This window comes from Nonomuraea harbinensis (assembly GCF_019396385.1).
Lineage (GTDB): Bacteria > Actinomycetota > Actinomycetes > Streptosporangiales > Streptosporangiaceae > Nonomuraea > Nonomuraea ferruginea.
The window spans coordinates 56204-111333 of record NZ_JAHKRN010000010.1 but is presented as its reverse complement, the minus strand read 5'-3'; the positions used below and the strand labels follow the sequence as shown (position 1 = coordinate 111333).

Sequence of the window (55130 nt, the reverse complement as noted above, 5' to 3'; positions counted from 1 at the left end):
CGACGGCGCGCTCAGGGAACGGGTGCTCGCCGTGCTCGGCGTCAGCGCCGCTCTGGGAGAGCACCTGGTACGCCACCCCGCCCAGCTCGACACGCTGGCCCTGCCCGGACTCGGAGAGGCGAGGGCGGAGCTGCTGCGCGCCGTCGGCGCCGATCCTGGCGACCCCGAGCCGCGCGCCACCGGCTCCGGCGCCCTCGCCGGCCTCCGGATCGCCTATCGTGGCCGGCTCGCCCACCTGGCCGCCCGCGACCTCACCGGCCAGGCCGGTTTCCAGGAGGTCACCGCCGAGCTCTCGGACCTCGCGGGCGCCGCCCTGGAAGCCGCGCTGGCGATCGCCCGTACCGAGGTCGACACCGACGACGCGCGGCTCGCCGTGATCGGCATGGGCAAGTGCGGCGCCAGAGAGCTCAACTACATCAGCGACGTGGACGTCGTCTTCGTCGCCGAGCCGCGTGAGGGCGCCGACGAGACCAAGGCGCTGCGCACCGCCACCCGGCTCGCCCAGGCCATGATGCGCGCCTGCTCGGCCGCCACCGCCGAGGGGTCGCTGTGGGAGGTGGACGCCGGGCTGCGCCCCGAGGGCCGGTCGGGCCCGCTGGTGCGCACCCTCGCCAGCCACCTCGCCTACTACCGGCGCTGGGCCAAGACGTGGGAGTTCCAGGCGCTGCTCAAGGCCCGGCCCGTGGCCGGCGACCTGGAGCTGGGGCAGGAGTACGTCGGCGCGGTCAACGAGCTCGTCTGGTCGGCCGCCACCCGCGACAACTTCGTCGAGGACGTCCAGGCCATGCGCCGCCGCGTGGAGGCGCACGTGCTGGCCGAGGGGGAGCGGCAGATCAAGCTGGGCCCCGGCGGGCTGCGCGACATCGAGTTCGCGGTGCAGCTGCTGCAGCTCGTGCACGGCCGGCTCGACCCGCTGCTGCGCCGCCGCGCCACGCTGCCCGCGCTGGCCGCCCTGTCGCGGGGCGGGTACGTCGGGCGCGACGACTCGCGCGGCCTGGCCGAGGCGTACACGTTCCTGCGCCAGGTGGAGCACCTGCTCCAGCTCCACCGGCTGCGCCGCACCCACGTGCTGCCCGGGGACCCCGCCGACCTGCGCAGGCTCGGCCGGGCGCTGGGCATGCAGGCCGACCCGGTCGGCGAGTTCACCACCCGGTGGAGGCGGCACGCCAGCCAGGCCCGCCGCCTGCACGAGAAGCTGTTCTACCGGCCGCTGCTGCATGCCGTGGCCCGCCTGCCGGAGACCGAGGCGCGGCTGTCGACCTCCGCCGCCGAGGCCCGCCTCGGCGCGCTCGGCTACGTCGACCCGGAGGGCGCGCTGCGCCACATCGCCGCCCTGGCCGGCGGCGTGTCCCGGCGGGCGGCGATCCAGCGGACGCTGCTGCCGGTCATGCTCGGCTGGTTCGCCGACACGCCCGACCCCGACGCCGCGCTGCTCGGCTTCCGCCAGGTGAGCGACAAGCTGGGCGCCACGCCGTGGTACCTGCGGCTGCTGCGCGACGAGACCGCCGTCGCCCAGCGCCTGGCGCGCGTCCTCGGCACCAGCCGGTACGCCACCCAGCTGCTCACGCACGCCCCCGAGGCGGTCGCGCTGCTCGGCCGCGACGAGGACCTGGCCGTCCGCCCGCCCGAGGCGCTGCTCGGCGAGGCGTCCGCCGCCGTGTCCCGCTACACCGACGAGGCGGAGACCGCGGTGGCCGCCGTCCGGGCGCTGCGCCGCCGCGAGCTGTTCCGCACCGCCGTGGCCGACGTCGCCGGGCTGATCGACATCGAGCGGGTCGGCGTGGCGCTTTCCGCGCTGAACGACGTCACCCTCCAGTCCGCGCTCGACGCGGCCATCGGCAAGGTGTCGGCCGAGCGGCGCGGCGAGCTGCCCACCCAGTTCGCGATCATCGCCATGGGCCGGCTCGGCGGCATGGAGTCCTCCTACGCCAGCGACGCCGACGTGATGTTCGTCCACCGGCCGCTGGAGGGCGCCGCCGAGCGCGACGCCACCGACGCCGCCTTCGCCGTGGCCAACGAGGTGCGCCGGCTGCTCGCCCTGCCCGCGCCCGACCCGCCGCTGCTCATCGACCCCGACCTGCGCCCCGAGGGCAGGCAGGGGCCGCTGGTCCGCACCCTCGCCTCCTACCGCGCCTACTACGCCCGCTGGTCGTCGCCGTGGGAGTCGCAGGCGCTGCTGCGCGCCAGGTTCTCCGCCGGTGACGCCGGGCTCGGCGCCGCGTTCATCGCCATGGTCGACGAGCTGCGCTACCCGGCCGGCGGCATCACCGACGACGCCGTACGGCAGATCAGAAGGCTCAAGGCGCGGATGGAGGCGGAGCGGCTGCCGCGCGGCGCCGACCCCGCCCTGCACACCAAGCTGGGCCCCGGCGGCCTGTCCGACGTGGAGTGGGTGGCCCAGCTCCAGCAGCTCCGCCACGCCGGCGCGCTGCCCTCCCTGCGCACCACCCGCACGCTTGAGGCGCTGCGCGCCGCCGTGGCCGAAGGGCTGCTCGACGCGGCCGACGAGACGGTCCTGGCCGAGGCGTGGCGGTGCGCATCCGGCGTCAGGGACGCGATCATGCTGGTGAAGGGGCGGCCCGGCGACAGCGTCCCGGCGAGCGCCCGCGAGCGCCGCCACCTCGCCCGCGCCCTCGGCTACCCGGCCGACGGGTCGGAGGACTTCCTCGACGACTACCGCCGCGTCACCCGCCGCGCCCGCCAGGTCGTCGAGCGCGTCTTCTACGGAGACTGAGTCTTTCCGTTGCGGCCGCGCGGCGCAGGGTGTATCAAGGCGCGGGGTGATCGGCTTGTTATCCGCTTACATCGATCTGGCGCTCGGCCTCGTGCTGGCCTTCCTCCTGCTGTCGCTGCTCGTCAGCGGGCTGAACGAGGCCATCGTGCGGCTGCTGGCGATCCGCAGCAAGTTCCTCTGGGCCTACCTGCGCGACACGCTCGACGACGACGCGCCGAAGGGCCGCTCGTGGCTGCCGTCGGGCCTGCGCGAGGTGTTCGCGGCGCTGCCGTTCGCCCGCGACCCGCGGCCCGAGCACGAAAGCCGGCCCGCCCCGGCGGTGCCCGCCGCCGTGCCGGCCGGCGCGCCCGCCGGCGCGGACGGGTTCACTGGTCTGCTGTACGAGCGCGTACGGGAGATCGACCACCCCACCCGGGGCCGCACCAGCATCGCCGACCTGCCGCCGGGGCGGTTCTCGATGGCCATGATGGAGCTGGCCGCGAGCGAGCCGGGCGGCGTCGAAGGGCTCCTGGAGAAGCTCAGGGCCACGGGCAGCCCGCTCTACGGTCATCTCCAGGGTGTGTGGGAGTCCGCCCAGCGCGACCTCGACCGGTTCCGCCAGGGCGTCGAACGCTGGTTCGACAGCGAGATGCAGCGGCTGTCGATGCTCTACAAGCGGTACGTCAAGTGGGTGCTCGCCCTGCTCGCGCTGGTGGTGACGCTGCTGTTCACGGTCGACGGGCTGGAGTACGGCAAGACGCTGCTGCGCGACAACGCCTATCGCGCCACCGTCACGGCCGTCACCGAAGCGGGTCCTGACGCGTACAGCGAGTTGAAGGCGCAGTGCGAGCAGTCGGACCCGGTGCCGTGCGTCACCGAGACGCTCAGCCAGCCCGCGCTGGTCAAGGTCCTCGACAACGCGATCGTCAGCATGGCGGTCCCCGCCGAGGGCGAGCCGTCCTTCCACTGGAACGGCGGCGCCTGGTGGGACCGCCTCACCACCCCCAGCCACTGGCCCGGCTTCCTGCTGACGTACGTGGCGCTGCTGTTCGGCGCCCCCTTCTGGTGGGACGTCCTGCGCCGCATCACCGGCATCCGCTCCCGTCGCTAGGGTGTCGGGGATGGAGACCGAGCGGCTGATCATGCGCAGGTGGCGGGAGAGCGACCGGGAGCCGTTCGCGGCGCTCAACGCCGACCCGCGGGTGATGGAACACTTCCCCGCCCCGATGACCCGGGCCGAGAGCGACGCCCTCGTGGACCGGATCGAGCAGCGGTTCGACGAGCACGGGTACGGGTTGTGGGCGCTGGAGGTGCGGGAGACGGGGGAGTTCATCGGGTTCGCCGGGCTGGCCCTGCAGACGTTCGAGGCGCCGTTCACGCCCGCCGTCGAGGTGGGCTGGCGGCTGGCCCGCTCGGCGTGGGGACACGGCTACGCCACCGAGGCCGGCCGGCGGGCGCTCGCTCACGGGTTCGGCGAGGCCGGGCTGGAGGAGATCGTGTCGATCACGGCCGTCCTGAACGTGCGCTCCCAGGCGGTGATGCGGCGGCTCGGCATGACCCGCGACCCGGCCGACGACTTCGACCACATCATGATCCCGGAAGGCCACCCGCTCCGCCCGCACGTCCTCTACCGGATCAGCGCTGCTGGGGTCGTTCGTCCCACCCCTTGACCATAAGCATGATTCTGTGTCAGAAGTGGCACGACGGGCATGTGGGAGCTTTCCACCACTGTCCGGCAGTCGATTGCGGGCACCCGGCCGACCCACTTCCATAGGGCCATGACCGTGACCCGCAGGGAGATCGTCGCCGTGCTGACGCGCTATCTCGGCGCTCACCCCGGCCGCGCCGCCGACGCCGTCATGCTGGCGCAGGCGCTCGACCGCGAGCAGGACCTCGCCTCGCGCGAGACCCTGCCCCTGCACGTGATCACCAGCGCCGTCGCGATCGACGGCTCCGGCCGGGTGCTGATGATCCGCCACAGCGCGCAGGACCGCTGGCTCCTGCCCGGCGGCCACGTGGAGCCCTCGGACGACAGCCTGTGCGACGCCGCCCTGCGCGAGCTGGAAGCGGGGACGGGTGTTCCCCGGGCGGAGGTCGTCGTCCCGGCCGAGGCCGTCCCGGTGGACATCGAGGTCCACGAGATCCCCGCCGACCCCGCCAGGGGTGTGCCCTCGCACCAGCACGCCGACTTCCGCTTCGCCTTCCGGACGCTGCATGCCCGGATCACGCCGCAGGCCGGGTCCCTCGCCTGGCGCGATCCCGCCGGACTCCTCACCGACCGCCTCGTACGCGGCATCGCGGCGATCCTTTCTTCGACACCTCCGCGAGTCGCACAGGGCGAAAGCACGAATGAGTCATGAGCCGAGACGCGACAAGGCGTCGATCGCGCGCCGTGGCCGTCCAGCGCTATCGTCTCCGGCGTGACGGACGGGACGCTCACGTACAGGGATCAGATCGTCATCAACTTCAGCGCGTTCGACTTCGAGGACCACGCGTTCCGCTGGATCGACGTCAAGCGGTTCGGCCTGTCCCGCCGGGACGTCGCCGGCGGCCGTCTCCTGGCCGACCTGGTCGGGCATGAGCAGTACCGGGACGACTACGCCGGGGGAGGAGTCGAGGCCGCGGGGCTCCGGCACGGCCCCTACTGGCTGCGTAACCTGAGCGTGGCCGCGTACGAGCAGGTCGACGGGGCGGTCGCGCACGCCGTTCTGCGCGGCTGGGCGGACCAGTTCGGGCCGCTTCCGGCGGCTCTGTCCGCCCGGCTGGAGGACGAGGTCCACCCGCTGCTCGCGGACGCCACCGAGCGGTACCGGCTGAAGGACCTCGGCCGTGGGGCGTTCCACGACTGGGGCGGGGTCCAGATCGACTTCCACGAGCTGGTCCTCGTCGATCGGACCGCCGGGACCTTGTCACTCCTGGTCGCCGCCGACGACTGACATCCGGGCCATGCCGTCGGCGAGTTCCAGACGGGCACCCGTGAACCCGGCCCGCAGGCGCCGATCGTGCGTCACGACCACCAGCGCGCCGGGGAACGAGGCCAGCGCCTCCTCCATCTGCTCCACGAGCATCGGCGACAGATGGTTGGTCGGCTCGTCGAGCAGCAGCAGGTCCACGGGCTCGCTCACCAGGCGCGCCAGCTCGACCCGGCGCCGCTGCCCATAGGACAGCTCTCCCAGACGCAGCCCCAGGTCGGATGGCCCGAACAGCCCCAGAGCGAGCAGCGCGTCCGCGTGCTCGTCCAGACTCCCGGCCCGCCCGTACGCATAGGCCCGCAACACGGTCCACTCCGCCCTCACCGGCACATCCCGCCTGGCCCGCCGCGCGTCACCGTCGTCCGGAACGTCCCCGGGGAAGAACCCGGACCGTCCGCTCCGCCGTACGTCATCGTCGTCGGGAACGTCCTCGCGGAAGGACCCGGACCGTCCGCTCCGCCGCGCGTTGCCGTCGTGCGGAAAGTCCTCGGAGAAGGACCTGAACCGTTCGGTCCGCCGTACGTCGTCTGTGTCCGGGTCGTCCTGGCGGAAGAGTCCGGCGCGGCCGCTCCGCCGTACGTCGCCCGCGTCGGGCAGCAGTTCGCCGGCGAGCACCCGCATCAGGGTGGTCTTGCCCGCTCCGTTCGGGCCGGTGACGAGCAGCCGTTCACCGGCCCTGATGGTCAGGGAGTCGAGGCGGAGCCGTCCCGCCACCACCACGCCGTCGAGCGCGGCCACCTCCGCACCCTCGCGGGCACCCGCGGCGGCGAGGGTGGGGGTGAAGCGCAGCGGTTCGGGCGGCGGCGGCGCCGGGTGGTCGGTGAGCCGGCGCAGCCGCTGCTGGGACTGGCGGATGCGCCGGGAGGCCCCGTGGGTACGCGAGCGCGCACGCCACGTCCCGGTGCCCATGCCCGCCTTGGGCGTCTTGCGCGGGATCACGGCCAACCGGCCCGCGTTGGCCGCCACCAGACCGGCATGCCGGTCCAGCTCCGTCTTCCACTCCTCGTGGGCCCGCGCCTGCGCGGCGCGTTCGGCGGCCTTGGCCGCGAGGTATCCGGCGTACCCGTCGCCGTAGCGGCGCACCTGCCCGCCGGAGACCTCCAGGATGGCGGTGGTCACCCGCTCCAGGAACACCCGGTCGTGCGTGATCGCCACGACCGTGCCCCGGTGGGCGCGCAGGCGCTGTTCGAGCCAGGACACGGCCCGGTCGTCCAGGTCGTTGGTCGGCTCGTCGAGCAGCAGCAGCTCGGGGTCGGACGCCAGCGTGGCGGCCAGGGCCAGCCTGGCGCGTTCGCCGCCGGACAGCGTGCCCAGCGGGCGGCTCCGGTCCAGCCCGGGCAGCCCGAGTTCGTGCAGGGCGACATCCACCCGGACGTCGGCTTCGTAGCCGCCCCGGGTCTCGAACTCCGCCACCAGCTCCGCGTACACGTCCAGATCCGGAGAGGACTCCTCCCCGAGTGACCGCTCGGCCGCCCGCATGCGGGCTTCGAGCTCCCGAAGGTCGGCCAGCGCCAGGTCGACGGCTTCCGCGACGGTCACGTGCGGCGGCAGCGCGAGCGTCTGCGGCAGGTATCCGACGCCGCCGGGCGCGACGACCACCAGCTCACCGTTGGTCGGCTGTTCCTCCTCCGCCATGAGCCTGAGCAGCGTGGACTTGCCCGACCCGTTGTCGCCGATCACCCCGATCCGCTCGCCGGGCTTGACGGCGAACGACACGCGGTCCAGGACGACGCGGGTGTCGTATCGCTTCGTGATCTCGGCCAGTGACAGTTGGGCAGCGGTACGTATGAGGCCCACCTCCTCGCTTCCAGTGAGACGAGACGATCCGTCTCATGAGAGAGTAGCGTCACGTCCTCCAAGACGCAACGTCTCGTCTCAGGTCTATCCGAGGAGAAGGCGGCGGCGTAAGATCAACGCCGATTCCCGACCCTCCAGGGAGCGGCCATGCGGAAGGCAGTCGTCACCGGCAGCACCAAAGGGCTCGGGTTCGCTCTCGCCCGCGAACTGCTCCGGCGCGGGCACTCCGTGGTCGTGTCGGGCCGTACCAGGGCGGCGGTGGACGAGGCCGTGGCGCGACTGCGCCCGGAGGCGGCGGAAAGCGCGGCCGTGCACGGGTGCGCCGTCGACATGACCGACCCCGAGCAGGTCGAGAAGCTGTGGGCCACCGCGGTGGACGCCCTCGGCGGCGTGGATCTGTGGATCAACAACGCCGGCGTCGCCCACACCACCCGCCCCATCGTCGAGACCGCGCCCGGCGACGTCCGCGCGATGGTCACCACGAACATGCTCGGCACCGTCTACGGCTCCCAGGTCGCGGTACGCGGCATGCTCGCCCAGGGCGGCGGCCAGGTGTTCAACATCCTCGGCGGCGGCAGCGACGGCCGGATCCGTCCCGGCATGGGCGTCTACTCGGCCACCAAGCGCGGCCTCGACTCCTTCACCCGGGCGCTGGCCAAGGAGGTCGCGGGCACCGGCGTACGGGTCGGGCAGGTCAGCCCCGGCATGCTCATCACCGAGGGCTGGCTGCGCGAGGCCGCCGCCGCCCCCGAGCAGGTCGCCGAGCAGCGCAAGCTCCTCAACATCCTCTGCGACCACGTCGACGAGGTCGCGCCGTACCTGGTCGGCAGGATGCTGGCCGGCACGGGGAACGGCGACGTCATCGCCTGGCTCACCACCGGCCGGATGGCCCGCAAGTTCCTCACCGGCCGCAAGCGGGACGTGCTCGGCCGTTACGGCCTCTGAGCGGGGGATGCGGGTCCGAAGCCCGCCGGAAACACCGGTCCGAACGTCGCCAGCCCGCGTCGGGGGCCCGCGCCTAGCGTGTTCCGCGATGGAAACCCTCCGCTCGTCCGGAGGGCCCCTACGGCGAAGGAGCACCTATGGATCTGCACTTTTCCGGCCGCGTCGCGATCGTCACCGGCGCGTCCAAGGGCATCGGCCTGGCCGTGACCCGCACCCTGCTCGGCGAGGGGGCCAGTGTCGTGGCAGTCTCCCGCAAGACCAGCCCCGAGCTGGCGGAACTGGGCGGCGACCTGCTCCACGTGCCGGTGGACCTGATGGACCCCGAAGCGCCCGGCCAGGCCGTGGCGCGGGCCGTGGAGGAGTTCGGCGGGCTCGACATCCTGGTGAACAACGCCGGTGGCCCGCCGCCCGGGGTTGCCCTGCCGCGCTTCTCCTTCATGGCCCCCGCCGACGAGGACTGGCGGGTCATGTTCGAGTTCAACCTGTTCGCGGTGGTGCGCTTCGTCCGGGCCGCCATCCCGCCGATGCTGGCGCGCGGCGGCGGCTCGATCGTCAACGTCTCGTCGGGCTCCGCACGGCTCCCCGCCCCGATGAACGTCGACTACAGCGCGGCCAAGGCGGCACTGAACAACGTGACGAAGGCGCTGTCGGAGGAGTACGCCCCGCAGGGCATCCGCGTCAACACGGTCTCTCCTGGACCGGTGCGCACGGCGTGGTGGACCGAGGAGGGCGGCGCGGCCGACATCATCGCCGGACAGGCGGGCGCCGACCGTGACTCCGTGCTGGACCGGCTGGCGCCGGAGATGATGAACCTGTCGATCCCGAGGCTGGTCGACCCCCAGGAGGTCGCCGACGCGATCGCCCTGCTGGCCTCACCGCGCTCGGCCGCCACGACCGGCGCGGACCTCGCCGTGGACGCGGGCTTCCTCAAGCAGGTCTGACCTCGTACGGCCACCGGGACCGAACCGCTGCCGCCCTCGCCAGAAGGTTCACCGCCCGGGGCGGCACCCGTCGAAGATGATCCGCAAGGTGCGGTCCCGGAGGTCGGGTGTCCAACCGGTCAGCAGGGCCGCCTGCGTCGTGCCCGCCAGCAACGCCATCACCTCGTCGAGCCGCACGTCCTCGCGCACCGTCCCCGCTTGCTGAGCCCTTGTCAGCAGCGTCGCCAGCGGCTCCTCCAGGCGCCGGAGCGGCTTGCCGACCCGTACGTCCACCCCGCCGCCTGCCAGCAGCTCCGCCACCGTCCTGCGGGCCGCGGCCTCCTCCACCACCTGGGCGAAGAAGGTGAACAGCGCCGTCGCCGGATCTCCCTCGTCGGAGAGAACGGCGGCTTCCTCCGCGAGCCGGTCGAGCAGGCGCTTGAGGGTGGCGCCGAGCAGGTCGTTCTTCGTCGGGAAGTGGCGGAACACCGTCCCGATCGCCACCTCCGCCCGCGCGGCGACCTCCTCCGTGGACGCGGACGCCCCGTGTTCGGCGAAGACGGCCTCGGCGGCGGCGAGGATGCGTTCCCGATTGCGTCGCGCGTCCGCGCGCAGCTTGCCGGTCATCGAGCTCCCGTTGACAACATGAGTGGCGACTCATTATTTTTCCAATGTGAGTAGTCGCTCATATTAGTCCACGGAAGGGAGCGCGCCATGGGCGCACGTGAGGTGTTCGACGGGCTGCGGCGGCACATGACCGGCGAGGAGGTGGCAGATCTGTGGGCCGAGGACGTCGTCGTCGAGACCCCGTTCGCGCCGCCAGACCAGCCACGCCGGATCGAGGGCCGCGAGCGCTTCCTCGCCCACGCGCGGGCCGGCCGCGCCGCCCTGCCCGTCGCGCTGGAGATGGGCGAGGTCACCGTCCACGACACCGCCGACCCCGACATGATCGTGGTCGAGTACGAGCTGGGCTCTTTCCTGCCCGGCACCGGCGAACGGCTGTCGGTCCCGTTCATCGGCGTGCTCAAGGCCCGCGACGGGCGGATCGCACACTGGCGCGAGTATCAGGACGTGCCGGCGATGACCGCCGCCCTCGGCCGCGTCTCCGCCACCTGCTGAGAGACCGCCGGAGCACCGCGCGCCTCGCCCTCGCCCCTGCGGCGGAGGCCCAGGAGGGGCACCGCCGGGGCCCCGGCGGCGCTCGGACTCACCCGTGCGGGTCAGCGCCTCCCCGCCACCACAAGCACGCACCCAGCCGGGCGGAGCGCGCGGGAAAGCCGAAGCCGAGAACCGTCTCACCCACCACGGCGGCCAAGCGGCCCGCCGGCGTCTACGACGGCACCCGCACCACCCTCTACGAGGGCAGCACCACCATCGGCAAGCTGTACAAGCTGAATCCGCGCCCTATGGGTGAGCGACTTCGACGCGTCGACACGAGCCGCTCTCGATGCGGTGCTCGCCGCTCGGCCGGAACCGAGGCGGAACCAGACGGAAACCGCGCGGTGAGCATGCAGCTCACCGCGCGGTAACCGGTCACACGTCGTAGTAGAGCTCGAACTCGTGCGGGTGCGGGCGCAGCCGGATCGGGTCGACCTCGTTCTCGCGCTTGTAGGAGATCCACGTCTCGATCAGGTCGGGCGTGAAGACGCCGCCTTCGAGCAGGTAGTCGTGGTCCTCCTCCAGGGCGTTGAGCACGTCGGTGAGGGAGCCGGGCACCTGCGGGACCGAGCGGGCCTCCTCCGGCGGGAGCTCGTACAGGTCCTTGTCGACGGGCTCCGGCGGCTCGATCTTGTTGCGGATGCCGTCGAGCCCCGCCATCAGCATGGCGGCGAAGGCGAAGTACGGGTTGCAGGACGGGTCGGGCACGCGGAACTCGATGCGCTTGGCCTTCGGGTTGGAGCCCGTGATCGGGATCCGGACGCAGGCCGAGCGGTTGCGCTGCGAGTAGACCAGGTTGACCGGCGCCTCGTAGCCCGGCACCAGCCGGTGGTAGGAGTTGACCGTCGGGTTGGTGAAGGCCAGCAGCGACGGGGCGTGCTTGAGCAGGCCGCCGATGTAGTAGCGGGCGGTGTCGGACAGGCCCGCGTAGCCGACCTCGTCGTAGAAGAGCGGCGAGCCGTCCTTCCACAGCGACTGGTGGCAGTGCATGCCCGAGCCGTTGTCACCGAAGATCGGCTTGGGCATGAACGTGACGGTGTGGCCGTACTCCATGGCCGTGCTCTTGATGATGTACTTGTAGAGCATCAGGTTGTCGGCCGTCTTGAGCAGCGTGCCGAACTTGAAGTCGATCTCCGCCTGACCGGCCGTGCCCACCTCGTGGTGCTGCATCTCGACCTCGATGCCGCACTCGATGAGGTTGCGGACCATCTCCGAGCGCAGGTCGGTGAAGTGGTCCATCGGCGGCACCGGGAAGTAGCCGCCCTTGTAGCGCGGCTTGTAGCCCAGGTTGCCGCCCTCGGTGGCCTTGCCGGTGTTCCAGGCGCCCTCGATGGAGTCGATGTAGTAGTAGCCCGCGTTGGACTTCGTCTCGAAGCGGACGTCGTCGAAGATGTAGAACTCGGCCTCGGGCCCGAAGAAGACGGTGTCGGCGATGCCGGTGCCCTTGAGGTACTCCTCGGCCTTGCGGGCGACGTTGCGCGGGTCGCGGCTGTAGGCCTCGCCGGTCAGCGGGTCGTGCACGAAGAAGTTGATGTTGAGCGTCTTGTGCTGGCGGAACGGGTCGACCACGGCGGACGACGGGTCCGGCAGGAGCAGCATGTCGGACTCGTGGATCGCCTGGAAACCGCGGATCGACGAGCCGTCGAACATGAGGCCGTCAGAGAAGACGTTCGCGCCGAAGTTCTCGACCGGGAAGGTGAAGTGGTGAGTCGTCCCCGGCAGGTCGGTGAACCTGACATCGACGAACTGCACCCCTTCGTCCCTGATGAACTTCAGGACGTCGTCGGCGGAGTTGAACACTCTCGAACCTCCCTGGGGACGGGCTATCACCCGTGAAGGTACGGCGCGGCCGTTTCCGCATGGTGTCTCGATTGTTTCGCATGTGTTACGCGGCGTTCACGTCCCCAGAAGGGCCCGGAACGTGGGCGCGCAGGACCGGTGACGGCGACTCCGCGGCCGGCTCGGGGGCGGGGGAGAGCAGGTCGGGGCGGACGGCGACGATCAGCAGGGCCGCCACGACCACCGCCAGCACGGCCGCGAACGCGTACCAGACCCGTCCCACGCGCCGACGCCGGCGCGGGCGGGCGCCCTTGCTCGCCGCGGCGCTCAGCCTGCGCCGCTCCTCCTCGCTGAACTGCGCGACCAGTTCGTGGAAGCGCGCGTCCAAGTCGTCCCCGTACGGCATGGCCTCCATCATGCGCCGGACCACCCGCGTCACGGAAGCGCGGACGGGTCACGATCCCGACCGCCCCCACCGGCGGATACCTTTGACACATGAGCAGCAACGAGCCGCGGTGGACGCAGACCTGGCTGGGCGGGCTCCGGTCCGCCGGGGTCGATCTCGGTTATCCGGGGCAGCGCCTCGGGCTGCCGGAGGAGGGCAGCGGGTCCGTCTCCGGCTGGGGGCGCAGGATCGCCGCCCTGGTCATCGACTGGATGATCTGCACGTGGGCGATCACGCAGCTGCTGCTCGGGATCAGCACGGCCGAACAGCCGTGGGTGCCCGCGATCGTGTTCGCCGTGCAGTACGTGGTGCTGGTCGGGTTCCTCGGGCAGACGTTCGGCCACCGGCTGGCCGGCATCCGGGTGGCGGCGATGGACGGCGGCGACCCCCGCCTGTTCCCGGTGCTGGTGCGCACGGTGCTGCTCGTGCTGGCCCTGCCGGCGCTGATCTTCGACCGCGACCACCGCGGCCTGCACGACCGCGTGTCGAACACCGTGGTCGTCCGCATGTGAAAACCGTACCGGGTTTACTTTTGTACTGAGTACGTTTTACGCTGCCGTCATGATGATGGCGGGCTTGCGCGAGCGCAAGAAGGAAGAGACCCGGCGGCGCATCGCGGGCGTCGCGCTGGAGCTGTTCGCGGAGCGCGGGTACGACGCGGTGACGGTCAGCGAGATCGCCGACGCGGCCGGGGTCGCCAAGGTCACCCTGTTCAACTACTTCCCCAGCAAGGACTGCCTGGCTCTCGACGGCATCCACGACGACCTCGCCTCGATCGTGGCCCGGCGGCCGCCCGGCCAGACGCCCCTGGACGCGCTGCGCGCCCACTACGCCGCGCTGGCCGCCGACGGTCCCCGCGACGTCGCCCGGATGCTCGCCCAGGTCAGGGTCATCGCGTCCACGCCGGTGCTCATGGCGGGCGTCTATCAGGCGCACATGGGGCAGCGTCACGAGCTGGCCGCCGCGCTACGGGACACGGCCGGCTCCGAGACGGCCGCGCAGCTCATGGCCGCCCAGATCACCGCCGTCATCACCACGGTCGAGGAGGCGTTCTTCCAGCGGCTGGCGTCCGGGACGCCGCTGGAGGAGGCGGGCCGGATGCTCGCCTCCGACGTGGAGCTCGCCTTCGACCAACTCCAAGACGGTATCGGTAAGGACAAATCATGAAAAAGGGCATCAACTATGACACCGGCTTCCTGCCCGAGCCCGACCGCAGCCGCAAGGCCTTCGACCGGGACACCGTCCGGCGCGACCTCCAGGCGATCGCCCGCGAGCTGAGCTGCCGGGCCGTCCGCGTCTCCGGCGGCGACCCCGCCCGCCTCGCCGTCGCCGCCGAGGAGGCCGCCGCGGCCGGCTTGGAGGTCTGGTACGCGCCGTTCCCGGTGGACCTCACCCCCGAGGAGACCCTGCCGATGCTGGCGGAGTGCGCCACGAAGGCGGAGGAGCTGCGCGCGGGCGGCGCCGAGGTGGTGCTGGTGGCGGGCTGCGAGGCCAGCGCCTTCCTGTCCGGGTTCATGCCGGGGAAGACGTACGGCGAGCGCCTGGGGTCACTCACCGAGGCGTCCCCCGAATGGTGGAGCAGGGAGATCCCGGCGATCACCGAACGCCTGGACTCCTACCTGGCCGAGGTCGCCGCCACGGTCCGGCCGCTGTTCGGCGGCAGGATCACCTACGCCTCCGCGCCGTGGGAGTTCGTCGACTGGACCCCGTTCGACGTCGTCGGCCTCGACGCCTACCGCGCCGCCTACAACGCCGAGACCTTCCGCGACGAGCTGCGCGCCCGCTCCGGGCAGGGCAAGCCGGTGGCCGTGACCGAGTTCGGCACCTGCGCCTACCGCGGCGCCGGCGAGCGGGGCGGCTCGGCCTACCTGGTGCCCGAAGGCGCGGTGCCCGACGAGGACGAGCAGGTCCGCTACCTCGACGAGCTGCTCGACGTCTTCGAGCAGGAGGGCGTCGAGACCGCCCTGTGGTTCACCTTCGCCGGTTTCACCAGGATCGGCCGGGACAATCAGGCCGACCTCGGCTCGTACGGCGTCGTCAGGATGCTCGACGAGACGCGCTGGGAGCCGAAGGCGGCCTTCCACGCCATGGCCGCTAGATACGCGCGCAGCTGAAGATGGCGGTGCCGGGCAGGTGGCGGCCGCGCAACGGGCTCCAGCCGCCCCACACCCGGTCGTGCCCCTCGGGCCACTCGGGCTCCAGCAGCCCGGTGATGGCGAGCCCGGAGGCGGCCAGCAGGCCCACCCAGTCGCCCATGGTGCGGTGGTGCTCGGCGTACGTGAGGGCGCCGTGCTCGTCGCGTTCCTCGTACGGGCTGCGGTCGAAGTAGGAGCGGTCGGAGGTCAGCCCGCGCGGGCCCGGGTCGTCGGGGAACGCCCACCGGATCGGGTGGCTGACCGAGAACACGAACCGGCCGCCCGGCCGCAGCACCCGGCGCACCTCGCGCAGGACCGCCGCCGGGTCGGCCACGAACGGCAGCGCGCCGTACGCCGAGCAGGCCACGTCGAAGCTCTCCGCGGCGAACGGCAGCGACTCGGCGTCGGCCTGGACCGCCGGCACCCGCACACCGGTCTCCTCGTCGATGCGGCGCGAGTGGAGCAACTGGCCGCGCGACAGGTCGAAGGCGGCCACCCGCGCACCCCGCGTCACCAGCCAGCGGGCGCACTGCGCGGCACCGCAGCCGATCTCCAGCACGTCGCGCCCGGACACCTCGCCGAGCAGCCGGGCGTCGGCCTCGTCGACGCCCTCAGGGCACCACACGAAGCCGGCGTCGCGCAGGAACGCGCCGTGCTCCGCCTGGTAGTCGTCGGCGTTGCCGTCCCACCAGCCGCGGTTGGCCCGCGACGACAGGGACGGCACTAGCGCATCTTGGGGCCGCGCGGCATGCGGGCGCCCTTGGGCATCGGACCCTTGGGCATCGGCATGTTCTTCGGCAGGGACCGCAGGCGGTCCTTCACCTCGTTGACCGAGGGCTTCTTCAGGTTGCGCGGCAGCTTCATGATGTGGCGCTGCAGCTTGGCCAGCGGGACCTGGCCCTCGCCGTCACCGCACTGGACGTCGTAGATCTCCACGCCCAGCACCGCGCGGGCGATGCGCTTCTTCTCCGCCGCGAGCATGCGGGCCGTGCGGTTGCCCGGCCCCTCGGACACCAGGATGACGCCCGGATAGCCCACCACCATGTGGACCAGGTCCTGGTCGCGGTTGACCGCGATGGCCGGGGTGACCTGCCAGTTGCCGCGCATGCCCTGCAGCACGGCGGCGGCGGCGCCGGTCTGGCCGTGCAGCAGCGAATACTGCGCCCGCTGCGCGAGCTGCCCGAACACCACCAGGCCGACGGTGAACGCCAGCAGGATGCCCAAAAAGATCGAATACCACAGATAGTCCGTGACCAGACCGATCACGACCACCACAGCCAGCGTGCCGACCGCCGAGAGGAAGACGATCGGCATCCCCTTGGGATTGGACTGCTTGATGATCTGCGCGATCATGCGGAGCTGCTTGATGCGCCCCGGCTTCTCTGGGTCCTTGGACTTCGCCATGGAAGGAAGGATACAAACGAACCGGACAGGTCGGAGAACGCGGCCGCCAGGGAACCTCGCCGGGGCCGCGATCTTTTTGCCGAATCCTGGCCCTCAGACCTTGACCGTCGCCGACAGCCTCCGGTCGGCGTAGTGGCGGGCGGCCTCCAGCAGGTACTCCCCGGACGCGACCCGCCACCCCCGCCCGTCCCAGACCTCGAACGTACGGTCGGGCACGTCCACGACGGCGGTCACGCTCTGCCCCGGATCGGCCTCCACCACCGCGAACCCGGCCAGCCACCGGGCCGGGCGCTCCGGATCGGGTGTGACCAGCGCGGCGTAGACCTGCACGACCTCCCGGCCGCGCCGCCCTCCGGTGTTGGTCACGCGCACGGTCACCGACCCGCTCCCGCCGGAGATCGAGTCGTACGACCAGGTCGTGTAGCCGAGCCCGTGCCCGAACCAGAACGCCGGCGCGCGCCCGCTCCGCTCCCACGCCCGATACCCGATGAACAGCCCCTCCTCGTAGACCAGGACACCGCGGTCCGGAGTCACGTTCACCACCGGCGCGTCGGCCAGCCGGGCGGGCCAGGTCGTCGGCAGCCGCCCGCCCGGCTCGGCGTCGCCGAACAGCACGTCCGCCAGCGCCGCCCCCGCCTCCTGCCCCGGGAACCAGGTGAGCAGCACCGCCGCCACCGAGTCCAGCCACGGCATCTCCACCGGCGAGCCCGCGTTCACCACCACGACGGTGCGCGGGTTGGCGGCGGCGACCGCGGCGATCAGCTCGTCCTGCCGGCCCGGCAGCACCAGGTCCCCGCGGTCGAAGCCCTCGCTCTCCACCTCCGGCGTGGTGGCGGTCACCACCACGGCCACGTCGCTGCCGGCCGCCACCCGCACCGCCTCGGCGAACAGCTCGTCCTCGCCGGGCGACGGCTCGGCGTGGCCGAGCACGCACACGATGAACACCATCCCCCGGAACCCGGCCGTCCGGTGCAGGACCTCCAGCTCGTACGTGACGCCCGCGTCCAGATCGGCGGTCACCCGCCGCTCCGGCGGCGACAGCAGCGCGGCCGGGTCGTCACCGCCGGGGGTCAGCGTCTCGTCGAGCAGCACCCGGCCGTCCACCGACAGCGTGTACGCGCCCGCGCCGGCCACCGACAGCTCGTGCCGCCCTCCGGTCTCCGGCGTGTACGAGGCGCGCAGCCGGACCGCCGCGAGCCGGTCGGCGTCCACTCCGGGCGGGGTCTCGCCGATCCAGCGCCCCTCGGCCGCCGGCAGCGGATGCTCGGCCAGGACCCGGCCGTCGGCGTCCAGGAAGGCCGCGGTGGCCGGGACCGCCAGCGGGGACAGGCGGACACGCGGATCGGTGCCCCGCGCGTACCGGACCTCGACGCCGTCACGCCCGCGCAGGCCGTCCAGCGGGGAGACGACGCGGGCGGGGAACACCTGGGCGCTGCCGCCGCCCATCACCCTGGCCTCCCTGGCCGCCGACCCGATCAGCGCCACGGACCGCACGCCGGACAGCGGAAGCAGCGGCCCGTCGTTCTTCAGGAGGGTGAAGCTCCGCGCGGCCACCTCACGCGCCAGCGCCACCCCGTCGATGACCTCGCCGGCCGCGGCGGGCGGCGGCCCGCCCAGCGCGCCCGTGCGCTCGGCCAGGCGGAGCACGCGGCGCACCCGGTCGTCGATCAGCGACTCCGGCACCCGCCCCGCGCGCACCGCCTCCTCCAGCTTGTCGCCCCACGGCCCGTGCGGGCCCGGCATGGCCACGTCGGTGCCGCCCAGCGCGGCGGCCTCGGTGGTGCGCACCGCCGTCCAGTCGGACACCACGAGACCGTCGAAGCCCCACTCGTCCTTCAGCACCCCGTGCACCAGATCGGCGTGCTCGCTCATCGTGACGCCGCCGACCGCGTTGTAGGCCGTCATGACACCCCACGCGCCGGCCTGGACGACCCGCTCGAACGGCCGCAGGTACAGCTCGCGCAGCGCCCGCGCGGACACCTCGACGCTGACCGTGAACCGCTCGGTCTCGGAGTCGTTGGCCACGAAGTGCTTGGAGGTGGTCGCCACCCCGCCCTCCTGCACGCCTTCCACGTACGCGGCCGCCACCTCGCCCGTCAGGTGCGGATCCTCGGAGAAGCACTCGAAGTGCCGCCCGCCCAGCGGCGACCTGTGCAAGTTGACGGTCGGCGCGAGCAGCACGTGCACGCCCTTGCGCCGGGCCTCCTGGGCGAGCAGCCGCCCCACCCGCCGGATCAGCCCCACGTCCCAGGTGGCGGCCATGGCGGTGGGGCTCGGCAACGCGATCGACGGGCTGGCCGCGCTCCACCGCTCGCCGCGCACGCCGATCGGCCCGTCGCTCATCACCAGGCGGTCCAGGCCGATCTCCGGCACCGGGTGCAGCGCCCACATGGAGGCGCCGGTCAACATCCTGACCTTGGTACGCAGGTCCAGCCCGCTGATCACGTCATCGAAGTCCACGATCACAGTGTCGGCGACCCGGCGGCCGGGGTCACGCCACCACGAAGAACTCCAGCAGCTCGGGCAGCAGGGCCTCCGGGGCCACGGCGTGCGCCTGCCCCTCCAGCACCCGGTGGACGGCGCCGGGAACGCGCCCCGCCACGGCCCGCGCGGCCGCCGCCATCCACGCCGGGCCGGCGTCGCCGTTCATGACCAGCGCCGGCTGCGTGACCTCGGCGAGCCGGGCGGCTGGCAGCGCGTTGCCCGGCCCCATGACGGCCGCCTCGTACGCCAGCGTGTGCGCGACGGCCTCCACCTCCGGCCAGGACGGGTCGGCCCGCATCAGCGCCACGGCCTCCCGCGGCACCTCGGCCGCCGCCACCATGAACAGCTCGACCGCGTCCCCCCGCCGCCCCTCCCGGACCAGGGCGTCGAGCCGGGCGGCGAAGTCGTGCGGCAGTACGGGGGCGTCGGCGGTCACGTGGTAGGGCGGCTCCCACACCGCCAGCTTGGTGACCTCCGGCAGCCGGGCCGCCGCCTCCAGCGCCAGCGCGCCGCCCGACGACCCGCCGAACACCATCGCCGGCCCGCCCGCCGCCCCGACGACCGCGGCCAGATCCTCGATCTCGCGCTCCACCGCGTACGGGGAGGTGTCGCCGCTGCCTCCCCGCCCGCGCCGGTCGTAGTCGTACACGGTGAACCACGGCGCCAGCCCCGCCGCCACGCCCGCCAGCGTGGGGTGGCCCTTGCCGGTGAACGCGCCGTGCACCAGGACCACGGCCGGTCCCGAGCCGTGGCGGTCGTAGGCGATGGCGGTCCCGTCGGCCGAGACCGCCGTGCCCGTCAGCGTCACGGTGCTCATCCGGCCGGCTGCGCCAGGCAGAGCGCCTCCCAGTGGTGGCCGTCGAGGTCGGCGAAGGCCCGCTGGTAGCGGAAGTCGTCCTGCCGGGGCGGGCCCAGCGGGGTGGCGCCGGCGGCGACGGCCTTCTCGGTCAGCTCGTCGACCTGGGCCGGGTTCTCCAGGCCGATGACCAGGATCGCCTCGGTCGTCTTGGCCGGGTCGGCGAGCTCCCTGGCCGCGTAGCCGGCGAACAGCGGCTCCGTCAGCAGCATGACCTGCGCGCCGTCGTTGATCATCACGGACGCCATGTCGTCGGCCATGCCGAAGAAGGCGAAACCGAGCGCGGTGAAGAACTCCTTCGAGCGGTCGAGATCCTTGACCGCCAGGTTCACGAAGAGCTGCATGACCGGACTCCATCCTCGTCAGGGGGTTCCCGCGTTCTCGCGGGCATGGGACCAGTCTGCGGATCGCGGCGGCCCCGGTCTTGGACCTGCGCGCCACCCCCTTGACGATGCGCGCCTACCGCAGGCTCGCCCGCCGGTACTCGGCCGGCGGCACCCCGTACGCGCGCTTGAACAGGCGGCTGAAGTGGGCCGGGTCGGGCAGCCCGCAGCGGGCCGCCACCGCGCTGACCGGCACGCCCGCCAGCGCCGGATCGGCCAGGTCGCGGCGGCAGCGCTCCAGCCGCCGATGGCGGATCCAGCCCGCCACCGTCGTGTCGCGGGCCTCGAACACCCGGTGCAGCGAGCGCGGCGACACGTGACAGGCGGCGGCCACGGCGGCCGGGTCCAGGCCGGTATCGCCCAGATGGCGTTCGATGAAGGCGTGCACCCGCGCCGTCAGCGCCTCCTGCCGGGCACGCTCCGGCACCTCGTCCAGCCGGTCCACGCGCTCGGCCACGGCGGTGGCCACCAGATCCAGCACCACCGTGGACAGCCGCGCGGCGCTGGCCGGCCGGTAGGTCTCCAGGTCCAGCGCCACCCGGCGCAGCAGCGGCGCGGCCAGCGCGGCGGTGCCCTCGCCGGCCGGGATCGGCACGGCGGTGATCGAGGTGGCCGCGCCGGCGGGCAGCGACAGCAGCTCGCGCGGGAAGCTGAACACCGCCAGCCGCACCGCCGCGTCGTAGGCCAGCTCGTAGGGCCGGGTGAAGTCGTAGAGGGCGAACCCGCCCGGGGCCAGCCGGACCGAGCGGCCGTCCTGCGACAGGATCGGGCTGCCAGACACGGCCAGCACCAGCCGGTAGAGCTCGGGGCTGTCACGCCGGATCAGGCCCGCCGTGCGGTGCACGCTGTGGGGCGTGGAGGTCTCCACCTTGCCGACGCCGATCGGGCCGAGCTGCCCGGCCTCGATCTGCCCCCGCAGCGGGGTGCCGCGGGCGATGTGGAAGTCGAGCGGGCCGAGCGTGTCGCAGACCACGCTGCGCCAGGCGTCGAGCCGCTGCCCTGGCGGCACGTCCCCGGTCCGGATCAGAATGGCCACGTTTCGCCCCCTTCCGACGCTCACGGTAGCGCGGCGGCCGGATCGGGGAAACGCGAAAGCCCCGGGACCCCGCCCGGGGCTTCCGACACCACATGGACACCGCGAACGACGCCGCGATCACACCGCGAACGACGCCGCGAGAGACGCCGCGACCACGCCACGCTGGGCGGCGCGGTCAGGCCGTCTGGCGGGCGGTGATCGCCTGCTGGTAGAGCTTGCCCGCGCGGTACGACGAGCGGACCAGCGGGCCGGACAGGACGCCGGCGAAGCCGATCTCCTCGGCCTCCCGCTGCAGCTCCACGAACTCCTCCGGCTTGACCCAGCGCTCCACCGGGTGGTGGCGCGGGGTCGGCCGGAGATACTGCGTGATGGTGAGCAGGTCAGTGCCGGCGGAGTGGAGGTCGCGCATCGCCTCCAGCACCTCCTCGCGGGTCTCGCCCAGGCCGAGGATGAGGTTGGACTTGGTCACCAGCCCGGCCTCGCGGGCCGTCGTGATCACCTTCAGCGAGCGGTCGTAGCGGAACGCGGGCCGGATCCGCTTGAAGATGCGCGGCACGGTCTCGACGTTGTGCGCGAACACCTCCGGTTTGCTGGAGAAGACCTCCTCCAGCTGGCCGCGGTCGCCGTTGAAGTCGGGCACGAGCAGCTCGACGCCGCAGCCGGGCAGCAGCGCGTGGATCTGCCGCGCGGTCTCGGCGTAGAGCCAGGCCCCGCCGTCGGGCAGGTCGTCGCGGGCCACGCCGGTCACGGTGGCGTAGCGCAGGCCCATCTGCTGGACGGACTCGGCCACCCGGCGCGGCTCGTCGCGGTCGTACTCCTTGGGCTTGCCGGTGTCGATCTGGCAGAAGTCGCAGCGGCGGGTGCACTGGTCGCCGCCGATGAGGAACGTCGCCTCGCGATCTTCCCAGCACTCGTAGATGTTGGGGCAGCCTGCCTCTTCACAGACCGTGTGCAGGCCCTCGCGGCGCACGAGCGATTTCAGCTCGGTGTATTCGGGGCCCGTCTTCAGCTTGGTCTTGATCCACGGGGGCTTGCGCTCGATAGGGGTCTCGGCGTTGCGCACCTCCAGGCGGAGGAGCTTTCGGCCTTCAGGAGCAACGGTCACCCTGCCAGCTTACGTCTCCCGCCCGCATGGCCCTCGCCAGGGGCGTGGATCAGGCGATGAGCCCGAAACCGCGCACCGCGCGGGTGTAGTGGGCGAGTAACTCCTCGTCGATGCGTCCGGACTCCACCTCGCCCAGCAACGGGGAACGCGCGGGCCCCGGCCGGTCGGCGCGGGCCAGCGCGTCGCGCCTGATCGCGGGCACGGTCTCGCCGCGCAGCGCGGCCGCCTGCATCGGCGCGAGGTAGCCGCCGGCGGCGATCAGCTCCTCCAGCTCCGCCACCTCCTCGGGCGTGACCGCCTTCGCGGCCAGCGCCAGCCTGCGCTCGCGCGCCCGCCCGTCGCCCGAACGGGCCAGCCGGGTGAGCGCGTACTCCACCAGCAGCACCGGGGCGCCCAGCACCCGGCCGATCACCCGGCCGATCCACCCGGCCACCTCGTAGCTCGTGTCCGGCGTGTGGAGCGCGCCGAGCGTACCGGTGAACTTGTCGCGGGCCTCCTCGCGCGCCGTCAGCGGCGCGGAGCCCAGCAGCGCCTGCCGCCACTCGCCCAGCGTCGACAGCGCGCCGCCCACCACCAGGTCGTCGCCGGTCGCCTCGCCCGCGTAAGCCGTCGCCAGCAGGGTCACGCGCTGCCGCGGGCTCAGCGCCAGCCACACCGGCAGCCCCACCAGGAGCACCGGCGTGCGCCTGAGCCCCACTCTCCGGTAAGACGTCCCGGTCGCGAGATCCCTGACCGCCACCAGGTCCGGCGGCCTGACCCCCATCCGGGACGCGACCCGCCCGGCCGTCGCGTACAGCTCGGCGGCGTCCTCCCGGCCGAGCATCTCGGCGTCGGCGGGCACGCGCGCCAGGCGCGGACGCAGCAGCCACCCGATGCCGATCAGCAGCCCGCCGATCAGCCAGCCGAAGACGAACTCGGCGTTGACGACGATCGTGCGCGCGCCCAGCACGATGAAGGCGAGCGTCAGCGCGTGCACCAGAAAGGCGATGAGAAAGGCGGCGGCGCGTTTCACGCCCTGATCATAGGCACCGCCGCCCCGGCCGGGTAAGGGCCCGAGGGTTGATCCGCGGCGTCAGACCAGGGGAGGTCAGCGGCGCAGGAGATCCTCCTCGTGGAGGTCGTACGGCTCGCGGCCGAGGGCCTCCGCCAGGCGCTTCTCCGCGATCGGCATGACCTCCTCGGCCACGATGCGCCGGCCCGTCTCCGCCGACAGCGTCGAGACGCCCACGTCGGGCAGCCCGCACGGCACGATCCGGTTGAACCACCGGGGGTCGTTCGCGCAGTTGAGCGCGAACCCGTGCATCGACACCCCGCGCGAGACCCGGATGCCCACCGCGCCGAGCTGCCGGTCGGGCAGGCCCAGACTGGCGTCGCCGGCGGCCCACACCCCGGGACGCCCCTTGACCCGCCTGGCGGTGACGCCGAAGTCGGCGCACACCTGGATCATCGTCTCCTCCAGCCGGCACACGTAGTCGACGACGTCCGAGACCGCGACGATCGGATAGGCGACGAGCTGGCCGGGGCCGTGCCAGGTCACCCGGCCGCCCCGGTCGACGTCGATGACCGGCGTGCCGTCGGCCGGACGCTCGTGCGCGGCGGCCCGCTTGCCGGCCGTGTAGACCGGCGCGTGCTCAAGGACCAGCAGCGTGTCGCCGAGCTCTCCGGCGGCCCGCTTGCCGTGCACCCAGCGCTGCAGCGACCAGGCCTGCTCGTAGGGGACGTCGACGCCTAGACGGACGATGGCGAGACTGTGGGGATCGACCCCGTTGATGGGGCGCATGGGTCCATTGTGCCGTTCCCTCACCCTTGTAGGGTAATTCAGGATGTCAGCAGCCGAGGTTCGATCCTGAACTCCTTCACCCCGCCGGCGCCGTCATGCTCGACGCGGTACGCGTGACCCTCGGGCCGGCAGCTGACCGCCTGGATGAACTCGGTGCCGGCGTAGTGGAGCGCCACGCCCTCGTCGGCGGCGTAGCCGTCGGGCAGCTCACCGCTCGCCACCGACTCGTGCAGCAGCGGCCGCCGCTGCGGCTCGGAGTCGTAGTGGACGCCGCACGAGTAGGGCAGCAGGGCCAGCCCGTCGGACCACGCCCGCAGCTCGGGGCCGAAGGAGTCGGTGTTGCCGCCGACGTGCCAGCACAGCGCGCCCGCGCTCTGCCCCGACAGCACCACCCCGGTCCGCCACGCCTCCGCGAACGCCTCGTCGAGCACGTGCAGCCGCCACAGCGCCATCAGGTTGGCCACGCTGCCGCCGCTGACGTAGATCATGTCCTGTTCGAGCATCCAGGCGGCCGGGTCCTCGACGTTCGGCATCGGGAACACGGTCAGGTGGCTGACCTCGACGTCCCATCCGGTGAACGCGCCGTACATCTTCAGCAGCCAGGCGGCGTCGTCGCCGGTCGCGGTGGCGAGCAGGCCCAGCTTGGGACGGTCCTGACCGGTCAGGTCGAGGCCGTAGCGCAGCAGCGGGCTCGCCTCCATGAAACCGTAGCGGCCGGTCGGGCGGAACGAGCCGCCCCCGATCGCGAGGATGTGCGACTGGCCTGACCTGGTCATACGGAGTCTCCCGGAGCGAAGGTGGAACAGCTCACTACAGTACGGCGCGGAGCGCGTCGGCGAGGTCGCTATGGGTGAACTCGTACCCGCTGTCCAGCAGTTTCCCCGGCCGCAGGCGATGACTCGGCAGCAGCCCCGCCTTGGCGAACTCGCCGAGCCCCAGCGACAGCGCGAACCCCGGCACCGGCATCGGCATCGTCGGCCTGCGCAGGACCTGGCCGAGCGTCCGGGTGAAGACGGCGTTGGTGACCGGCGTGGGGGAGCCCATGTTGACCGGGCCCGCCACCTCGGGCGTCGCCAGGATGTGACGCACCGCGCCCACCCAGTCGGGCTCGCTGATCCACGACCAGTACTGCTTGCCCGAGCCGAGCGGCGCGCCGAGACCGGCCTTGAAGACGGGCAGCATCCTGACGAGCGCGCCGCCGCGCCCGCTCAGCGCCAGCCCGGTCCGCAGCCGCGCCACCCGCACCCCGAACTCCTCGGCGGCGGCCGCCTCCGCCTCCCACCGCTCGCACAGCTCCGGCAGGAACCCGCTGCCGCCAGGCGCGCCCTCGTCGACCACCCGGTCGCCGGTGTCGCCGTAGAAGTCGACCCCCGACGCCGAGACCAGCACGCCCGGAGGCCGCCCCGCCTCTCTCATCGCCCGCACCAGCAGCCTCGTGCTGTCGACACGGCTGCGCACCAGCTCCCGCTTGTACGCGGCGGTCCAGCGCCGCTCGGCGATCGGCGCCCCGGCCAGGTGCACCACCGCGCTCGCGCCGTCCAGGACGGCGGGGTCCAGCACCCCCTCAGCGGGCCGCCAGAGCGCCTCGTCGCCGCTCCTGGGCTCGCGCCGCACCAGAGTGACCACCCGCTCGCCCGCGCCCCGCAGCGCGGCGACCAGCGGCACGCCCAGCAACCCCGATGCCCCCGTCACGATGATCGCCATACGACCACCCTACGACGCCGCCTTCCCGCCGGCCGTCACCTCCCGCGCGATTCCCGACGACCCCATAACCGCGCCCGCCGCACTCACTGACCCGTGACCGTGCTCGCCGTGCTCACGGATCGACGGTCCGAGAGCGTCCGGCAGCCGCGCCGAAGCGGTCCCGGGGCACCTGCCGTCGGAGCTTTGTCCTGCGGTTGGTGCCGGGTGCCCGAAGTTCGTTCGGGAACGCGCGAAGGGGCCGGGCGCGACGGTGCGCGCCCGGCCCCTTCAGGTCCTCGTCAGGCGAGGCCGAGCTGGGCCTCGAAGCGGCCCTCCTCCAGGCGGCGCTTGATCGTCGTCAGGAAGCGGGCGGCGTCGGCGCCGTCGACCAGGCGGTGGTCGTAGGTGAGCGCCAGGTAGACCATCGACCGGACCGCGATGACCTCACCTTCGGGCGTGTCGACCACGACGGGCCGCTTGACCACGGCGCCGGTGCCGAGCATGCCGACCTGCGGCTGGTTCAGGATCGGCGTGTCGAACAGGGCGCCGCGGCTGCCGGTGTTGGTCAGCGTGAACGTGCCGCCGGTGATCTCGTCGGGGGTCACCTTGTTGGCGCGGGTCCGCTCGGCCAGGTCGGCCGTCTTGCGGGCGAGCCCGGCGAGGTTGAGGTCGCCGGCGTTCTTGATGACCGCCGCGATCAGGCCGCGCTCGGTGTCGACCGCGATGGCGAGGTGCTCGACGTCGAAGTACGTGACCTCCATGGTCTCGTTGTTGATCGTCGCGTTGAGCTTCGGGTGCTGCTTGAGCGCCTCGATCGCGGCCATCTCGAAGAACGGCATGAACGACAGCTTGACGCCCTCACGGCGGAAGAACTCATCCTTGGCCCGCGCCCGCAGCTGCGCCACCTTGGTGACGTCGACCTCCACGACCGTGGTGAGCTGGGCGGCCGTCTGGAGCGACTCCACCAGGCGCTTGGACATCGTCTGGCGCAGCCGCGTCATCTTCTCGGTGCGGCCGCGCAGCGTGTCGTCGACCTCCACCTGCTCGGGCGCGGCGGCCGGGGCCTGAGCCGCCGGGGCGGCGGCCTGCGGCGCGGCGGCCGGAGCGGCGGCGGCCGGGGCCTGCGCGGCGGCGGGGGCGGGGGCCTGCTCACGCTGCTGCTTGGCGGCCTCGAGCACGTCCTGCTTGCGGATGCGGCCGCCGACCCCGGTGCCGGTGACGGAGTCGAGGTCCACGCCGTGCTCGTTGGCCAGCTTGCGCACCAGCGGCGTCACGTACGGGCTCTCGCCCGAGGTGGGCAGCGGCGCGGGCGCCTGCGCCGCGGGCTGGGCCGCGGGCTGCGGAGCCGGCCGGGGCGCGGGCTGCGGGGCCGGCTGCGGAGCGGGGGCGGCCGGGGCGGGCTGCGGGATCGACGAGGCGGGCGCGGGCTGCGGCTCCGGCTCGGGCTCCGGCTCAGGCTCGGGAGCGGGGGCCGCCTCCTCGGCCGGGGCGGGGGCGCCGGCCTGGCCGCTCTCGTCGATGACGGCCAGCTCGGCGCCGACCTCCACCGTCTCGTCCTCCGCCACGACGATCTTCTGGAGCACACCGCCGGCGGGCGACGGGATCTCGGTGTCGACCTTGTCCGTCGACACTTCGAGGAGCGGCTCGTCAGCCTCGACGCGCTCGCCCTCCTTCTTCAGCCAACGGGTGACGGTGCCCTCGGTGACGCTCTCGCCGAGCTGGGGCATCTGTACGGAGACCGGCATCGTTATCTTCTCTCGCGTTCTGATCTCGAGGGCTTGACTAGTTGTGTACGTGCAGCGGCTTGCCGGCCAGGGCCAGCATGGCCTCCCCGACCGCTTCGGACTGCGTCGGGTGTGCGTGGACGAGCTGGGCGACCTCCGCGGGCAGCGCCTCCCAGTTGTAGATGAGCTGCCCCTCGGTGATGAGCTCGCCGATGCGGCGGCCCACCATGTGGACGCCGACGACCGGCCCGTCCTTGCGGGCGAGCACCTTGACCGCGCCCGCCGTGCCGAGGATCTGGCTCTTGGGGTTGCCCGCCAGGTCGTAGACCTGCTCGACGATCTCCATCCCGCGCTCCGCCGCCTGCGCGGACGTGATGCCGACCGAGGCGACCTCGGGGTCGGAGTAGGTGATCCGCGGCACCCCGGCGTAGTCGATGGGCGCCGGGCCGAGCCCGGCGATGTGCTCGGCGACCATGATGCCCTCGGCGAACCCGGCGTGGGCCAGCTGAGGGGTCGCGATCAGGTCGCCGACGGCGTAGACGCCGGGCGCGGAGGTGCGGCAGTGCTCGTCGACGGTGACGGTGCCGCGCTCGACGGCCACGCCGGCCTCCTCGAAGCCCAGACCCTCCGTGACCGCGCCGCGGCCCACCGCCACGAGCAGGATCTCGGCGTCGAGGGTCTTGCCGCTGGCCAGCGTGACGAGCACGCCGGTCTCGGTGGTCTTGGCGGCGTCGAAGCGCACGCCGAGCTCGTACTTGATGCCGCGCCGCCGGAAAGCGCGCTCCAGCAGCTTGGAGCTGGACTCCTCCTCGGCGGGCAGCAGACGGGGGAGGGCCTCGACGATGGTCACCTCGGCGCCGAACGAGCGGTAGACGCTGGCCAGCTCGACGCCGATGACGCCGCCGCCCAGCACCACCACCGAGGACGGCACCCGGTCCATCCTGAGCGAGTGGTCGCTGGTGATGACGCGCTCGCCGTCGATCTCCAGGCCGGGCAGCGACCTGGGCGCCGAACCGGTCGCCAGCACCAGGTGGCTCCCCTCGTACACCTCGGAGCCCACCTGGACGCGGCGCCCGCCCGCGAGCCGGCCCTCGCCCTCGACCAGGGTGACGCCGGCGGCCTTGAGCAGCCCCTGCACGCCCTTCCAGGCACGCGTGACGATCTTGTCCTTGAACGCGTGGACGCCGGGGACGTCGATGCCGTCGAAGCGAGCCTTCACGCCGAACGACTCGCTCTCCCTGGTCTCGTCGGCCACCTCGGCGACGTGCAGCAGGGCCTTGGTGGGGATGCACCCCCGGTGGAGGCAGGTGCCGCCGATCTTGTCCTTCTCGATCAGCGCGACGGACATGCCCAGCTCGGCCGCCCGCAACGCGCAGGCGTAACCGCCGCTGCCGCCACCTAGGACGACGATGTCGTAGGCCACAGGAAGGCTCCTTGTCGGGGTGGTCTTGTCGCCTTCATCTTTTCATTTGTTCGCCGTGCTCGCGTGCCGCTCGGCCAGTCCGATGAGCGTGCGCGTGACGGCGCCGGTGCCGCCCTTGGGGACGTAGCCGTACGGCTCGCCCTTGTTGAAGGCGGGACCGGCCATGTCGATGTGGGCCCAGCGCACGCCGTCGGGCACGAACTCCTTCAGGAAGATGCCGGCGGCGAGCATGCTGCCCCAGCGCTCCGGCTGAAGGTTGGCGATGTCGGCGATCGGGGAGTCGAGGCCCTTGCGCAGCTCCTCGGGCAGCGGCATCGGCCAGGCGCCCTCGCCGGCGGCGCCGGCCGCCTCGACGACCAGGTCGCGCAGCTCGTCGTCGTTGCCCATGATGCCGGCGGTGCGCCAGCCGAGCGCGACGATCTGGGCGCCGGTCAGCGTCGCCACGTCGATGATCGCGTCGGGGTTGTCCTCGGCGGCGCGGGCGATGCCGTCCATGAGGACCAGGCGGCCCTCGGCGTCGGTGTCGAGCACCTCGACGGTCTTGCCGCTGTAGCTGTGGATGACGTCGGAGGGGCGCTGCGCGGTGCCGCTGGGGAGGTTCTCCGCCAGGCAGAGGTAGCCGATCGCGTTGACCCGCAGGCCGAGCCGCGCGATGCCGACGAGCGCGCCGAACACCGCGCCCGCGCCGCCCATGTCTGACTTCATCCAGTCCATGGACGCGGACGGCTTGAGCGACAGGCCGCCGGAGTCGAACGTGATGCCCTTGCCGACGAAGGCCAGGGTCTTGTCGGCGTCGGGGTGCGTGTAGGACAGGCGGACCAGCCGCGGCGGGTTGGCCGAGCCCTGGCCGACGCCGATGAGGCCGCCGTAGCCGCCGTCCTTGAGCTGCTTGTCGTCGAGCACCTCGACGGACAGGCCCGCCTCGCCGCCGGTCTGCTCGGCGATCTCGGCGAACTTGGCCGGCCACAGGTCGGACGGCGGGGTGTTGACCAGGTCGCGCACCAGCGCGACGGACTCGGCCAGGACGGCGGCGCGTGCGGCGACCTCGCCGGGCGCGCCGGACAGCACGGTCAGCTCGGCGACGGGGTCCTTCTGGCCCTCGCCGGTGCGGTAGCGCGAGAACGCGTAGGCCCCCAGCAGCCCGCCCAGCGCCACGGCCTCGGCCTCGTCGGCCGACTCGGCCGGCAGGACCAGCGCGGCGCGCGCGGTGCCGGCCAGCGAGCGCACGGCGGCGCCGGCGGCGCGGCGCAGCCCTTCGAGGTCCGCCGACTCGCCCAGGCCGACCGCGACCAGCAGCGGCGCGGCGACGGAGCCGAAGGCCGGCAGCTTGGCGATCTCGCCGGGCTTGCCGGCGAACCCCAGGGAGGACAGCGTGGCGGCCAGCTTGCCGCCGAAGGCCGCTTCGAGGGGATCGGCGCCCGTCGCGGGGCGGGGACCTTCGGGGCCGGACCGGAAACCGACGATCAGCGCGTCGGTGTCGAACGATACGGGATCTGCTGAGTTCAGCCGCACAGTGGTCACGTAAACCGACTCTATCGAGGGTTTCTGAGTACTAACAAACAGGGGTTCATCCCATGAATCGTGAGTCGCCTTCATGAAGACATGGTGCTAGTGTCATTAGCATCATGTTGCTGACGTTGGACCTCAACGACGCTCGTCCCCTGCACGAGCAGGTGGCCGCGGCCATCCGCCGCGCCATCGGCGAGGGCCGCTACGCCCAGGGAGACCGGCTGCCGCCGGCCCGCGACCTGGCGGCGGCGCTGGGCATCAACCCCAACACCGTGCTGCGCGCCCTGCGCGAGCTGCGCGACGAAGGGCTGCTGGAGTTCCGGCGCGGGCGCGGCGTCAGCGTCGCCGCCCGCGCCGACGCGCGCACCCTGCTCCGCGAGCGGGCCCGCGAGCTGCTGGACGAGGCCCAGAGGTACGGATACGGCCGGGAGGATCTGATCGCCATACTCGAGGAGCTCGCATGAACCTGCGCACCATCGCCGTGCCGGCGGGCGCGGTCGTCGCCGTCGCGGTGGTGGGGCCGCCGCTGGCGCTGCGCGACCGGCTGCCCGACCCGATGGCCGTCCACTGGGGCCCCGGCATGGCCCCCGACAACGCCGTGTCCTTCCCCGTCCACCTGATCATGCAGGCGGCGCTGTGGGGCTTCCTGTGGCTGGGGCTGGTCGCCGCCGCGCGGCGGGCCAGGGACAGCAGGTCCGGCCGCGTGTCCTGGTGGGCGCTGTTCGCCGGCGGCGCGCTGTTCGCGATCAGCATCTCCGCCATGACGCTGCTGGCCAACCTCGACGTCCCCACCTGGACGGACGCGCGGCTCAGCCCGCTGGCGGCGGTCGCGGTGCTCGTCGTGCCGCTGGCCGCCGCGGCGCTCTCCGGCTACCTGGGCAGGGGCGAGCCCGACCCGCTGTCCGGCGACGGGGAGCCGCCCAGGCTCACGCTGCGCAGCGGCCAGCGGGCCGTCTGGGTCAGCCGGATCAGCAACCCGTGGCCGCTGCTCATCACCGCCGCCGGGGCCGCCGTGCTGTTCGCGCTCGGCACGCTGGACGTGACCGGGGTCGTCCGCCTGTCCAGCTTCGGCGCCGTGCTGCCCGCGCTGGTGATCGTGCTGGCGGTGGGGCTGTTCGCCTCCTCGCTCACGGCGCGGGTCAGCGAGGACGGGCTGGTGCTGGCCTTCGGGCCGTTCGGCTGGCCCGTCCGCCGCATCAGGCTCGACAAGATCGACCGGGCCTACACCGAGGATCGCCACCCGAGCCAGGTCGGCGGGTGGGGCGTGCGCGGCCTGCCCGGCAGGGCCACCATCATGCTGCGCGGCGGCGAGTGCCTGGTCCTGCGCTACCGCTCCGGCGGCCAGCTGGGCATCAGCATCGACGACGCCGAGCGCGGCGCCTCCCTGATCAACACCCTCATCGCGGAGAGGAGGACCGCGTGAAGCCGCTCCCCGTCTTCCTCGCCGTCGCCTTCGTCCTGTCCTGGCTCGTCGCGCTGCCCCTGTGGCTGGGCGGCGGTCTCGGCCACCCGCTGATGCCGGTCTTCGGCATGCTGATGATGTTCACGCCCTCGCTGGGGGTGCTGGCGGCGTGGCGGGCGTCGCGGGTGCCGTTCCGCGAATGGACGCGCGGGACCGGGCTCACCCTCGGCGAGCGCAAGGGCCGCACCCTGCTGCTCGTGCTCGCCGCGTGGCTCGGCGTGCCCGCGCTGGTGGCCCTCGCGGCGGCGCTCAGCGTGGCGGCCGGGCTGCTCACCCTCGACCTGGACGGGCTCAGCCTCTCCCGGGCGCAGCTGGAGGCGCAGAACGTGCCCGTGCCCGCCGGCCTGTCCACCGGCGTCGTCATCCAGCTCGTCGTCGGCGTGGTGGCGGGGCCGCTGCTCAACGCCATCCCCTCGCTGGGCGAGGAGTGGGGCTGGCGCGGCTATCTCGTGCCGAGGCTCACCGGCGCCCGCGGCGTCGTGGCCGGCCTGGTGCTGTCGGGCGCCATCTGGGGGCTGTGGCACGCGCCGCTGACCCTGCTCGGCTACAACTACCCCAACCTGGGCGCCGGGGCCGCGCTCTACTTCACCGGCTTCTGCGTGGTGGCCGGGGTGGTGCTCGGATGGCTGCGGCTCCGCACGGGCAGCGTGTGGCCGGCCGTCGTGGCGCACGGCTCGCTCAACGCGACCGCGGGCATCGTCCTGGTCCTCGGCGACGTCGCCGAGCCGCCCAACCTGGCGATCGCCGGGCTGACCGGCCTCGTGGGCTGGGTCCTGCTCGCGATCCTCGGCGCCGTCCTGCTCAGGATCTTCCCGGTACGGGCACCGTCCGCCGACTGGCTCGCCGGGCGTCAGACGACCAGCACGTAGACCACCAGGGTCGCCGCGGCGGCGGTCTCCACGAGGGCGCCGAGCACGTCGCCGGTGATCCCGCCGAGCCTGCGCCGGGCATGGGCGAGCAGGAGCATCGCCAGCCCCAGCCCGGCCAGCAGCGCGACGGGCGGCCCGAGGCCCCCCGGCCACGGCTCCCAGATCCCCGGTTCCAGCTGCTCCCGGTAGCGGAGCAGGTTCTGGAACGCCCCGGACGGTTCGGGCGCGGTCCACGACCTCACCAGCCCGGCGGCCGGGGCGAAGGCCGCCGTGACGACCAGGGCGGCGAGGGTCACCAGGAGGGCGGCGCCGGTCCGTACCGTGCCCGCGACCATCGCGCCCAGCCCGTCGGGGCGGGCGGCGGGCACGGCGGGGCGGCAGGCCCAGGCGAGCGTCAGGCGGCCCGCCACGCACGCCGTGACCAGCCCGGCGGCCCCGGCCTCCGTCAGGGCGGCCGCCTGGACGAGGACCGTGAACAGCACGGCCATCACCCCGAACGGCCCGATGTCCGACTTTTTCATGATGTCGAGCGCCTGGGCGGCGGGCTTCCCGCTGCCCAGCCCGTCCGCCAGATCCGCGAGCCCGTCCAGGTGCAGCCCCCGCGTCAGCACCGCCAGCAGCCCGAGCGCCAGCGCCGCGCCGAGCAACGGCGGGCCGGGCAGCAGCAGCGGCAGCCCGGCGACCGCGCCGAGCGCCAACCCCACGGCCGGGGCCAGCGCCATCGCCCGGCCCGCCGCCCCGCGGTCCACCCGCGTCACCCGTACCGGGAACACGGTGAGCGTGCCGAGCGCGAGCCGCAGCCCGGCGGCGCTCAAAGCAGCTCTGCCAGCAGCCGGTAGTAGGAGAGCCTGGCCTCGTCGACCTCGGCGGGCCCGTACGCGGCCAGGAGGTCGGCGGCGGCCCGCCCGTCCAGCTCGCGCAGCGCGACGGCCAGGTCCACGTGGCGGTCGGCCACGCCGAGCTCGCCGACGTCGACCAGGATCGCCTCGCCCGAGTCGGAGGCGAGGACGTTGGCGGGGGTGAAGTCGCCGTGCGTGACCACCAGGTCCTCGCCGGCCGGCCGCTCGGCCAGCAGCCTGTCGTACACCTGCTCGGGGGTGAGGCCGGCGTGGTCGCCGTGGAAGCGGGCGGGGTCGACCAGCCCGGCGCGCACGTGACCGGCCGCCCTGGCCAGCTTGACGTCCAGCCGCTCGTCGAAGGGGCACTCCGCCACCGGGATCTCGTGCAGCTCGCGCAGCGCCCTGCCCATGATCGTGCCGGCGTCCGGCGGCGGCCTGTGGTCGAGGCTCCGCCAGCCCGCCTCGGCCAGCACCAGCACGTCGCCCTCGAACGCCACCACGTCCGGCACGCTCGCCCACCGCTTGAGCCACCGCAGCCGCTCGTGCTCGGCCACCGCCACCGGGCCCTGCTTGATGAAGAACTCGCCGTGCGGTCCCGTCACCCGCAGCGTCTCGGCACTCAGGTCCGCGTGGTCGTCCGACCAGATCGCGTCTTCGCCGCCGACCAGATCGAAGACGTTCTCAGGGAAGCGCATGAGGACCGATCCTACGGGTGGCGGCGATCGCGGCGGCCTGTCACCCGGTGTCCCATAGGCTTGCCGGATGCACGTGGTTGAACTCGAAGGCGTAGGCGTCCGGGTCGTCGGCAAGACCCTGCTGGACGCGGTCGACTGGCACGTGGCCTACGGCGACCACTGGGTGGTCCTGGGCCCCAACGGCGCGGGCAAGACGACGCTGCTGTCGCTCGCGGCGGCCGTGCGCCACCCGACCGTGGGCGCCGTGACCGTGCTCGGCCACCGGCTCGGCCGCGTCGACCTGCGCGAGCTGCGCCGCCACATCGGCCTGGTCTCCTCCAGCCAGCACCTGATCGACGAGAGCCTGATGGAGGAGGAGGGCGCGACCGCCCACACCGTGGTCCTCACCGGCCACACCGGCACCAGCGCCCCGCTCTGGGACCGCTACGGCGACGCCGAGCACGACCGGGCCAGGCGGCTGCTCGCCGACCTCGGCTGCAAGGACCTCGCCGACCGGCGGTTCCGGGTGTGCTCGCAAGGGGAGCAGGCCCGGATCCGGGTGGCCAGGGCGCTCATGGCCGACCCGGCGGTGCTGCTCCTCGACGAGCCGTTCGCCGGGCTCGACCTGCCGGCCCGCGAGGACCTCATCGACGCCGTCGAGGGCCTGGCGGAGACCCGGCCGGTGCTCACCACCGTCACGGTCACCCACCACCTGGAGGAGGTGCCGTCGACGACCACCCACGCCCTGCTGCTGCGCGAAGGGCGGGTGCTGGCGGCGGGTCCGGTGGCCGACGTGCTCACCCCGGCCAACCTGTCCGACTGCTTCGGCCTCCCGCTCCACGTCGACCGGCTGCACGGCCGCTGGTACGCCCGCTCCGTCCGCTGACGTCAGAAGCCGACGTCAGAGGGGGAGCGGCCGGCCCGCCACGACCAGGGTGACGTCCTCCGACTCGGCCGCCAGCCGCTCGTTCAGCCGGCCGAGCGCGTCACGGAAGGCGCGGCCGCTCGCCGTGGCCGGTACCACGCCCATGCCGGCCTCGTCCGACACCGCCACGACGCGCCCTGGCGCCCGCCGCCAGGCGCTCACCAGCTCGTCGCACCGCTCGTCCACCGGCGTGCGGTCGCCGTCCCACGCGCCGTGCTCGTCGAAGACCGCCGCCAGCCACGTGCCCAGGCCGTCGACCAGGAGCGGGGCCGTGGCCGCCCTTATCGCCCCGGCCAGGTCCGTGGTCTCCTCGGTGTCCCAGTGCGCGGGCCGCCGCGCCCGATGGGCGCGCACCCGGGCCGCCCACTCCGCGTCGCCCTCCGCCGAAGGGCCGGTCGCGACATACGTGACGTACGGCTCCGCCGCCAGCCGCAGCTCGGCCTCGGCCGACTTGCCGGAACGCGACCCGCCCAGGATCAGCGCCCGTCGCGCCGGGGGCACGGCCTCCCCCTCGACGCCGCCCGGCTGTCCGGGGTGGCGTGCGGTTCCGTCCGGGGGTCGTCCGGTCGTGAGCGCGGTCGCCTCCGGAGGCGGCCCGCCGGCGTGGAGGACGGTCCCGTCCGGCACGGTGACGGCGCCCCACAGGAGCAGCCGCCGGCGCAGCTCGGCCTCGGACCGGACGCGGTGGTCCAGGCCGACGGCGACGACCTGGGTCTCGCCGGTGACCGCGCCGGACCGCCGCAGCGCCCCGAGCCTCTCGGGGCGGTCCAGGAGGTCGATCAGGACGACGTCGTACGGGACCGCCGCGTCGAGCGGCGCCTCCCGATCGGCGGGCACGCACAACACCCGCCGCCCGTCCGGCCCCGCGAGTCCGAGCCCGGCCGCCAGCACCTCGTACCCGCGCGGCGCCGCCGCCCACGGGAACGCCACCACGTCGTCGACGACCAGGCCGAACGGCCGTCGGCCTGGCCGGTCGGCCGTAGCACAGGACGCGCACGGGCACCCCGGCTCCGGCCAGCCTCCCGCCCCCGCGGTGCCGGTGAGAAGAAGCCTCATCGCGCCGAGCGTACAAACCCGGGGGAGGAGGCCGCGCGGCGGGGGCCGATCATGGAGGGGAGCGGGCGCGCGGGATCGATCACGTGCCGCGGCCGGAGTAGGGTTCCAATGCCGCCGGGGGGTGTGCCGGCGGGCCGGCGGAGAAGGAGCGAATGGCATGACATGGCGTTGGCGTTACGAGGACGCGCACGGCGGTGAGGTGACGGACCGTCCCTTGCCCCGTGAGGTCTTTCCCAGCCAGGCCGACGCCGAGTCGTGGCTCGGCGAGAACTGGCGTGAGCTGCTCGACTCGGGGGTCGAACAGGTGGCGCTCCTCGAAGAGGAACGGGTCGAGTACCGAGGGCTGTCGCTGCGCCAGGAGTGACGTCCCCGTGAACGGGACGACCCCTTGAGCCCGGGGCTCAAGGGGTCGCCGCTCGTCAGGGACGCTTCGGCGGGCTCGCCGTCTTGCCGGGGTCGCGCTCGACCAGCGAGCCGAGCACGTCGTCGATGCGCTTCATCACCTCGGCCTCGAGCTTGACGCCCGCGGCCTTGACGTTGTCGCGCACCTGGTCGGGGCGGCTGGCGCCGACGATGGCGCTGGACACGTTCGGGTTCTGCAGCACCCACGCCACGGCCAGCTGTGCCATCGACAGCCCCAGGTCGGCGGCGATCGGCTTGAGCTCCTGCACCTTCGCCAGCACGTCGTCCTTCATGAACCGGGCGATCATGCCGGCGCCGCCCGCCTGGTCGGTGGCCCGGGAGCCCTCGGGCGGGGCCTGGCCGGGCAGATACTTGCCGGTGAGCACGCCCTGCGCGATAGGCGACCAGACGATCTGGCCGACGCCCTCGCGCTCGCACAGCGGCACGATCTCGCCCTCGATGACCCGCCAGAGCATCGAGTACTGAGGCTGGTTGGAGACGATGCGGTCGAAGCCCATCTGATCGGCGATCTTCAGCGCCTCGGCGATCTGGGGCGCCGACCACTCGCTGACGCCCACGTACAGGACCTTGCCCTGCCGTACGAGGTCGTCGAAGGTCTTGAGCGTCTCCTCCAGCGGGGTCTCATAGTCGAAGCGGTGCGCCTGGTAGAGGTCCACGTAGTCGGTCTGCAGGCGGCGCAGCGAGGCGTGGATGGACTCGGTGATGTGCTTGCGCGACAGGCCCCGGTCGTTGCGGCCCTTGCCGGTGGGCCAGTAGACCTTGGTGAAGATCTCCAGCGACTCCCTGCGGACGCCCTTCAGCGCCCTGCCGAGCACCTCCTCGGCCTTGGTGCCCGCGTAGACGTCCGCGGTGTCGAACGTGGTGATGCCCTCGTCGAGCGCCGCCTGCACGCACAGCTTGGCGGCGTCCTCCTCGACCTGGGAGCCGTGGGTGAGCCAGTTGCCGTAGCTGATCTCGCTGACCATGAGACCGCTGCGGCCGAGGTGACGGAATTCCATGGATCAGACCTTATGGCTTCATGCCGGAAGATCCGCCCGTGGTCCGGCGGAGGCGTGCTGCGGTGGGGTTCCGCGCGCGGGTCTACTTCTTCGGCGGCACCGGCTTGCCGCCCGGCAGCAGCGTGGGCGGGGGGAAGCGCAGCCTGCGGATCTGCAGGGCGCGCATCGCGGCGTAGAAGCCCACCCCGCGCAGCGACTCGTCCGGCAGCTTCGCCGCCACCTCGCGCTTGACCTTCCAAGACACGTAGACGGACGTGAAGACCACGCCCACCATCATCACCGGCCAGCCCACCACGATCACCGCGTTGAGCACCTGGACGCGGATGGCCGGCGGCCACGGCACCCAGGTCGCCAGCAGGATCAGCAGCGAGAACGGCAGGAAGTACTGGCTGGGCAGCCGGCGGGAGTCGACCCAGTCGCGCGCGAACTTGCGCGCCGGGCCCTTGTCGCGCGCGGGGAGGTAGCGCTCGTCGCCCGCGAGCATGCCCCTGCGGGCCCGCTCACGCTCGGCGGTCTGCTTGGCCCGCATCTGCCGATAGGCCTCTTTGCGGTCCTTCGGCGCGCTCACCGGCTGGCGTCGTCTGCTCTCGGCGTCCCGGCGCTTGGGAGTGGGACGGCCCTTGCCCTGGGGCTTAGGATCGTCAGAGGGGACGGGGGAGTCGTCCACGGAGGTTTGGGAACGGCGTCGCAACACGTCTCAACCCTACCTGGACTGCAACTTAGTGACGCCCTCGTGCGTTATGCGTAGGGTAATCCCAAGGCGGCTGCGCTGCACTGGGTGACCACAGCACGACCGAAGAAGGGGACGGCCGACGCGCATGAGCGTGATGAAGAGACTTTCAATGATCTTCAAGTCCAAGGCCAACAAGGCCTTGGACAAGATGGAGGATCCACGCGAGACCCTCGACTACTCCTATCAGCGGCAGCTGGAGCTGCTGCAGAAGGTGCGTCGCGGGGTGGCGGACGTCGCCACTTCTCGCAAGCGTGTGGAGCTGCAGATCAATGGCCTTGAGCAGCAGAGCAAGCGTCTTGAGGAGCAGGGCCGCAAGGCGTTGTCCGTGGGGCGCGAGGACCTCGCCAGGGAGGCGCTGCAGCGGCGCTCCAACCTCCAGGCACAGATCGGTGACCTCAGGGTCCAGCACGACAACCTGCAGGGTGAGGAGGAGAAGCTGACCACCGCCTCGCAGCGGCTGCAGGCCAAGGTCGACTCCTTCCGCACCAAGAAGGAGACCATCAAGGCGACCTACACCGCCGCCGAGGCGCAGACGCGCATCAATGAGGCTTTCTCCGGCATCTCCGAGGAGATGGGCGACGTCGGCCTCGCGATCCAGCGCGCCGAGGACAAGACCGCCCAGATGCAGGCACGCGCCGGCGCCATCGACGAGCTGCTCGCCAGCGGCGCGCTCGACGACTACAGCGGCAGCCGCGGCGACGACATCCAGGCCGAGCTCGACCGCATGGGCGGCGGCATGGACGTCGAGCTGGAGCTGGCCAGGATGAAGTCCGAGCTCGGCCAGGGCCCCGCTCCGCAGTCCGCCATCGAGCAGGGCCAGCAGCCGCCGCAGCAGCAGGCTCAGCCTCAGCAGCAGGCTCAGCCCCAGCAGACCCAGCAGCTTCGTCAGCCTGGGGAGGGCGCATGATCGTCAGGATTATGGGCGAGGGTCAGATCGAGATCTCGCCCGAGGACATCGCGGTGCTCAACGACCTCGACAGCGAGCTCGAGGCGGCCATCGACGCGGGCGACGAGAAGGCGTTCCGCGTCAAGCTGCACGCGCTGCTCGACAAGGTGCGCCATGTAGGCAAGAGCCTGCCGGACGACTCCCTGGAGCCTTCTGAGCTGATCCTTCCCCCCGCGGACGCCTCTATCGAGGAGGTCCGGGAGATGCTGGGAGACCAGGGCCTGATTCCGGGCTGAGCCGATGAAGACCAGGTTCGCGCCCGACAGCGGCCTCACCCGCCGGATGGTCGCGACGATGTTCCTTCTCGGCCTGCTCTACGTGGTGTTCGTCGGCGTCCTCATCGCCTTGGGGGCGCAGGCGGTCACCGTGCTGGTGATCGCGGGGGTCCTGCTGTTCGTGCAGTACTTCCTGTCCGACCGCATCGCGTTGTTCGCGATGCACGGCCGGGAGGTCTCGCCCCAGGAGGCCCCCGAGCTCCACGGCATGATCGATCGGCTGTGCGCGATGGCCGACATGCCCAAGCCCCGGGTGGCGATCGCGCAGTCAGACGTCCCCAACGCGTTCGCCACCGGGCGCAACCGCAAGAAGGCCGTCGTCTGCGTGACGACCGGCATCCTGCGCAGACTGGAGCCGCGCGAGCTCGAAGGGGTGCTGGCCCACGAGCTGTCGCACGTCGCCCACCGCGACGTGGTGGTGATGACGATCGCGTCGTTCCTGGGCATCGTGGCCGGGCTGATGACCCGCGTCGCACTCTATACCGGGCTCGGCAACCGCCGCGGCAACGGCCAGGGCGGCCTGCCCATCGGGCTGATCGTCATGGTCGTCTCGATCGTGGTGTACGCGGTCAGCTTCCTGCTGACGCGAGCCCTGTCGCGCTACCGCGAACTGTCGGCCGACCGGGCGGCCGCGCTGCTCACCCAGCAGCCGTCGGCCCTGTCGAGCGCGCTGGTCAAGATCTCCGGGGACATGGCCAGGATCCCCACCCGCGATCTGCGCGACGCGGAGCCGTTCAACGCGTTCTACTTCGCGCCCGCCCGGGCCAAGGGGGAGACGCTGGCCAACCTGTTCTCCACCCACCCGCCGCTGGAGCGACGGCTGGACCAGCTCGCGAAGATCTCCAACCAACTCGGAAGGGGCTGAGCGCGATGGGTTGGCTCGATGCCATCCTGGGCCGGACGAAGCCGGTCAAACCCGATCTCGACGCGTTGTTCGCACTGCCGTCGGCGGCCGTGACCCTCCAGGCGGCGACCGGCATGGTGCCGACCGGCACCGGCTCGGTGTCGTTCCGCGCGGCCGAGGGCGGCGCCTTCGCCACCCTGGAGCGCGACGTCAAGGAGCTGCTCGGCGGCCGGGTGGAGGAGTTCACCGACAGCTACGGCTACACCTGGCTGCTGGTGCGCCGGACGCCCGACGCGGTCGGCGACCTGGTCACCGAGCTGCACGCGGTCAACTCCTCGCTGGAGGACGCCGGGTTCGGCCCGTCGCTGCTGTGCTCGCTGGTGTCGTTCGCCGACCCCGACGGCAGGCGGCTGGCCGTCGTCTACCTCTACAAGCGCGGCACCTTCTACCCGTTCGCGCCGCTGTCGGGACAGCGCCGCGACAACGCCCTGGAGCTGCAGGCGCGCGGGGTGCTCGACGGCGAGCTGCCGCTGGAGGAGGACCTCAGCCGCTGGTTCCCGGTCTGGGGCGCTCCCGGGCTCTGACGCTTCCCGGCCCCGGTCGCCCACGGTGATGTAATCATCACGTGGAGCGAAGGTTGTGCGTGCTGGCCGCGTCCGCGTTCATCGGGGCCGCGCTGCTGTCCAGCGCGTGGGTCACCGGCCAGCTGACGACGCCGCGGGTCGACAGGGCCCACGGCTACGTCGGCGAGCTCGCGGCCCGCGACCAGGAGTGGACGCGCCTGTTCAGGGTCAGCGACGTGCTGGCCGGGCTGGCCTGCCTGGCCGGCGTGGCGCTCGCGCCCCGGGTGCGCCAGGAGTGGCAGGGCTGGCTCGCGCTGGCCTCGGCCGGCCTGCTGACCGCGCTCGCCGGCCTGTTCCCGATGGACTGCGCCGTGCTCAGCGACCCGGCCTGCGTCCCCGCCACGCTCTCCCACCGCGCGCACGTCGCCGCCGCCGTGCTCGCCGCGGTCGCCGTGCCGGTCTCCATGGCGGTGCTCAGCGCCCGCTGGCGCGCCACCGGGGCGTGGCTGCTCACCGGGCTGACCGCCGTCGCCGGCGTGCTCACCCTGGTGACGGCCGCCTCCGGCCAGCTCGCCGGGCTCGCCCAGCGGGGGCTGGTCACGCTGGTCGCCGTCTGGCTGGTGTACGTGGCCGTACGGCTGCTCGAATCGGACGCCACCGTCCTGATGCCCGGCCCCCTGCATGTCGTCCGTGAGGGCTCGGGCCCGGCCGTGCTGATCGCCTGCGGTCCGGGCGGCGCCTGGTGCCACTGGGACGCGATCGCCGCCGACCTGGCGCGTGACCGCCTCGTCATCCGGTTCGACCGCCCGGGGCTCGGGCTGAGCCCCGCGTCCCCCGTACCTCCGACCCTGCACGGCGAGGCGGCGCGGCTGGCCGCGCTCGCCCCTGAGCACCCCGAACGGGTCACGGTGGTCGCGCACGCCGTCGCCGCCTGGCACGCCGAGGCGTTCGCCCGGCTGCACCCGCTGCGTGTGGCCCGGCTCGTGCTCGTGGACCCGGCCTGCCCGCCTCCGCCGGGGCGCGGCACCTCCTCGATCGGGCGGGCGCTCGGCGCGTGGCTGCCCGCGCTGGGCGGCACGTGGGGCGCGGCCGCGCTGGCCCGCCTGGCCGGGCCGGTGGCGCACCGGCTGATCGCGGGCTGCGCCGACACCCACCGGCTCTACCGGGGCGGGCGGGTGGCCGCCGCGATCGCGGGGGAGTGGCTGGCCCGCCGCGACATGGCCGTCGAGCTGCGCGAGATCAGGGCCGAGCATCGCCTGCCCGCCGTGCCCGTGACCGTGATCCGCACGCGGCGGAGGTCCGCGGGCTGCCCGGAACGGCTGGCCGCGCAGCTGAACGCGCGCCTCGTGCACCTGCCCGCCCATCGGTCCGCACCGGGGCTGCGGCTGCGTCCGCACGCGTTGCGCGCCATCGCCGACGCGGTCTGACGGCGTGAAAAGGTGACGCGGACCGCCGCGAGCCGCGACAATGTCCAGAAGTCATGACGTAGGCCACATGTGGGGAATATCGTGCCGGACCTCGCGCCTCTGCGCCCAGGGGACCCTGCCTCGGTGGGGGCGTACACGCTGGCCGGACGGATCGGTGAAGGCGGGCAGGGCCTCGTCTTCCTCGCGACCGCCCCCGACGGAGCCAGGGTGGCGGTCAAACTGCTCCGCACCGACCTGGCCGGGGACGAGGAGGCGTCGGTACGGTTCGTCCGCGAGGTCGAGCTGGCCCGGCGGGTGTCGCCGTTCTGCACCGCCCAGATGATCGAGACGGGGCTGGTCAACGGGCGCCCGTACATCGTCAGCGAGTACATCGACGGCCCCACGCTGGCCGACGTGGTGCGGACCGAGGGGCCGCGGTCCGGCACCTCGCTGCACCGGCTCGCCATCGGCACCGTCACCGCGCTGGTGGCCATCCACCAGGCCGGGATCGTGCACCGGGACTTCAAGCCGTCCAACGTGGTGCTGGCCTCCGACGGGCCCCGGGTGATCGACTTCGGCATCGCGAAGGCGCTCGACCTGACCTCCACGCTCACGGCCAGCGCGATCGGGACGCCGTCGTTCATGGCGCCGGAGCAGTTCAGCGCCGGGAGCCCGGGAGCGGCGGCGGACATGTTCGCCTGGGCCTGCACGCTGCTGTACGCGGCCTCCGGGCAGGCGCCGTTCGGCCAGGACAGCGTCCCCGCGGTGGTGAACCGGATCATGAACACCGATGCGGACGTCGGCGTCATCGCCGACCCGGCGCTGCGTTCGCTGGCGGCCGACTGCCTGGCCAAGGACCCGTCCAGGCGGCCCACCGCCCAGCAGGCGCTGATGCGCCTCCTGGGGCAGTCGCAGGACGCCCCGTGGGCGAACCCCGCGGGTCCGGGGACGCCTGCCGGGTCCTTCCCGGGTGGCGCGGGTGTCATGGGCGGCTTCTCCGCTCCGGGAGCGGCCGGGGGTTCGGGCCCGTACCCGGGTGGTCCCGGCATGCCCGCCGGCTCCTTACCGGGCGGCGCCGGTGTGCCCGGCGGGTTCTCCGGGAGCGGCGCTCCAGGTCCGTATCAGGGCGGGTACGGGGCGGACGCGGCGGGGCTGCTGTGGCAGGGGAGCGCCGCCGCGGCCGGGCCCGGCCACGCGCCGCGCCCCACCGGCCCCGGCCAGGCGCCGTACGGGCCGCACGGGCCGCACGGGCCGTACGGGCACGGGCCGTATCCTCCCCCCATGCGCCCGGGCAAGGGGCGCGGGACCGGATGGATCGTGGCGGGCGCCGCCGTGGCCACGGTCGTGCTCGTGGCCGCCGGCGCCTTCGTGGTGAGCAGGCTGGCCCTGCCCGACGCGAGGCCCACGCCGTCCCCCACGCAGGCCGCCACCAGCGCGGCGCCCACCCCCAAGCCCACGCCGACCCCCACGCCGGAGGCCAGGACGATCCGGCTCGCCGAGACCTCCGTCGAGCTGGAGGAGCGCTCCTCCGACCCCATCAAGCTGGCCTCGTACACCACGGAGAGCGGCAAGAAGCTCTACGTCAGGCAGCCCGGCACCGACCGGTTCGGCCGCGACTCGCGCTACTTCGAGTACGTGCTCAACCACGACGGCAGCCGGGCGCTCGGCACCGACGTCGACTACAGCACCGGCCGCAAGGCGCTGCTGTCGGTCATCGACCACCGCACCGGGGACAGGCGCGCCATCGAGGTCAGCGACGCCCCGATCTTCCCCACCACCCCGCGCTGGTCGCCCGACGGGAAGCTCGCCCTGGTCACCCTGTACCGGGCCACCGACTCCGAGAGCGTCGAGTACGGGTACGGCATCGTCGACGTGGACGCCGGCACCGCGCGCACGTACGAGATCAAGCAGAAGGGCGCGGGCGAGTGGCGGTTCTTCTGGAACTCCGGCGGTGACGAGGTCGGCACCTGGGTGAACGGCCGGATGACGTTCTACGACCTGAACGGCGGGAAGCTGCGCACCCTGCCGAAGGCGGGCGAGCCGGTGTGGGTGGAAGGCGACGACGTGTCGCCCGGCGGCGACCGGTTCCTCGCCCACTGCGCGCCCGCCTCCGCCACCATCTGCGCGCACCCCACCGGCGGCGACGGCGAGGCCGACCGGGTGCCGTTCACCAGCGAGAGGCTGATCGGCTGGTGGGACGACGAGCACCTGGCCGTGTGGCGGGCCAAGGGCGCCGGGTTCGAGGCCGTGGTGATCGACCTGTCGGGGAAGGTACAGAGGGTGCTCGCGACCGCCCCGAAGCGGGCGGAGTTCGACAAAATGGCATTCCGATTCAGCAGGGGAACACCCTAGAGGCCGGAGGGCCCTCGTGGACATCACCGCGGACATCACCGTGATCGGAGAGGGCGCGGCCGACGCCGTGCCGGACGTGATGCGCCTGCACACGGGCGTCGAGGTGCGCAGGCAGTCGGCTGCTGAGGCGTTCGCGGGGGCCAGGGCCGCCGCGGCCCGGCTGGCCGAGGCGCTTCGCGGGGCCGGTGTCGCGGCCCACGACCTGCGCACCACCGAGCTGTCGCTCGGCCCCGAGTACGAGGCGTACCCCAAGGTGTCGGCCTACCGGGCGGCGCAGGGCGTGGAGGCGGTGGTCCGCGACCTGGCGCGGGCCGACCATGTCATCGACACGGTGGCCGGCGTGGGGGAGGAGGCCAGGCTGAACGGGATCGCGTTCGAGGTGTCCGACCCGGACGCCGCGCTGGCGACGGCCAGGGACGAGGCGTTCCGGCAGGCCGCGGCCAAGGCCGGGCAGTACGCCGGGCTGGCCGGGCGGCCGCTCGGCCGGGTGGTGTCGGTCAGCGAGGAGTCCGGCGCGCCGCCGAGGCCCATGGCGCGCACGATGGCGGCCGAGGCGCAGGATTCGGTGAGCCCCGGACGGCAGGCGGTGCACGTCACCGTCCGGGTCGGCTACGACTTCGGCGACTAGGCCAGGGCGAGCATCCGGTCCAGGGCGACCCGCGCCCAGTGGGCGGTGTCCTCGTCGACGGTGATCTGGTTGACCACGTCGCCGAGCGCCAGCGACTCCAGCGCCCAGACCAGGTGCGGCAGGTCGATCCGGTTCATGGTCGAGCAGTAGCAGACCGTACGGTCCAGGAACGACACGCTCTTGTCCGGGAACATCTGGGCCAGCCGCTTGACCAGGTTGAGCTCGGTGCCGATGGCCCAGGCCGACCCGGCGGGCGCCTCGCGCAGCGTCTTGATGATGTGCTCGGTGGAGCCCACGTGGTCGGCCTTGAGCACCACCTCGTGCCGGCACTCCGGGTGCACCAGCACGTTCACGCCGGGGATGCGCTCGCGCACGTCGTCCACCGACTCGGCCGTGAAGCGGCCGTGCACCGAGCAGTGGCCGCGCCACAGGATCATGCGCGCCCGCTCCAGCTGCTCGGTGGTCAGCCCGCCGTTGGGGCGGTGCGGGTTCCACACCACGCAGTCGTCGAGCGACAGGCCCATCTCCAGCACGGCCGTGTTGCGGCCGAGGTGCTGGTCAGGCAGGAACAGCACCTTCTCGCCCTGCTCGAACGCCCACGTCAGGGCGCGGCGCGCGTTGGACGAGGTGCACACCACGCCGCCGTTGCGCCCGCAGAACGCCTTGATGTCGGCGCTGGAGTTCATGTACGTGACCGGGACCACGCTGCCGGCCAGCCCGGCGTCCTCCAGCGCCTCCCAGGCCTCCTCGACCTGGTCGAAGGTGGCCATGTCGGCCATCGAGCAGCCCGCGGCCAGGTCCGGCAGCACCACCTTCTGCGAGCCGGTGGTCAGGATGTCGGCCGACTCGGCCATGAAGTGCACGCCGCAGAACACGATGTACTCGGCCTGCGGCCGGGCGGCGGCCTGCTGCGCCAGCTTGAACGAGTCGCCGGTGACGTCGGCGAACTGGATGACCTCGTCGCGCTGGTAGTGGTGGCCCAGCACGAACAGGCGGTCGCCGAGCGCCTCCTTGGCCTTGCGGGCCCGTTCGACCAGCTGGGGGTCTGAGGCCGGTGGCAGCTCGCCGGGGCAGTCGACCCCTTTCTCGCTGTGCGGATCGGCGCTCCGTCCGAGCACGAAGAGCGGAAGTCCCGTCTGGGTGGTCATCGCCCTGCCCCCTTATCGTCTAAGTGACGCATACATCATGTCATACCCGTACGACCGATTTGTCCCGGGGGGAGCGAGGTGGGAATGTGTGGCATCCCCCCGGTGTTGGTAGCGTCATTAGTAGGACGTCGGAAACAGACCCGGTTAGGGAGTCAGCAGATGACGGTTGAGAGCAGCGAGACCACGGCACAGGGCCTGGTCCTGACCGAGGCGGCCGCGACCAAGGTCAAGTCCCTGCTGGAGCAGCAGGGCGAAGAAGGTCTGCAGCTGCGCGTTGCCGTGCAGCCGGGTGGTTGCTCCGGGCTGCGTTACCAGCTCTTCTTCGATGACCGTTCGATGGACGGCGATGTCGTGACCGACTTCGACGGAGTGGGCGTGGTCACCGACCGGATGAGCGCTCCCTACCTGATGGGCGCCACCATCGACTTCGTCGACACCATCGAGAAGCAGGGCTTCACCATCGACAACCCGAACGCCACCGGCTCCTGTGCCTGTGGCGACTCGTTCAACTAGTCGATCAGCCCGCCCGATCGGGCACCGGGGGCCCCGATCCGTCTTTGTGCGGGCGGGGCCTTCGCGTATCCTCGTGGGGCTCAACTGGCTTGCTGACAACGAGGAAGAAGAATCCCGTGCGCATCGCCGTCACCGGCTCCATCGCGACTGACCACCTGATGACCTTTCCCGGCAGCTTCGGCGATCAGCTCATCGCCGAGCAGCTCGACCGGGTGTCGCTGTCGTTCCTGGTCGACGACCTGCAGATCCGGCGTGGCGGCTGTGCGGCCAACATCGCCTTCGGCATGGCCTGCCTGGGTCTGCGGCCCTTCCTGGTCGGCGCGGTCGGCAACGACTTCGCCGACTACCGCTCCTGGCTGGAGCGCCACGGCGTCGACTGCGAGTCGGTGCACGTCTCCGAGACGCAGCACACGGCGCGGTTCCTGTGCACCACCGACGACAACCACAACCAGATCGCGTCCTTCTACACCGGCGCGATGGCCGAGGCGCGGCTGATCGAGCTGCAGCCCGTCGCCAGCCGGGTGGGCGGCCTGGACCTGGTGCTCATCGGCCCCAACGACCCCGACGGCATGCTCCGCCACACCGACGAGTGCCGCCACCGCGGCATCCCGTTCGCCGCCGACATCTCCCAGCAGCTCGCCCGCATGGCCGACGAGCAGATCCGCCAGCTCGTCGACGGCGCCGCCTACCTCTTCTCCAACGACTACGAGAAGGGCCTGATCGAGCAGAAGACGGGCTGGTCCGACGAGGAGGTGCTGAGCAGGGTCGGCGTCCGCGTCACCACGCTCGGCCCCAAGGGCGCGGTCATCGACCGCGAGGGCGAGCCCTCCATCCACGTCGCCCCCGCCCCCGAGCGGGGCAAGGTCGACCCGACGGGCGTCGGCGACGCCTTCCGCGCGGGGTTCCTGGCGGGTCTGGCCTGGGGGCTGCCGCTGGAGAGGTGCGGCCAGATCGGCAACCTGACGGCCACCCACGTGCTGGAGCGCGTCGGCGGCCAGGAGTACGAACTCGGCCAGAAGGTCTTCCTGGACCGTTTCACCGAGGCCTACGGCACCGACGCCGCCGCCGAGATCGCCCCGCACATCCGCTGCTACCACCCCTGACACGGGCGCGCCCCCGCCGCGGGCGGCGGGGGCGCGGTGTCCTTCCGTACGGTCAGGTCCCCGCGTAGACCCGGTGGACGAACTCGGCGAGCTGGTCGTCGGGCAGGTGGCGGGCCAGGTCGGCTTCGCTGATCATGCCGACCATGCGGTGGTCGCGCATCACCGGGAGCCGCCTGATCTGGTGCTCCTCCATGCGCGCCAGAGCCTCCTCGACCGTCGCGTCGGCCGGCACCCACACCAGCCCGGTCGCCAGGTCCCCGGCCCGCACGCGGGACGGGTCGTGGCCGGTGGCCACGCACTCCACCACGATGTCGCGGTCGGTGATGATGCCGGTCACCCGATCGTCCAGGCATACCGGCAGCGCGCCCACCCCGAGCTCGCGCATGAGCTGCGCGGCCCGGTCGAGCGTCTCGTGTGACTGGATGCACTCGACCCCTTGGCTCATCAGGTCGCCGGCGGTGCCGCTCATGTCTCTCCCCCTCGAAGAAGTGCTGCTTCCTCTCCAAGGGGCCGCTACCCCGTACAGGGCGGCTCAGTAGTTGCGCCGCACGTGGATCGCCCAGCCCCCCTGGGGCAGCTCGTAAGAGCCCACATGGCGGTGGGACTTGAGCCGGCACCAGGCCGGCACGTCGGTGAAGGCGGCCGGGTCGTCGGCCAGCACGGCCACCACGGCGTTGAGCGGGACGTAGTTGATCTGCTCGGCGAGCATGATGATCGGGATGGGGCACTTCTTCCCCAGTGCGTCGATCGTCAATGCCGGCTGAGTGGCCTCGGTCATGCGACTCCTGCGTCCTGGCGGATCCGGTGCACCAGCTCGGGCAGCACGGTGAGGAACCTGTCGACCTCGGCCGCGGAAGCGCCCCTGGGCAGTGACACCCGGACATTCCCATGCGTGAGCACGCCCATCGCTTCCAGGACGTGCGATGGACGAAGCGTACTAGCCGTGCAGGAACTCCCGGACGAGACCGCGAATCCGGCCTTGTCGAGCTCGGTGAGCAGCGCCTCGCCGTCGACGTACAGACAGGAGAACGTGACGATGTGCGGGGCCCGGTCGTCCGGGTCGCCGATCACCTCCACGTCCGGCACCACCTTCGGCACCGTCTCCCTGATCTTGCCGACCAGCGCGGACAGCCTGGAGCGTTCCCGGGCGGCGTCGGCCGTCATCGCGCGCAGCGCGGCGGCCGCCGCCACGATGCCCGGCACGTTCTCGAACCCCGGCACGCGCCTGCGCTCGCGCTCGTCCTCCGGCAGGAACGAGCGGAACCGGGTGCCCTTCCTGACCGCCAGCACGCCGACGCCGGGCGGGCCGCCCCACTTGTGTGCGCTGGCCGTCAGCACCGACCAGCCCTCGGGCAGCGGCATCCGGCCGGCCGTCTGCGCCGCGTCCACCAGCAGCGGCACCCCGTGGCGCCGGCAGGCCGCGGCGGCCTCGGCCACCGGCTGGACCGTGCCGACCTCGTGGTTGGCCGTCTGCAGGCAGGCCAGGGCCGTGTCGGGGCGCGCCACCGCCTCGGTGAAGGCCGAAAGGTCGACCCGCCCCAGCCGGTCGACGCCGACGAGCTCGGCGCTGCCGCCGTCGCGTTCGTGCAGGCGGGCCGCGTGCAGCACGCTGGAATGCTCGACGGCGGAGGTCACCAGATGGCGGCCCGCCCGCCGCCTGCCCTGTAGGGTGCCGAGCAGACCGAGATGCACGGCCTGCGTGCCGGAGGAGGTGAACGTCACCTCGTCGGGCCGCGCGCCCAGCGCCTCGGCCACCTCCGTGCGGGCCTGCTCCAGCAGCAGGTGGGCACGGCGGGCCTGGTTGTAGAGCCGCGCGGGATCGGCCCAGCCGACGTCGATGGCCGCCAGCAGCGCTTCACGTGCCTGGGGATGCAGCGGCTCGGTGGAGGCCGCGTCGAAGTACGCCACGCTTCTATGATCCCACTCATGGCACGCCATCGAGGGGGCGCGCGGAAGGGCGGGGCACTTGCGCGCTAATGTGTCTGCAATCAGCTGTGCATCAGGAAATACGAGCGCCCGGGAGAGACTCCTGGGCTTCATCTGTGGGGTAGGCGATCCGTGAGTCCGACCCGCCGTTCGACGCGGCGTTCGTTGGCCCGGCGTAGAGTGCCGCGCGCCGCCGCTTTGGCGTTGCTACTGGCCTCCGCTACGGCGTGTGCAAATGACGTTCCCGAGGCAAAGTGGTCCAACGGGCTGCTGCCGGACGCCATCACCCAGCAGGGTGAGACCGTCACGGCCCTGTGGAACGGAGCGTGGATCGCCGCGCTCGCCACCGGCGGAGTGGTCATCGGCCTCATCGTCTGGGCCTGTCTTTTCCACACCAGGCGCAGGGCCAAGGCTGATCTCCCGCCGCAGGTTCGCTACAACCTGCCGATCGAGATGCTCTACACCCTGGTGCCGCTCGTCATGGTGTCGGTGTTCTTCTTCTTCACCGCCCGTGACAGCGAGGAGCTGAGCCGGGTGACGGGCGACGCCGACGTGAAGGTCAAGGTGGAGGCGTTCCAGTGGAGCTGGCGTTTCACCACCACGACGGCCGACGGCAAGACGACCGAGCCGGTGAGCGGCATGCCGGTGAGCGACTACCAGCAGGGTCCGCAGCTCGTGCTGCCCGTGGACAAGAAGGTGGAGTTCGACCTCTTCACCGATGATGTGATCCACTCCTTCTGGGTGCCCGACTTCTTGTTCAAGCGGGACATCATCCCCGGCATCCCCGATGACAACCCCGGGCGCAAGTTCGAGGTGACCACCCTCAGCAAGCCCGGCGTCTACGCCGGCCGGTGCGCCGAGCTGTGCGGCGTCGACCACAGCCGCATGCTCTTCTCGATCAAGCTCGTGACGCAGCAGGAGTTCGACCAGTACGTCGCGTCCAACCAGGCGGGGAGTGCCCAGTGACCGCCATCCAAGAGCCGATCACCACCCCGGCCCCGCCGGTGCGCCGGCCCACCTCCAAGGGCCGGATCATCGCCAAGTGGCTGTCCTCCACGGACCACAAGGTGATCGGCAACCTCTATCTGATCACCTCGTTCATGTTCTTCCTGGTCGGCGGCATCATGGCGCTGGTCATGAGGGCCGAGCTGGCCCAGCCGGGGCTGCAGTTCACCAGCAACGAGCAGTTCAACCAGCTGTTCACCATGCACGGCACGATCATGCTGCTGATGTTCGCGACGCCGCTGTTCGCGGCCTTCGCGAACGCGGTCATGCCGCTGCAGATCGGCGCCCCCGACGTGGCGTTCCCGCGGCTCAACATGGTGAGCTACTGGCTCTACCTGTTCGGCAGCCTCATCGCGGTCTCGGGCTTCCTCACCCCGGGCGGCGCGGCGTCCTTCGGCTGGTTCGGGTACGCGCCGCTGTCCAACGCGGTCTACTCGCCCGGCATCGGCGGCGACCTGTGGATCATGGGCCTGACGATGTCGGGTCTGGCGACGATCCTCGGCGCGGTCAACTTCATCACCACGATCATCTGCATGCGCGCGCCCGGCATGACCATGTTCCGGATGCCGATCTTCACCTGGAACATCCTGCTGACCAGCATGCTCGTGCTGATGGCCTTCCCGGTGCTGGCCGCCGCGCTGCTCGCGCTGGAGTCCGACCGCAAGTTCGGCACGCACATCTTCAGCTCCGAGGTCGGCGGGCCGATGCTGTGGCAGCACCTCTTCTGGTTCTTCGGCCATCCAGAGGTCTACATCATCGCGCTGCCGTTCTTCGGCATCATCACCGAGATCCTGCCGGTCTTCAGCCGTAAGCCGATCTTCGGATACATCAGCCTCGTGGGCGCGACGATCTCCATCGCCGGCCTGTCGATGACCGTGTGGGCGCACCACATGTTCCCGACCGGTCAAGTGCTGTTGCCGTTCTTCTCGTTCATGACGTTCCTCATCGCGGTGCCCACCGGTGTGAAGTTCTTCAACTGGGTCGGCACGATGTGGCGCGGTCACCTGAGCTTCGAGTCGCCGATGCTCTACTCGATCGGCTTCCTGGTGACGTTCCTGCTCGGTGGTCTGACCGGTGTCATCCTGGCCTCGCCGCCGCTCGACTTCCACATCAGCGACACCTACTTCGTCGTCGCCCACTTCCACTACGTGGTCTTCGGCACCGTGGTGTTCGCGATGTTCGCCGGGTTCTTCTTCTGGTGGCCCAAGCTCACCGGCAAGATGCTCGACGACAGGCTCGGCAAGGTGCAGTTCTGGCTGCTGTTCATCGGCTTCCACGCGACGTTCCTGGTGCAGCACTGGCTGGGCATGCTCGGCTTCCCGCGCCGCTACGCCGACTACGGGGCCGCCGACGGCTTCACCGACCTCAACATGATCTCGTCCGTGGGCGCGTTCGTGCTCGGGGCCTCCACGCTGCCGTTCTTCTACAACGTCTGGAAGACCTGGCGCACCGCGCCCAAGGTCACCGTCGACGACCCGTGGGGTTACGGCGGCTCGCTCGAGTGGGCGACCTCCTGCCCGCCGCCGCGGCACAACTTCACCAAGCTGCCTCCCATCCGGTCCGAGCGTCCCGCGTTCGACCTCAAGTACCCGCACCTGTCCGCCAAGCCCGCGCCGGAGGTGGAGGCCCGATGAAGGTCCAAGGTTGGCTGTTCCTGCTGTGCGGCGTGTTCTTCGCCGGCGTGACCGTCGCCTACTGGTTCTGGACCAAGGCGGCGACGGGGGTCGGTGAGCCGGTCGGCACCACCGCCATGGCCGTCTCGGTCGGCTTCGCGTTCATGATCGGCTACTACCTGATGTTCACCGCGCGGCGCATCGGCGCCCAGCCGGAGGACAACAAGCAGGCCGACATCAGCGACGGCGCCGGTGAGATCGGCTTCTTCAGCCCCAGCAGCTGGTGGCCGCTGTTCGTCTGCCTGGCCGCCGCCTTCACCTTCGCCGGGTTCGTCATCGGCCTGTGGATGTTCATCATGGGCGTGTTCCTGGTGATCATGGCCATGATCGGGTTCGTGTTCCAGTACTACCGGGGCCACTTCTCGCACTGACCCCTCGTCCACGAGCGGGCGTCCTTCTTCAGAGGGGACGCCCGCTTTTTGGTGTTCTTTACTGGACTGCGGATGTGGCCAAACGATCACCGAGGGTAATAACAGAGATGAATCTGCTCGACTCGGACGGGGGGAGTGCTGATGGGGCGCGTAGCGGGTCGATCGATGAGCCTGGGCCTGGGCATGGCCGTGCTGCTGACGGCGTGCTCGGCGAGCATCGCCGCCGACGAGGAGCGCAAGGCGGCGCCTGACGCCACTGTGGCGATCCAACCGGCCGACCGGGCGGCCAATGTGCCGACGGACCAGACGGTCGTCGTGGCGGCCCATGGAGGCACGCTCAGGAGCGTCACCGTACGCAGCGAGGACGGTGCCCTGCCGGGCGTGCTGAGCGCCGACGGGACCCGCTGGCGCAGCACCGCCACCGCCCGCCCCGGCACCACCTACACGATCCGCTCGGTCGCCGCCAACAGCGACGGCAAGCAGACCGAGAAGAGCAGCACGTTCTCCACCGTCAAGGCGGCCACGTCCTTCGACATCGAGAGCATCTCGCCCAGCAAGAACACCACCGGCCTGACCGTCGGCGTCGGCATGCCCATCATGATCGCCTTCGACCAGCCGATCGCCGACCGGGTCGCCGTCGAGCGCAACCTGCTCGTCCGTACCTCCAAGCCCGTCGAGGGGGCCTGGCACTGGTTCGACGACAAGCGGGTCGACTTCCGGCCGCGCGAGTACTGGCCCGCCCACACCGACGTGCGCGTCGAGGCCAACCTGGCGGGCGTGCAAGGCGGCAAGGGCATGTTCGGCAAGCGCGACCTGGCGATCGACTTCAAGATCGGCCGCTCGCAGATCACCAAGGGCAGCGTCGACGAGCACGTGCTGGTCGTGCGGCGGAACGGCAAGAAGATCCGCGAGATGCCGATGAGCGCCGGCAAGGGCGGTGTGATGAAATATCACACCACCTCAGGCATTCACCTGGCCATGTCCCGCGAACCGGTCACCATCATGACCTCGCCCGGCATCGGCCCCGGCCAGGCCGGCTACTACCAGATGACCGTGTACAACACGGTGCGCATCTCCAACAGCGGCGAGTACGTGCACAGCGCCCCCTGGTCGGTGGGCTCCCAGGGGTACGCCAACGTCAGTCACGGCTGCGTGAACGTCAGCCCGGACAACGCGGCCTGGTTCATCAAGAACACCCTGATCGGCGATCCCATCATCATCACGGGCTCCCCGCGCCCGCTGGAGCCGACGAACGGGTGGGGGCACTGGCAGGAGAACTGGAAGCAGTGGCTCAGGTGGAGCTCCATCAAGGACGGGCCCACCCTGCCGTTCTCCTGACCTCGTACGGGCCTGACCGCGGCGGGGCCGCGGTCAGGAGGAGACGGAAGCGCTGGTCTTGATCCAGCCGTCGAGGGTGGCCGAGGCGCGGCCGGAGTCGACGGCCTGGGTGGCGCGGGCGTAGGCGTCGATCATGGCCGAGTCGAGGTCGTCGCCGGGGCCGTCGAGCGCGACCAGGGCGGCGGCGGCGTTCAGCAGGACGGCGTCGCGCACCGGCCCGGTCTTGCCGCCGAGCAGGTCGTGCACCGCCTGGGCGTTGAAGGCCACGTCGCCGCCGCGCAGGGCGCCCGCCTCGGCGCGCGGGATGCCGAGCACCGCCGGGTCGAAGGTGGTCTGCGTGGCGCTGCCGTCGGCGACCATCCACACCGTGGAGGTGGTGGCGATGGTCAGCTCGTCGAGCCCGTCGTCGCCGCGGAAGACCAGCGCGGAGACGCCCCGCTCGGCGAAGACCCCGGCCAGCACCGGGAGCATGCGCGGGTCGTAGACGCCGATGGCCTGGGCGGCCGGGCGGGCCGGGTTGGTGAGCGGGCCGAGGAAGTTGAAGACGGTGGGGACGCCGATCTCCTTGCGGGTCGGCCCGGCGAAGCGCAGCGCGGGGTGGTAGACCGGCGCGAAGCAGAAGGCGATGCCGGCCTCGGTCGCCACCCGGGCGGTCTGCTCGGGGGTCAGGTCGAGCCGGATGCCGAGGTGCTCCAGCACGTCGGCGGCGCCGCACGAGGAGGAGGCGGCGCGGTTGCCGTGCTTGACGACGCGGGCGCCCGCGGCGGCGGCCACGATGGCGGCCATGGTGGACACGTTCACGGTGTGGG

The 55130-nt window shown here is 72.2% G+C and carries 57 protein-coding genes (2 of these 57 running past the window's edge); 29 read left to right on the top strand and 28 right to left on the bottom strand.

Going from position 1 to position 55130, the window contains the following annotated elements:
- From KME79_RS13425 to KME79_RS13405, 5 genes are all read left to right on the top strand, one after another.
- A protein-coding gene (locus KME79_RS13425) for a bifunctional [glutamine synthetase] adenylyltransferase/[glutamine synthetase]-adenylyl-L-tyrosine phosphorylase (RefSeq protein WP_219544708.1) crosses the window boundary here: on the top strand, positions 1-2734 show its 3' portion. Its footprint begins 206 nt before the window's first position; 2734 of the gene's 2940 nt are visible here — the last part of the coding sequence; its start codon lies off the left edge, out of view; its stop codon occupies positions 2732-2734.
- A gap of 46 nt (positions 2735-2780) precedes the next feature.
- Positions 2781-3824 (top strand): hypothetical protein, encoded by a 1044-nt coding sequence (locus KME79_RS13420; RefSeq protein WP_261808692.1) that lies wholly within the window; start codon positions 2781-2783, stop codon positions 3822-3824.
- A 10-nt stretch (positions 3825-3834) separates the two neighbouring features.
- Positions 3835-4383 carry a GNAT family N-acetyltransferase gene (locus tag KME79_RS13415; RefSeq protein ID WP_219544707.1) on the top strand — a complete coding sequence of 183 codons (549 nt, stop codon included), beginning with the start codon at positions 3835-3837 and terminating at the stop codon, positions 4381-4383.
- Positions 4384-4491: 108 nt separating this feature from the next.
- Positions 4492-5073, top strand: coding sequence for an NUDIX domain-containing protein (locus tag KME79_RS13410; protein WP_219544706.1), 582 nt, complete (start codon positions 4492-4494; stop codon positions 5071-5073).
- A gap of 60 nt (positions 5074-5133) precedes the next feature.
- Positions 5134-5649, top strand: a complete 516-nt coding sequence (locus tag KME79_RS13405; RefSeq protein WP_219544705.1) for a hypothetical protein — start codon at positions 5134-5136, stop codon at positions 5647-5649.
- On the opposite strand, the gene KME79_RS13400 is transcribed toward KME79_RS13405, so the two are convergent.
- Positions 5623-7473: an ABC-F family ATP-binding cassette domain-containing protein gene (locus KME79_RS13400; protein WP_372452428.1), complete on the bottom strand. Its 1851-nt coding sequence runs from the start codon at positions 7471-7473 to the stop codon at positions 5623-5625. The two genes, KME79_RS13405 and KME79_RS13400, sit on opposite strands and share 27 nt — an antisense overlap.
- Before the next feature lie 156 nt (positions 7474-7629).
- On the opposite strand from KME79_RS13400, the gene KME79_RS13395 reads away from it, so the two are divergent.
- Positions 7630-8427, top strand: coding sequence for an SDR family oxidoreductase (locus tag KME79_RS13395; protein ID WP_219544703.1), 798 nt, complete (start codon positions 7630-7632; stop codon positions 8425-8427).
- 137 nt (positions 8428-8564) lie between these two features.
- Positions 8565-9368, top strand: coding sequence for an SDR family NAD(P)-dependent oxidoreductase (locus KME79_RS13390; protein ID WP_219544702.1), 804 nt, complete (start codon positions 8565-8567; stop codon positions 9366-9368).
- 48 nt (positions 9369-9416) lie between these two features.
- Here the strand turns inward: KME79_RS13390 and KME79_RS13385 are convergent, their stop codons facing one another.
- A complete protein-coding gene (locus KME79_RS13385) occupies positions 9417-9974 on the bottom strand; it encodes a TetR/AcrR family transcriptional regulator (RefSeq protein WP_219544701.1) in 558 nt (185 codons plus the stop codon).
- A gap of 87 nt (positions 9975-10061) precedes the next feature.
- Between KME79_RS13385 and KME79_RS13380 the strand changes: the two genes are divergently transcribed.
- Entirely contained in the window at positions 10062-10466 is a 405-nt protein-coding gene (locus KME79_RS13380) for a nuclear transport factor 2 family protein (protein WP_219544700.1), read from the top strand.
- Between the two features lie 414 nt (positions 10467-10880).
- On the opposite strand, the gene glnA is transcribed toward KME79_RS13380, so the two are convergent.
- Positions 10881-12305, bottom strand: a complete 1425-nt coding sequence (gene glnA, locus KME79_RS13375; protein ID WP_219544699.1) for a type I glutamate--ammonia ligase — start codon at positions 12303-12305, stop codon at positions 10881-10883.
- Positions 12306-12390: 85 nt separating this feature from the next.
- Positions 12391-12690 (bottom strand): hypothetical protein, encoded by a 300-nt coding sequence (locus KME79_RS13370; RefSeq protein WP_219544698.1) that lies wholly within the window; start codon positions 12688-12690, stop codon positions 12391-12393.
- 89 nt (positions 12691-12779) lie between these two features.
- Here KME79_RS13370 and KME79_RS13365 point away from each other — a divergent pair, with 89 nt between their 5' ends.
- From KME79_RS13365 to KME79_RS13355, 3 genes are read left to right on the top strand one after another with little or no spacing between them, the layout of a single operon-like run.
- Positions 12780-13241, top strand: a complete 462-nt coding sequence (locus KME79_RS13365) for an RDD family protein (protein WP_219544697.1) — start codon at positions 12780-12782, stop codon at positions 13239-13241.
- Positions 13242-13290: 49 nt separating this feature from the next.
- Entirely contained in the window at positions 13291-13896 is a 606-nt protein-coding gene (locus KME79_RS13360; protein WP_246639779.1) for a TetR/AcrR family transcriptional regulator, read from the top strand.
- A complete protein-coding gene (locus tag KME79_RS13355; RefSeq protein ID WP_219544696.1) occupies positions 13893-14843 on the top strand; it encodes a glycoside hydrolase family 113 protein in 951 nt (316 codons plus the stop codon). Before KME79_RS13360 ends, KME79_RS13355 begins: the two co-directional genes overlap by 4 nt.
- On the opposite strand, the gene KME79_RS13350 is transcribed toward KME79_RS13355, so the two are convergent.
- The 14 genes from KME79_RS13350 to KME79_RS13285 all read right to left on the bottom strand — a co-directional run bounded on the left by KME79_RS13350 (position 14824) and on the right by KME79_RS13285 (position 30263).
- Positions 14824-15588, bottom strand: coding sequence for a class I SAM-dependent methyltransferase (locus tag KME79_RS13350; protein WP_219544695.1), 765 nt, complete (start codon positions 15586-15588; stop codon positions 14824-14826). The genes KME79_RS13355 and KME79_RS13350 overlap by 20 nt on opposite strands.
- Positions 15588-16268: a DUF4191 domain-containing protein gene (locus tag KME79_RS13345; RefSeq protein WP_148032844.1), complete on the bottom strand. Its 681-nt coding sequence runs from the start codon at positions 16266-16268 to the stop codon at positions 15588-15590. The genes KME79_RS13350 and KME79_RS13345 overlap by 1 nt, the downstream gene beginning before the upstream one ends.
- A gap of 93 nt (positions 16269-16361) precedes the next feature.
- The gene (locus tag KME79_RS13340) at positions 16362-18728 is read right to left on the bottom strand and encodes a beta-glucosidase family protein (protein WP_308248899.1); all 2367 of its coding nucleotides are present in this window, start codon (positions 18726-18728) and stop codon (positions 16362-16364) included.
- Positions 18729-18759: 31 nt separating this feature from the next.
- A complete protein-coding gene (locus KME79_RS13335) occupies positions 18760-19569 on the bottom strand; it encodes an alpha/beta fold hydrolase (protein WP_219544694.1) in 810 nt (269 codons plus the stop codon).
- The gene (locus KME79_RS13330; RefSeq protein ID WP_219544693.1) at positions 19566-19952 is read right to left on the bottom strand and encodes a VOC family protein; all 387 of its coding nucleotides are present in this window, start codon (positions 19950-19952) and stop codon (positions 19566-19568) included. Before KME79_RS13330 ends, KME79_RS13335 begins: the two co-directional genes overlap by 4 nt.
- Before the next feature lie 115 nt (positions 19953-20067).
- The gene (locus tag KME79_RS13325) at positions 20068-21027 is read right to left on the bottom strand and encodes an AraC-like ligand-binding domain-containing protein (RefSeq protein ID WP_219544692.1); all 960 of its coding nucleotides are present in this window, start codon (positions 21025-21027) and stop codon (positions 20068-20070) included.
- Positions 21028-21202: 175 nt separating this feature from the next.
- Complete coding sequence (gene lipA, locus KME79_RS13320) at positions 21203-22132, bottom strand: lipoyl synthase (RefSeq protein WP_219544691.1); 930 nt, start codon at positions 22130-22132, stop codon at positions 21203-21205.
- A 49-nt stretch (positions 22133-22181) separates the two neighbouring features.
- A complete protein-coding gene (locus KME79_RS13315; RefSeq protein WP_219544690.1) occupies positions 22182-23144 on the bottom strand; it encodes a M48 family metalloprotease in 963 nt (320 codons plus the stop codon).
- A gap of 75 nt (positions 23145-23219) precedes the next feature.
- Positions 23220-23912, bottom strand: coding sequence for a lipoyl(octanoyl) transferase LipB (gene lipB / locus KME79_RS13310; protein WP_148032839.1), 693 nt, complete (start codon positions 23910-23912; stop codon positions 23220-23222).
- 38 nt (positions 23913-23950) lie between these two features.
- The gene (locus KME79_RS13305) at positions 23951-24688 is read right to left on the bottom strand and encodes a Type 1 glutamine amidotransferase-like domain-containing protein (protein ID WP_219544689.1); all 738 of its coding nucleotides are present in this window, start codon (positions 24686-24688) and stop codon (positions 23951-23953) included.
- Between the two features lie 34 nt (positions 24689-24722).
- Positions 24723-25616, bottom strand: a complete 894-nt coding sequence (locus KME79_RS13300) for a TIGR01777 family oxidoreductase (RefSeq protein ID WP_148032837.1) — start codon at positions 25614-25616, stop codon at positions 24723-24725.
- Between the two features lie 278 nt (positions 25617-25894).
- The gene (gene sucB, locus KME79_RS13295; RefSeq protein WP_219544688.1) at positions 25895-27340 is read right to left on the bottom strand and encodes a 2-oxoglutarate dehydrogenase, E2 component, dihydrolipoamide succinyltransferase; all 1446 of its coding nucleotides are present in this window, start codon (positions 27338-27340) and stop codon (positions 25895-25897) included.
- Positions 27341-27377: 37 nt separating this feature from the next.
- The gene (gene lpdA / locus KME79_RS13290; RefSeq protein WP_219544687.1) at positions 27378-28742 is read right to left on the bottom strand and encodes a dihydrolipoyl dehydrogenase; all 1365 of its coding nucleotides are present in this window, start codon (positions 28740-28742) and stop codon (positions 27378-27380) included.
- Positions 28743-28784: 42 nt separating this feature from the next.
- On the bottom strand, positions 28785-30263 hold the full coding sequence (locus tag KME79_RS13285; protein WP_308248898.1) for a leucyl aminopeptidase: 1479 nt from the start codon (positions 30261-30263) through the stop codon (positions 28785-28787).
- 104 nt (positions 30264-30367) lie between these two features.
- Here KME79_RS13285 and KME79_RS13280 point away from each other — a divergent pair, with 104 nt between their 5' ends.
- From KME79_RS13280 to KME79_RS13270, 3 genes are read left to right on the top strand one after another with little or no spacing between them, the layout of a single operon-like run.
- Positions 30368-30715, top strand: coding sequence for a GntR family transcriptional regulator (locus KME79_RS13280; protein ID WP_187281263.1), 348 nt, complete (start codon positions 30368-30370; stop codon positions 30713-30715).
- Entirely contained in the window at positions 30712-31674 is a 963-nt protein-coding gene (locus tag KME79_RS13275; RefSeq protein WP_219544685.1) for a hypothetical protein, read from the top strand. Before KME79_RS13280 ends, KME79_RS13275 begins: the two co-directional genes overlap by 4 nt.
- Complete coding sequence (locus KME79_RS13270) at positions 31671-32582, top strand: CPBP family intramembrane glutamic endopeptidase (protein WP_219544684.1); 912 nt, start codon at positions 31671-31673, stop codon at positions 32580-32582. The genes KME79_RS13275 and KME79_RS13270 overlap by 4 nt, the downstream gene beginning before the upstream one ends.
- Here the strand turns inward: KME79_RS13270 and KME79_RS13265 are convergent.
- Together KME79_RS13265 and KME79_RS13260 are read right to left on the bottom strand one after the other, a co-directional pair.
- Complete coding sequence (locus tag KME79_RS13265) at positions 32564-33397, bottom strand: adenosylcobinamide-GDP ribazoletransferase (protein WP_246639778.1); 834 nt, start codon at positions 33395-33397, stop codon at positions 32564-32566. The genes KME79_RS13270 and KME79_RS13265 overlap by 19 nt on opposite strands.
- Positions 33394-34116, bottom strand: coding sequence for an aminoglycoside 3'-phosphotransferase (locus tag KME79_RS13260; protein WP_219544683.1), 723 nt, complete (start codon positions 34114-34116; stop codon positions 33394-33396). Before KME79_RS13260 ends, KME79_RS13265 begins: the two co-directional genes overlap by 4 nt.
- A 67-nt stretch (positions 34117-34183) precedes the next feature.
- Between KME79_RS13260 and KME79_RS13255 the strand changes: the two genes are divergently transcribed.
- The gene (locus KME79_RS13255; protein WP_148032830.1) at positions 34184-34981 is read left to right on the top strand and encodes an ABC transporter ATP-binding protein; all 798 of its coding nucleotides are present in this window, start codon (positions 34184-34186) and stop codon (positions 34979-34981) included.
- 15 nt (positions 34982-34996) lie between these two features.
- Here KME79_RS13255 and KME79_RS13250 read toward each other — a convergent pair whose 3' ends face one another.
- Positions 34997-36076, bottom strand: a complete 1080-nt coding sequence (locus tag KME79_RS13250; protein ID WP_219544682.1) for a bifunctional adenosylcobinamide kinase/adenosylcobinamide-phosphate guanylyltransferase — start codon at positions 36074-36076, stop codon at positions 34997-34999.
- Positions 36077-36233: 157 nt separating this feature from the next.
- On the opposite strand from KME79_RS13250, the gene KME79_RS13245 reads away from it, so the two are divergent.
- Positions 36234-36440, top strand: a complete 207-nt coding sequence (locus KME79_RS13245) for a hypothetical protein (protein WP_148032828.1) — start codon at positions 36234-36236, stop codon at positions 36438-36440.
- 55 nt (positions 36441-36495) lie between these two features.
- On the opposite strand, the gene KME79_RS13240 is transcribed toward KME79_RS13245, so the two are convergent.
- Entirely contained in the window at positions 36496-37497 is a 1002-nt protein-coding gene (locus KME79_RS13240) for an aldo/keto reductase family protein (protein ID WP_219544681.1), read from the bottom strand.
- A gap of 82 nt (positions 37498-37579) precedes the next feature.
- Complete coding sequence (locus KME79_RS13235; protein WP_308248897.1) at positions 37580-38164, bottom strand: DUF3043 domain-containing protein; 585 nt, start codon at positions 38162-38164, stop codon at positions 37580-37582.
- 151 nt (positions 38165-38315) lie between these two features.
- Between KME79_RS13235 and KME79_RS13230 the strand changes: the two genes are divergently transcribed.
- From KME79_RS13230 to KME79_RS13200, 7 genes are all read left to right on the top strand, one after another.
- Positions 38316-39137 (top strand): PspA/IM30 family protein, encoded by an 822-nt coding sequence (locus tag KME79_RS13230; RefSeq protein ID WP_148032826.1) that lies wholly within the window; start codon positions 38316-38318, stop codon positions 39135-39137.
- Positions 39134-39412 carry a PspA-associated protein PspAA gene (gene pspAA, locus KME79_RS13225; protein WP_148032825.1) on the top strand — a complete coding sequence of 93 codons (279 nt, stop codon included), beginning with the start codon at positions 39134-39136 and terminating at the stop codon, positions 39410-39412. The genes KME79_RS13230 and pspAA overlap by 4 nt, the downstream gene beginning before the upstream one ends.
- A gap of 4 nt (positions 39413-39416) precedes the next feature.
- A complete protein-coding gene (gene htpX, locus KME79_RS13220) occupies positions 39417-40316 on the top strand; it encodes a zinc metalloprotease HtpX (RefSeq protein ID WP_148032824.1) in 900 nt (299 codons plus the stop codon).
- A 5-nt stretch (positions 40317-40321) separates the two neighbouring features.
- A complete protein-coding gene (gene pspAB / locus KME79_RS13215; RefSeq protein WP_219544680.1) occupies positions 40322-40879 on the top strand; it encodes a PspA-associated protein PspAB in 558 nt (185 codons plus the stop codon).
- Positions 40880-40920: 41 nt separating this feature from the next.
- Complete coding sequence (locus KME79_RS13210) at positions 40921-42285, top strand: alpha/beta fold hydrolase (RefSeq protein WP_219544679.1); 1365 nt, start codon at positions 40921-40923, stop codon at positions 42283-42285.
- Between the two features lie 123 nt (positions 42286-42408).
- Positions 42409-44616: a serine/threonine-protein kinase gene (locus KME79_RS46275; RefSeq protein WP_219544678.1), complete on the top strand. Its 2208-nt coding sequence runs from the start codon at positions 42409-42411 to the stop codon at positions 44614-44616.
- A gap of 16 nt (positions 44617-44632) precedes the next feature.
- On the top strand, positions 44633-45244 hold the full coding sequence (locus KME79_RS13200; protein WP_261808685.1) for an SIMPL domain-containing protein: 612 nt from the start codon (positions 44633-44635) through the stop codon (positions 45242-45244).
- On the opposite strand, the gene nadA is transcribed toward KME79_RS13200, so the two are convergent.
- Entirely contained in the window at positions 45241-46392 is a 1152-nt protein-coding gene (gene nadA / locus KME79_RS13195) for a quinolinate synthase NadA (protein WP_148032820.1), read from the bottom strand. The two genes, KME79_RS13200 and nadA, sit on opposite strands and share 4 nt — an antisense overlap.
- Before the next feature lie 159 nt (positions 46393-46551).
- Here nadA and erpA point away from each other — a divergent pair, with 159 nt between their 5' ends.
- A complete protein-coding gene (erpA, locus tag KME79_RS13190) occupies positions 46552-46905 on the top strand; it encodes an iron-sulfur cluster insertion protein ErpA (RefSeq protein WP_148032819.1) in 354 nt (117 codons plus the stop codon).
- Between the two features lie 116 nt (positions 46906-47021).
- The gene (locus KME79_RS13185) at positions 47022-48008 is read left to right on the top strand and encodes a carbohydrate kinase family protein (protein WP_219544677.1); all 987 of its coding nucleotides are present in this window, start codon (positions 47022-47024) and stop codon (positions 48006-48008) included.
- Between the two features lie 52 nt (positions 48009-48060).
- Here the strand turns inward: KME79_RS13185 and KME79_RS13180 are convergent, their stop codons facing one another.
- The 3 genes from KME79_RS13180 to KME79_RS13170 form a co-directional block, all read right to left on the bottom strand.
- A complete protein-coding gene (locus KME79_RS13180) occupies positions 48061-48477 on the bottom strand; it encodes a CBS domain-containing protein (protein ID WP_219544676.1) in 417 nt (138 codons plus the stop codon).
- 63 nt (positions 48478-48540) lie between these two features.
- The gene (locus tag KME79_RS13175) at positions 48541-48786 is read right to left on the bottom strand and encodes a sulfurtransferase TusA family protein (protein ID WP_148032816.1); all 246 of its coding nucleotides are present in this window, start codon (positions 48784-48786) and stop codon (positions 48541-48543) included.
- Positions 48783-49916: a cysteine desulfurase family protein gene (locus KME79_RS13170; protein WP_308248896.1), complete on the bottom strand. Its 1134-nt coding sequence runs from the start codon at positions 49914-49916 to the stop codon at positions 48783-48785. The genes KME79_RS13175 and KME79_RS13170 overlap by 4 nt, the downstream gene beginning before the upstream one ends.
- A 216-nt stretch (positions 49917-50132) precedes the next feature.
- Between KME79_RS13170 and ctaC the strand changes: the two genes are divergently transcribed.
- The 4 genes from ctaC (at position 50133) to KME79_RS13150 (ending at position 54321) form a co-directional block, all read left to right on the top strand.
- A complete protein-coding gene (gene ctaC / locus KME79_RS13165) occupies positions 50133-50900 on the top strand; it encodes an aa3-type cytochrome oxidase subunit II (protein ID WP_246639776.1) in 768 nt (255 codons plus the stop codon).
- Positions 50897-52573, top strand: a complete 1677-nt coding sequence (gene ctaD / locus KME79_RS13160) for an aa3-type cytochrome oxidase subunit I (RefSeq protein ID WP_219544674.1) — start codon at positions 50897-50899, stop codon at positions 52571-52573. Before ctaC ends, ctaD begins: the two co-directional genes overlap by 4 nt.
- Positions 52570-52983, top strand: a complete 414-nt coding sequence (locus KME79_RS13155; protein WP_219544673.1) for a cytochrome c oxidase subunit 4 — start codon at positions 52570-52572, stop codon at positions 52981-52983. The genes ctaD and KME79_RS13155 overlap by 4 nt, the downstream gene beginning before the upstream one ends.
- A 165-nt stretch (positions 52984-53148) precedes the next feature.
- Positions 53149-54321 (top strand): L,D-transpeptidase, encoded by a 1173-nt coding sequence (locus tag KME79_RS13150; RefSeq protein WP_246639775.1) that lies wholly within the window; start codon positions 53149-53151, stop codon positions 54319-54321.
- A gap of 33 nt (positions 54322-54354) precedes the next feature.
- Here KME79_RS13150 and trpD read toward each other — a convergent pair whose 3' ends face one another.
- Positions 54355-55130, bottom strand: the 3' portion of a protein-coding gene (gene trpD / locus KME79_RS13145; protein WP_219544671.1) for an anthranilate phosphoribosyltransferase. The gene runs 268 nt beyond the window's last position; the window shows 776 of its 1044 coding nt (coding positions 269-1044); its start codon lies off the right edge, out of view — the gene reads right to left on this strand; it ends in the stop codon at positions 54355-54357.

Excerpts from the sequence above, each read along its gene's own strand:
- KME79_RS13415 (WP_219544707.1), top strand. The coding sequence starts at position 3,835 with ATGGAGACCGAGCGGCTGATCATGCGCAGGTGGCGGGAGAGCGACCGG.
- KME79_RS13410 (WP_219544706.1), top strand. The coding sequence starts at position 4,492 with ATGACCGTGACCCGCAGGGAGATCGTCGCCGTGCTGACGCGCTATCTC.
- KME79_RS13395 (WP_219544703.1), top strand. The coding sequence starts at position 7,630 with ATGCGGAAGGCAGTCGTCACCGGCAGCACCAAAGGGCTCGGGTTCGCT.
- KME79_RS13390 (WP_219544702.1), top strand. The coding sequence starts at position 8,565 with ATGGATCTGCACTTTTCCGGCCGCGTCGCGATCGTCACCGGCGCGTCC.
- KME79_RS13385 (WP_219544701.1), bottom strand. The coding sequence starts at position 9,974 with ATGACCGGCAAGCTGCGCGCGGACGCGCGACGCAATCGGGAACGCATC.
- KME79_RS13380 (WP_219544700.1), top strand. The coding sequence starts at position 10,062 with ATGGGCGCACGTGAGGTGTTCGACGGGCTGCGGCGGCACATGACCGGC.
- KME79_RS13370 (WP_219544698.1), bottom strand. The coding sequence starts at position 12,690 with ATGCCGTACGGGGACGACTTGGACGCGCGCTTCCACGAACTGGTCGCG.
- KME79_RS13365 (WP_219544697.1), top strand. The coding sequence starts at position 12,780 with ATGAGCAGCAACGAGCCGCGGTGGACGCAGACCTGGCTGGGCGGGCTC.
- KME79_RS13360 (WP_246639779.1), top strand. The coding sequence starts at position 13,291 with ATGATGATGGCGGGCTTGCGCGAGCGCAAGAAGGAAGAGACCCGGCGG.
- KME79_RS13355 (WP_219544696.1), top strand. The coding sequence starts at position 13,893 with ATGAAAAAGGGCATCAACTATGACACCGGCTTCCTGCCCGAGCCCGAC.
- KME79_RS13345 (WP_148032844.1), bottom strand. The coding sequence starts at position 16,268 with ATGGCGAAGTCCAAGGACCCAGAGAAGCCGGGGCGCATCAAGCAGCTC.
- KME79_RS13335 (WP_219544694.1), bottom strand. The coding sequence starts at position 19,569 with ATGAGCACCGTGACGCTGACGGGCACGGCGGTCTCGGCCGACGGGACC.
- KME79_RS13330 (WP_219544693.1), bottom strand. The coding sequence starts at position 19,952 with ATGCAGCTCTTCGTGAACCTGGCGGTCAAGGATCTCGACCGCTCGAAG.
- lipB (WP_148032839.1), bottom strand. The coding sequence starts at position 23,912 with ATGCGCCCCATCAACGGGGTCGATCCCCACAGTCTCGCCATCGTCCGT.
- KME79_RS13305 (WP_219544689.1), bottom strand. The coding sequence starts at position 24,688 with ATGACCAGGTCAGGCCAGTCGCACATCCTCGCGATCGGGGGCGGCTCG.
- KME79_RS13300 (WP_148032837.1), bottom strand. The coding sequence starts at position 25,616 with ATGGCGATCATCGTGACGGGGGCATCGGGGTTGCTGGGCGTGCCGCTG.
- sucB (WP_219544688.1), bottom strand. The coding sequence starts at position 27,340 with ATGCCGGTCTCCGTACAGATGCCCCAGCTCGGCGAGAGCGTCACCGAG.
- KME79_RS13280 (WP_187281263.1), top strand. The coding sequence starts at position 30,368 with ATGTTGCTGACGTTGGACCTCAACGACGCTCGTCCCCTGCACGAGCAG.
- KME79_RS13275 (WP_219544685.1), top strand. The coding sequence starts at position 30,712 with ATGAACCTGCGCACCATCGCCGTGCCGGCGGGCGCGGTCGTCGCCGTC.
- KME79_RS13260 (WP_219544683.1), bottom strand. The coding sequence starts at position 34,116 with ATGCGCTTCCCTGAGAACGTCTTCGATCTGGTCGGCGGCGAAGACGCG.
- KME79_RS13255 (WP_148032830.1), top strand. The coding sequence starts at position 34,184 with ATGCACGTGGTTGAACTCGAAGGCGTAGGCGTCCGGGTCGTCGGCAAG.
- KME79_RS13250 (WP_219544682.1), bottom strand. The coding sequence starts at position 36,076 with ATGAGGCTTCTTCTCACCGGCACCGCGGGGGCGGGAGGCTGGCCGGAG.
- KME79_RS13245 (WP_148032828.1), top strand. The coding sequence starts at position 36,234 with ATGACATGGCGTTGGCGTTACGAGGACGCGCACGGCGGTGAGGTGACG.
- KME79_RS13240 (WP_219544681.1), bottom strand. The coding sequence starts at position 37,497 with ATGGAATTCCGTCACCTCGGCCGCAGCGGTCTCATGGTCAGCGAGATC.
- KME79_RS13230 (WP_148032826.1), top strand. The coding sequence starts at position 38,316 with ATGAGCGTGATGAAGAGACTTTCAATGATCTTCAAGTCCAAGGCCAAC.
- pspAA (WP_148032825.1), top strand. The coding sequence starts at position 39,134 with ATGATCGTCAGGATTATGGGCGAGGGTCAGATCGAGATCTCGCCCGAG.
- htpX (WP_148032824.1), top strand. The coding sequence starts at position 39,417 with ATGAAGACCAGGTTCGCGCCCGACAGCGGCCTCACCCGCCGGATGGTC.
- pspAB (WP_219544680.1), top strand. The coding sequence starts at position 40,322 with ATGGGTTGGCTCGATGCCATCCTGGGCCGGACGAAGCCGGTCAAACCC.
- nadA (WP_148032820.1), bottom strand. The coding sequence starts at position 46,392 with ATGACCACCCAGACGGGACTTCCGCTCTTCGTGCTCGGACGGAGCGCC.
- erpA (WP_148032819.1), top strand. The coding sequence starts at position 46,552 with ATGACGGTTGAGAGCAGCGAGACCACGGCACAGGGCCTGGTCCTGACC.
- KME79_RS13180 (WP_219544676.1), bottom strand. The coding sequence starts at position 48,477 with ATGAGCGGCACCGCCGGCGACCTGATGAGCCAAGGGGTCGAGTGCATC.
- KME79_RS13175 (WP_148032816.1), bottom strand. The coding sequence starts at position 48,786 with ATGACCGAGGCCACTCAGCCGGCATTGACGATCGACGCACTGGGGAAG.
- KME79_RS13155 (WP_219544673.1), top strand. The coding sequence starts at position 52,570 with ATGAAGGTCCAAGGTTGGCTGTTCCTGCTGTGCGGCGTGTTCTTCGCC.
- KME79_RS13150 (WP_246639775.1), top strand. The coding sequence starts at position 53,149 with ATGAGCCTGGGCCTGGGCATGGCCGTGCTGCTGACGGCGTGCTCGGCG.